General features: G+C 46.4%; 58 protein-coding genes (1 of these 58 running past the window's edge). 29 read left to right on the forward strand and 29 right to left on the reverse strand.

The window, feature by feature from the left end:
* Window positions 1-442 precede the first annotated feature (442 nt).
* The 7 genes from IKW96_RS04140 to IKW96_RS04170 all read right to left on the reverse strand — a co-directional run bounded on the left by IKW96_RS04140 (window position 443) and on the right by IKW96_RS04170 (window position 7,244).
* Window positions 443-1,015, reverse strand: a complete 573-nt coding sequence (locus tag IKW96_RS04140; protein ID WP_296570680.1) for a type II secretion system protein — start codon at window positions 1,013-1,015, stop codon at window positions 443-445.
* 173 nt (window positions 1,016-1,188) lie between these two features.
* Window positions 1,189-1,701 (reverse strand): type II secretion system protein, encoded by a 513-nt coding sequence (locus IKW96_RS04145; protein ID WP_296570683.1) that lies wholly within the window; start codon window positions 1,699-1,701, stop codon window positions 1,189-1,191.
* Between the two features lie 240 nt (window positions 1,702-1,941).
* On the reverse strand, window positions 1,942-2,457 hold the full coding sequence (locus IKW96_RS04150) for a type II secretion system protein (protein ID WP_296570686.1): 516 nt from the start codon (window positions 2,455-2,457) through the stop codon (window positions 1,942-1,944).
* 244 nt (window positions 2,458-2,701) lie between these two features.
* Window positions 2,702-3,226, reverse strand: coding sequence for a type II secretion system protein (locus IKW96_RS04155; RefSeq protein ID WP_296570691.1), 525 nt, complete (start codon window positions 3,224-3,226; stop codon window positions 2,702-2,704).
* Between the two features lie 242 nt (window positions 3,227-3,468).
* On the reverse strand, window positions 3,469-3,981 hold the full coding sequence (locus IKW96_RS04160; RefSeq protein WP_296570694.1) for a type II secretion system protein: 513 nt from the start codon (window positions 3,979-3,981) through the stop codon (window positions 3,469-3,471).
* A gap of 440 nt (window positions 3,982-4,421) precedes the next feature.
* The gene (locus IKW96_RS04165) at window positions 4,422-5,537 is read right to left on the reverse strand and encodes a type IV pilus twitching motility protein PilT (protein WP_296570697.1); all 1,116 of its coding nucleotides are present in this window, start codon (window positions 5,535-5,537) and stop codon (window positions 4,422-4,424) included.
* A gap of 24 nt (window positions 5,538-5,561) precedes the next feature.
* A complete protein-coding gene (locus IKW96_RS04170; RefSeq protein ID WP_296570700.1) occupies window positions 5,562-7,244 on the reverse strand; it encodes a GspE/PulE family protein in 1,683 nt (560 codons plus the stop codon).
* 136 nt (window positions 7,245-7,380) lie between these two features.
* Between IKW96_RS04170 and IKW96_RS04175 the strand changes: the two genes are divergently transcribed.
* Window positions 7,381-8,262, forward strand: coding sequence for an A24 family peptidase (locus tag IKW96_RS04175; protein ID WP_296570702.1), 882 nt, complete (start codon window positions 7,381-7,383; stop codon window positions 8,260-8,262).
* Window positions 8,263-8,320: 58 nt separating this feature from the next.
* Here the strand turns inward: IKW96_RS04175 and IKW96_RS04180 are convergent, their stop codons facing one another.
* From IKW96_RS04180 to IKW96_RS04220, 9 genes are all read right to left on the reverse strand, one after another.
* Entirely contained in the window at window positions 8,321-9,400 is a 1,080-nt protein-coding gene (locus IKW96_RS04180; protein ID WP_296570703.1) for a type II secretion system protein, read from the reverse strand.
* A 14-nt stretch (window positions 9,401-9,414) separates the two neighbouring features.
* Window positions 9,415-9,903, reverse strand: a complete 489-nt coding sequence (locus IKW96_RS04185; protein ID WP_296570706.1) for a prepilin-type N-terminal cleavage/methylation domain-containing protein — start codon at window positions 9,901-9,903, stop codon at window positions 9,415-9,417.
* Window positions 9,904-9,921: 18 nt separating this feature from the next.
* Window positions 9,922-12,819, reverse strand: a complete 2,898-nt coding sequence (locus tag IKW96_RS04190; protein WP_296570709.1) for a hypothetical protein — start codon at window positions 12,817-12,819, stop codon at window positions 9,922-9,924.
* Window positions 12,820-12,903: 84 nt separating this feature from the next.
* Window positions 12,904-13,695, reverse strand: a complete 792-nt coding sequence (locus tag IKW96_RS04195) for a hypothetical protein (RefSeq protein WP_296570712.1) — start codon at window positions 13,693-13,695, stop codon at window positions 12,904-12,906.
* Window positions 13,692-15,284 carry a pilus assembly protein PilM gene (gene pilM, locus IKW96_RS04200; RefSeq protein WP_296570713.1) on the reverse strand — a complete coding sequence of 531 codons (1,593 nt, stop codon included), beginning with the start codon at window positions 15,282-15,284 and terminating at the stop codon, window positions 13,692-13,694. The genes IKW96_RS04195 and pilM overlap by 4 nt, the downstream gene beginning before the upstream one ends.
* Before the next feature lie 20 nt (window positions 15,285-15,304).
* The gene (locus IKW96_RS04205; protein WP_296570716.1) at window positions 15,305-16,504 is read right to left on the reverse strand and encodes a type II secretion system F family protein; all 1,200 of its coding nucleotides are present in this window, start codon (window positions 16,502-16,504) and stop codon (window positions 15,305-15,307) included.
* 531 nt (window positions 16,505-17,035) lie between these two features.
* Window positions 17,036-18,859, reverse strand: coding sequence for an excinuclease ABC subunit UvrC (gene uvrC / locus IKW96_RS04210; protein ID WP_296570719.1), 1,824 nt, complete (start codon window positions 18,857-18,859; stop codon window positions 17,036-17,038).
* Between the two features lie 132 nt (window positions 18,860-18,991).
* Window positions 18,992-19,546: a DUF5662 family protein gene (locus IKW96_RS04215; RefSeq protein WP_296570723.1), complete on the reverse strand. Its 555-nt coding sequence runs from the start codon at window positions 19,544-19,546 to the stop codon at window positions 18,992-18,994.
* Entirely contained in the window at window positions 19,536-20,591 is a 1,056-nt protein-coding gene (locus IKW96_RS04220; protein ID WP_296570725.1) for a LacI family DNA-binding transcriptional regulator, read from the reverse strand. Before IKW96_RS04220 ends, IKW96_RS04215 begins: the two co-directional genes overlap by 11 nt.
* A 406-nt stretch (window positions 20,592-20,997) precedes the next feature.
* Here IKW96_RS04220 and IKW96_RS04225 point away from each other — a divergent pair, with 406 nt between their 5' ends.
* On the forward strand, window positions 20,998-21,408 hold the full coding sequence (locus IKW96_RS04225; RefSeq protein WP_296570728.1) for a hypothetical protein: 411 nt from the start codon (window positions 20,998-21,000) through the stop codon (window positions 21,406-21,408).
* A gap of 165 nt (window positions 21,409-21,573) precedes the next feature.
* Here the strand turns inward: IKW96_RS04225 and IKW96_RS04230 are convergent, their stop codons facing one another.
* From IKW96_RS04230 to IKW96_RS04240, 3 genes are all read right to left on the reverse strand, one after another.
* Window positions 21,574-21,735, reverse strand: coding sequence for a hypothetical protein (locus tag IKW96_RS04230; protein ID WP_296570731.1), 162 nt, complete (start codon window positions 21,733-21,735; stop codon window positions 21,574-21,576).
* An 86-nt stretch (window positions 21,736-21,821) separates the two neighbouring features.
* Window positions 21,822-22,910 carry a tetratricopeptide repeat protein gene (locus IKW96_RS04235; protein ID WP_296570733.1) on the reverse strand — a complete coding sequence of 363 codons (1,089 nt, stop codon included), beginning with the start codon at window positions 22,908-22,910 and terminating at the stop codon, window positions 21,822-21,824.
* Window positions 22,911-22,949: 39 nt separating this feature from the next.
* On the reverse strand, window positions 22,950-25,424 hold the full coding sequence (locus tag IKW96_RS04240; protein ID WP_296570737.1) for a hypothetical protein: 2,475 nt from the start codon (window positions 25,422-25,424) through the stop codon (window positions 22,950-22,952).
* A gap of 560 nt (window positions 25,425-25,984) precedes the next feature.
* On the opposite strand from IKW96_RS04240, the gene IKW96_RS04245 reads away from it, so the two are divergent.
* The 20 genes from IKW96_RS04245 to IKW96_RS04340 all read left to right on the forward strand — a co-directional run bounded on the left by IKW96_RS04245 (window position 25,985) and on the right by IKW96_RS04340 (window position 43,367).
* Window positions 25,985-26,998: a glycosyltransferase family 2 protein gene (locus tag IKW96_RS04245; protein WP_296570739.1), complete on the forward strand. Its 1,014-nt coding sequence runs from the start codon at window positions 25,985-25,987 to the stop codon at window positions 26,996-26,998.
* Window positions 26,999-27,022: 24 nt separating this feature from the next.
* A complete protein-coding gene (locus tag IKW96_RS04250; protein ID WP_296570741.1) occupies window positions 27,023-28,087 on the forward strand; it encodes a WG repeat-containing protein in 1,065 nt (354 codons plus the stop codon).
* A gap of 30 nt (window positions 28,088-28,117) precedes the next feature.
* Window positions 28,118-28,618 carry a 5-(carboxyamino)imidazole ribonucleotide mutase gene (purE, locus tag IKW96_RS04255; protein WP_296570743.1) on the forward strand — a complete coding sequence of 167 codons (501 nt, stop codon included), beginning with the start codon at window positions 28,118-28,120 and terminating at the stop codon, window positions 28,616-28,618.
* A 38-nt stretch (window positions 28,619-28,656) separates the two neighbouring features.
* The gene (locus IKW96_RS04260) at window positions 28,657-29,313 is read left to right on the forward strand and encodes a DUF4272 domain-containing protein (protein WP_296570744.1); all 657 of its coding nucleotides are present in this window, start codon (window positions 28,657-28,659) and stop codon (window positions 29,311-29,313) included.
* Window positions 29,310-29,957: an HAD hydrolase-like protein gene (locus tag IKW96_RS04265; protein WP_296570748.1), complete on the forward strand. Its 648-nt coding sequence runs from the start codon at window positions 29,310-29,312 to the stop codon at window positions 29,955-29,957. The genes IKW96_RS04260 and IKW96_RS04265 overlap by 4 nt, the downstream gene beginning before the upstream one ends.
* A gap of 99 nt (window positions 29,958-30,056) precedes the next feature.
* On the forward strand, window positions 30,057-30,776 hold the full coding sequence (gene purC / locus IKW96_RS04270) for a phosphoribosylaminoimidazolesuccinocarboxamide synthase (protein WP_296570751.1): 720 nt from the start codon (window positions 30,057-30,059) through the stop codon (window positions 30,774-30,776).
* A gap of 3 nt (window positions 30,777-30,779) precedes the next feature.
* A complete protein-coding gene (locus IKW96_RS04275) occupies window positions 30,780-32,204 on the forward strand; it encodes an amidophosphoribosyltransferase (protein WP_296570755.1) in 1,425 nt (474 codons plus the stop codon).
* Window positions 32,205-32,262: 58 nt separating this feature from the next.
* Window positions 32,263-33,300, forward strand: a complete 1,038-nt coding sequence (gene purM / locus IKW96_RS04280) for a phosphoribosylformylglycinamidine cyclo-ligase (RefSeq protein WP_296570758.1) — start codon at window positions 32,263-32,265, stop codon at window positions 33,298-33,300.
* 121 nt (window positions 33,301-33,421) lie between these two features.
* Entirely contained in the window at window positions 33,422-34,303 is an 882-nt protein-coding gene (locus IKW96_RS04285; RefSeq protein WP_296570762.1) for an expansin EXLX1 family cellulose-binding protein, read from the forward strand.
* 38 nt (window positions 34,304-34,341) lie between these two features.
* Entirely contained in the window at window positions 34,342-34,965 is a 624-nt protein-coding gene (purN, locus tag IKW96_RS04290; protein WP_296570766.1) for a phosphoribosylglycinamide formyltransferase, read from the forward strand.
* Between the two features lie 4 nt (window positions 34,966-34,969).
* Window positions 34,970-35,593 carry a putative ABC transporter permease gene (locus tag IKW96_RS04295; RefSeq protein WP_296570768.1) on the forward strand — a complete coding sequence of 208 codons (624 nt, stop codon included), beginning with the start codon at window positions 34,970-34,972 and terminating at the stop codon, window positions 35,591-35,593.
* Between the two features lie 13 nt (window positions 35,594-35,606).
* Window positions 35,607-36,173, forward strand: a complete 567-nt coding sequence (locus IKW96_RS04300) for a putative ABC transporter permease (protein WP_296570771.1) — start codon at window positions 35,607-35,609, stop codon at window positions 36,171-36,173.
* Window positions 36,174-36,205: 32 nt separating this feature from the next.
* A complete protein-coding gene (locus tag IKW96_RS04305) occupies window positions 36,206-36,919 on the forward strand; it encodes an IMP cyclohydrolase (RefSeq protein WP_296570774.1) in 714 nt (237 codons plus the stop codon).
* Window positions 36,920-36,996: 77 nt separating this feature from the next.
* Window positions 36,997-38,178, forward strand: a complete 1,182-nt coding sequence (locus IKW96_RS04310; protein WP_296570777.1) for a phosphoribosylaminoimidazolecarboxamide formyltransferase — start codon at window positions 36,997-36,999, stop codon at window positions 38,176-38,178.
* 57 nt (window positions 38,179-38,235) lie between these two features.
* Window positions 38,236-38,817, forward strand: a complete 582-nt coding sequence (locus IKW96_RS04315; protein WP_296570780.1) for a hypothetical protein — start codon at window positions 38,236-38,238, stop codon at window positions 38,815-38,817.
* A 129-nt stretch (window positions 38,818-38,946) separates the two neighbouring features.
* Entirely contained in the window at window positions 38,947-39,468 is a 522-nt protein-coding gene (locus tag IKW96_RS04320) for a hypothetical protein (protein WP_296570783.1), read from the forward strand.
* A gap of 44 nt (window positions 39,469-39,512) precedes the next feature.
* On the forward strand, window positions 39,513-40,496 hold the full coding sequence (locus tag IKW96_RS04325; protein WP_296570785.1) for a hypothetical protein: 984 nt from the start codon (window positions 39,513-39,515) through the stop codon (window positions 40,494-40,496).
* A gap of 27 nt (window positions 40,497-40,523) precedes the next feature.
* Complete coding sequence (gene purD, locus IKW96_RS04330; protein ID WP_296570787.1) at window positions 40,524-41,810, forward strand: phosphoribosylamine--glycine ligase; 1,287 nt, start codon at window positions 40,524-40,526, stop codon at window positions 41,808-41,810.
* A gap of 9 nt (window positions 41,811-41,819) precedes the next feature.
* Window positions 41,820-42,440: a hypothetical protein gene (locus IKW96_RS04335; RefSeq protein WP_296570789.1), complete on the forward strand. Its 621-nt coding sequence runs from the start codon at window positions 41,820-41,822 to the stop codon at window positions 42,438-42,440.
* 255 nt (window positions 42,441-42,695) lie between these two features.
* Window positions 42,696-43,367, forward strand: a complete 672-nt coding sequence (locus tag IKW96_RS04340) for a hypothetical protein (RefSeq protein ID WP_296570791.1) — start codon at window positions 42,696-42,698, stop codon at window positions 43,365-43,367.
* Window positions 43,368-43,403: 36 nt separating this feature from the next.
* Here the strand turns inward: IKW96_RS04340 and groL are convergent, their stop codons facing one another.
* The 3 genes from groL to IKW96_RS04355 form a co-directional block, all read right to left on the reverse strand.
* A complete protein-coding gene (gene groL / locus IKW96_RS04345; RefSeq protein ID WP_296570794.1) occupies window positions 43,404-45,026 on the reverse strand; it encodes a chaperonin GroEL in 1,623 nt (540 codons plus the stop codon).
* 70 nt (window positions 45,027-45,096) lie between these two features.
* Window positions 45,097-45,369: a co-chaperone GroES gene (gene groES, locus IKW96_RS04350; protein ID WP_028517955.1), complete on the reverse strand. Its 273-nt coding sequence runs from the start codon at window positions 45,367-45,369 to the stop codon at window positions 45,097-45,099.
* A gap of 161 nt (window positions 45,370-45,530) precedes the next feature.
* Window positions 45,531-46,646 carry a hypothetical protein gene (locus tag IKW96_RS04355; protein WP_296570795.1) on the reverse strand — a complete coding sequence of 372 codons (1,116 nt, stop codon included), beginning with the start codon at window positions 46,644-46,646 and terminating at the stop codon, window positions 45,531-45,533.
* 58 nt (window positions 46,647-46,704) lie between these two features.
* On the opposite strand from IKW96_RS04355, the gene IKW96_RS04360 reads away from it, so the two are divergent.
* From IKW96_RS04360 to IKW96_RS04390, 7 genes are all read left to right on the forward strand, one after another.
* Window positions 46,705-47,016 carry a YabP/YqfC family sporulation protein gene (locus IKW96_RS04360; RefSeq protein ID WP_296570797.1) on the forward strand — a complete coding sequence of 104 codons (312 nt, stop codon included), beginning with the start codon at window positions 46,705-46,707 and terminating at the stop codon, window positions 47,014-47,016.
* Window positions 46,964-48,121: a sporulation protein YqfD gene (locus IKW96_RS04365; protein WP_296570799.1), complete on the forward strand. Its 1,158-nt coding sequence runs from the start codon at window positions 46,964-46,966 to the stop codon at window positions 48,119-48,121. The genes IKW96_RS04360 and IKW96_RS04365 overlap by 53 nt, the downstream gene beginning before the upstream one ends.
* A gap of 113 nt (window positions 48,122-48,234) precedes the next feature.
* Window positions 48,235-49,164, forward strand: a complete 930-nt coding sequence (locus tag IKW96_RS04370; RefSeq protein ID WP_296570800.1) for a Tim44-like domain-containing protein — start codon at window positions 48,235-48,237, stop codon at window positions 49,162-49,164.
* A 72-nt stretch (window positions 49,165-49,236) separates the two neighbouring features.
* Window positions 49,237-49,920 carry a sporulation initiation factor Spo0A C-terminal domain-containing protein gene (locus IKW96_RS04375; protein WP_296570802.1) on the forward strand — a complete coding sequence of 228 codons (684 nt, stop codon included), beginning with the start codon at window positions 49,237-49,239 and terminating at the stop codon, window positions 49,918-49,920.
* Between the two features lie 218 nt (window positions 49,921-50,138).
* Entirely contained in the window at window positions 50,139-50,846 is a 708-nt protein-coding gene (locus tag IKW96_RS04380; RefSeq protein WP_296570805.1) for a response regulator transcription factor, read from the forward strand.
* Between the two features lie 56 nt (window positions 50,847-50,902).
* On the forward strand, window positions 50,903-52,378 hold the full coding sequence (locus tag IKW96_RS04385; protein ID WP_296570806.1) for a HAMP domain-containing sensor histidine kinase: 1,476 nt from the start codon (window positions 50,903-50,905) through the stop codon (window positions 52,376-52,378).
* A 3-nt stretch (window positions 52,379-52,381) separates the two neighbouring features.
* Window positions 52,382-53,974, forward strand: a complete 1,593-nt coding sequence (locus IKW96_RS04390) for a trypsin-like peptidase domain-containing protein (RefSeq protein WP_296570808.1) — start codon at window positions 52,382-52,384, stop codon at window positions 53,972-53,974.
* Here IKW96_RS04390 and IKW96_RS04395 read toward each other — a convergent pair.
* The 7 genes from IKW96_RS04395 to rpsM all read right to left on the reverse strand — a co-directional run.
* Window positions 53,971-54,369, reverse strand: a complete 399-nt coding sequence (locus IKW96_RS04395; RefSeq protein WP_296570810.1) for a TIGR04086 family membrane protein — start codon at window positions 54,367-54,369, stop codon at window positions 53,971-53,973. The genes IKW96_RS04390 and IKW96_RS04395 overlap by 4 nt on opposite strands.
* Window positions 54,370-54,419: 50 nt before the next feature.
* Window positions 54,420-54,950 (reverse strand): preprotein translocase subunit YajC, encoded by a 531-nt coding sequence (gene yajC, locus IKW96_RS04400; RefSeq protein WP_296570812.1) that lies wholly within the window; start codon window positions 54,948-54,950, stop codon window positions 54,420-54,422.
* Window positions 54,951-55,145: 195 nt separating this feature from the next.
* Entirely contained in the window at window positions 55,146-55,487 is a 342-nt protein-coding gene (gene rplQ / locus IKW96_RS04405) for a 50S ribosomal protein L17 (protein ID WP_173449417.1), read from the reverse strand.
* A 47-nt stretch (window positions 55,488-55,534) separates the two neighbouring features.
* Window positions 55,535-56,500, reverse strand: a complete 966-nt coding sequence (locus IKW96_RS04410) for a DNA-directed RNA polymerase subunit alpha (RefSeq protein WP_019680123.1) — start codon at window positions 56,498-56,500, stop codon at window positions 55,535-55,537.
* 66 nt (window positions 56,501-56,566) lie between these two features.
* Window positions 56,567-57,166 carry a 30S ribosomal protein S4 gene (rpsD, locus tag IKW96_RS04415; RefSeq protein WP_296570816.1) on the reverse strand — a complete coding sequence of 200 codons (600 nt, stop codon included), beginning with the start codon at window positions 57,164-57,166 and terminating at the stop codon, window positions 56,567-56,569.
* Between the two features lie 21 nt (window positions 57,167-57,187).
* Window positions 57,188-57,592 (reverse strand): 30S ribosomal protein S11, encoded by a 405-nt coding sequence (gene rpsK / locus IKW96_RS04420; RefSeq protein ID WP_024860931.1) that lies wholly within the window; start codon window positions 57,590-57,592, stop codon window positions 57,188-57,190.
* 14 nt (window positions 57,593-57,606) lie between these two features.
* Window positions 57,607-57,671 carry the final stretch of a 30S ribosomal protein S13 gene (gene rpsM, locus IKW96_RS04425; RefSeq protein ID WP_024860932.1) on the reverse strand. It continues 304 nt past the right edge of the window, so 65 of the gene's 369 nt are visible here — the last part of the coding sequence; its start codon lies off the right edge, out of view; its stop codon occupies window positions 57,607-57,609.

The raw sequence follows: 57,671 nt of genomic DNA on the forward strand, positions 1-57,671 counted from the left end.
AGCTTTTCAGCTTACATATCTTTTAATCCTGTTCATAACGCTTGCGTTATTACTTTCGTGTTATTTTTCAGTCTTTTCTTGACCTTCTCTTCTCTCCACTGTTTCCAGCTTCAAAAAGGAATCTCAAGGGTCGTTACTTTTTCTTCGCATTGTTCAATTTTCAAGATGCTGTTGTGTCTGTCCCTTTCGGGACAGCTTTAATATTATATCACTGTCTTTCGGATTTGTCAAGTACTTTTTCCAAATTTCTTTGAATTTTTTCGTTCTCGGCTCGTCCTTATCTGTCGGACAGTAATTAAATTATACACTTTTTCTTGAATATTGTCAAGCATAAACTTTTCAACTTTTCCTGTATATTACTGTTGAAAACTTCTTATCAGCAGCCACCTTAAAACAAAAAAATTGCAGCCGCAACTGCGACTGCAATCAATAATCATATTTCTTATTCTTCCTCTGCTGGTTTTGCTGCCATGAGAGACATATTAATAGTGTTAATACTACCACTTCTTATAGTAGCTAAATCAGCATCCGTCAGCTCATCGGTTGTCAGCGGATATGTACCCTTGTAACGTCCCGACTCGAGGTTGCAATAAACAACCGACTGAACAATATAGTTATCAACAAGAACCTTATAAAAGCCCTCTTCGCCGGCAATACGGTTTATCGCTCTGCTGAAGCTCGCGTTATTAGCAGCGAACTTATCAGGAGTGATCGCTGCACCGCTGTCCTTTGCACACTTCTGTCCAACACCGTTATGAGAGTAAAAACAAAACTCACCATTTGATATGAATGCTTCGTCAGACTTCATTGTGCGCTCTTTAGCCGCTATTCGTGTGACCTCCGTCTGTGCTGCTGTGAAAATGATCTTTGCCTTTGAGTTTGCGTTCCTTTCACGAGATTTTGTTATAAAATATCCCCATGTCGGGATCATGACGGAGAGTAAAATGCCAATTATTGCAATAACGATAACAAGCTCCATGAGAGTGAAGCCCTTTTTCGACCTATTTGTCTTCATCGTCATGCACCTCCCAATACAAATTTCCATTTATATTATATCAAAAAGTTCACAGTTTGTCAATAATAAAATGAGTTATCGGTAACAATTTTTTTGTCTTCTTATTGTGCATTCAGTCTATTACGTACAAAAATTGGAAGTCCGGCTGTTGAATACTCAGCACTTTTGACCATTTAATCAGGAACCTTTGCCAGCGCGTCAGTCAGAGCTTTTTCGTAATCGCCCTTATATTCTTTGTAGTTGTCAACTGTAACAACTCCCGAAGGATATGTGCCTGTATACGTGCTGTTGGCGCATACTGCTACAGCTTTAACAGCTCCGCCATCGCATTGAGCCTTAAAGGTAGCTTTTCTGGATTTGTCAAGAAAATGCGTTATTTTATTCCATACAACATCCTTCCCTATCTCTGTCTCAACAGATGATGGAGTTATCGTTACCTCGGTATCATCGACGTCTACGCGCTCGATGGTCATGATTTCCGATCCTGAATCATACTCTTCATCAAGCTCGATAAGTGCTGAATTTATCGCTTTTTGGTACGTATTTGCCTCCGAATTTGCCGACGAGACCTTCGACTTCTTTACATAACCAAGCATAGACGGAACAAGTATAGCCGCCAGAACGCCAATAATAGCAATAACTACTATCAGCTCGATCAATGTGAATCCGCTTCTCCTTTTTTTCATTTTAATTCCCCCTTGAAATTACCTCAATCCTTTTTTTCTCAATCCTTTAAATTGCTCATTACCGTGCGTTATGAACAAAATATAAATAAACCTTACCCACTTATATAATACTACATAATTAACATTTTGTCAATATTAATGTTGATATTCGTACTACAAATCTGCTGATTAATAATTGTTGAAATTCACCATTAAAACAAAAGAGACTCCTTAAAGGAGTCCCTTTATGTCGTTCTTAAATCAAGTCGAATACTTAGTCATTGCGTCCTCGCAAGCCGCTTCGTAATCGCCTGCATATTCCTTGTAGTTCTCAACCGTAACTACACCTGTTGGACAAGTTCCTGTGTAAACAGTGCTGATACTTACTCCAACGTAATTGCATGAACCGCCTTCGCATATGGCTTTGAAACGAAGCTTTCCTGACTTGCCTTTGTCAAGAAAATTCACAATCTTTCCCCAAAGATCTTCGTTGCTGACGATGCTTTCGATAGATGGTTCGGTTGTTACATAATCAGCACTTGAGGTTCCCGTCCTCTCAATATACTCGATTTCCGAACCTACCTCATACTGATCGTCGATTTCCTGCAGTACGGTATTTATTGCTTTTTGTAATGAGGTTGCTGTTGAATTTGCTGATGATATCTTTGATTTTCTGACGTATCCAAGCATTGACGGAACAAGAATTGCAGCGAGTACTCCGATAATTGCAATGACAACGATGAGTTCGATAAGAGTAAAGCCTTTTTTGTTTTTCATAAGATCCTCCTTTACCATTGTTTTCGCGGGTCAGACCCACAAATTCTTTCCCATTCAATCCAGAACAGCAGCTTATTTCTAAGCTTGACATTTATTATAGCAAATAAATATTGACGTGTCAATAACAATATTGCGATAAAATATGAATTTTTTATACCTTTATTGCTATTTTTAATATTGTATAAAAAAGCTTCTTCCAAACAGAAGAAGCTTTTTAACTCAAGTTGTACTAAAAATCGACAAATTACCCTTCATCAGTTGCAGGAACCTTTGTCTTCGCTTCTGCTAAAGCATCATCAAGATCAGCTACGCCAGCAGGTGCACAATAATCCTTATAATTATCAACTGTTACAACGCCCGAAGGATAAGTTCCTGTATACTTTGAGTCAAGAGCAACTGCAACAGCTACAGCAGCACCTCCATCACATTCAGCAAGGAATGCACAGCCCTTAGCCTTATCCATATAGTGCTGTATCTTCTTCCAGCAAGTACCATCATCTGTAAAACCATCTCCTGAAGCGACAGCAGGATCGCCCTTTTCACGAGCAATTTGTGTTATATCTGCGCCGTTTTCCGTCTCCTCATCCATTTCGGTAAGTGCGGTATTGATAGCCTTCTGAATTGAGCTTGCAGCTGAATTTGCAGAAGATATCTTGGACTTTCTTACGTAGCCGAGCATTGAAGGAACGAGAATTGCTGCGAGAACACCGATGATAGCGATAACAACGATGAGTTCAATAAGCGTAAAACCTTTTTTTGCATTTTTCATTTTTCATTCTCCTTTTAACTTCACTTTAGGTTATTATCTTTTCATTCACAAATACTCCATATTAATAACCTGTATATTGATTATATCATGTAATTATTACATTGTCAAGACATATTTGGTAATTTTATATATATTTTTTTTATAGTCCTTCACGTTTTATTTATAACTCCTGCATGCATAAAAAAGCTCCTCCCTATTGGGAGGAGCTTTGAATTGATTTAATTAAGCTATATAACTCTTAATTAGTCTTCATCCTGAGGAACCTTAGCCTCTGCAGCTGTAAGAGCATCAGGAAGCTTCGCTTCGCCGCTGTAATCCTTGTAGTTGTCAACTGTAACAACACCAGCAGGATATGTACCTGTGTACTTAGCGTCGAGAGCTACAGCAACTGCTACAACAGCACCGCCGTCGCAAGATGCCTGGAATGCAGCATTCTTAGCCTTATCCATGTAGTGCTGAATCTTCTTCCAGCAAGTACCATCATCTGTGAAACCGTCGCCAGCAGCTACAGCAGCTTCACCCTTTGCACGAGTGATAGTTTCGATATCTGCACCGTTCTCTGTCTCTTCATCCATTTCGATAAGAGCTGTATTGATAGCCTTCTGGATTGAGCTTGCAGCTGAGTTAGCTGAAGAAACCTTAGACTTCTTTACATAGCCGAGCATTGAAGGAACGAGGATTGCTGCGAGAACACCGATGATAGCGATAACAACGATGAGCTCAATAAGTGTAAAACCTTTCTTTGTAGTTTTCATAAGAAAACCCTCCTTTAAAAATATAGATTTGTGAAAGTCTTTGCTTTCACTCGATTTTTAGGTCCGGGGATTTTTTCTCCCTTTCCCTTCCCTGTGATTATAGTATATCACCTTATTCATAATATGTCAACAGATTCCAAGAAAAAAATCCATATTTGGAGGCACTTTTTACATCAGAACGGTAAATCGGCATATTTTTTTTGGCGTTTTCGTCGAGTTGCACAAGTTTTTGTGAATAAATTAAATCTTTAATTTAGTATTTGTTATATTCACAACTTTTTATACAAAATGTAATTCATATTTTCAAGTAAAATTCAAGGTTTAAGACTTCATTTCGCCGAGAATTTTTTCATTGAAAAATTTACAGTTCTGTATTATTCCCTAAAAATAATACCGTCGGTGTAATTCCGACGGTATTGATATATACATTGATTTTACAATTAACCCTGAGTTGGCATAGGAGAAACCATTGGTCTTCCGCCGCCGCCGAACTGAGCAAGGAAACGATAGAACTCTGTCTTGTCGAGACACTTCTCGAGAGCGTCTACTTCGCTGATAACGTTTCTGGATACAAGTCTTGCAAGCTCCATATCCAGAGACATCATACCCTGCTGCTTACCTGTCTGGATAGCAGACTGTACGAGGTGGATCTTATTATCACGGATCATTGCGGAAATAGCGTCTGTAACGTTAAGGATCTCCATACAAGCGATACGTCCGGAACCGTCCTTCTTAGGAATAAGTGTCTGAGAAATAACAGCTACGAGGTTGTTAGCGAGCTGTGTTCTGATCTGCTGCTGCTGATGCTCAGGATAAACGTCGATGATACGGTTGATAGTATCAGCTGCTGATGTGGTATGAAGTGTTGACATAACGAGATGTCCTGTTTCGGCAGCGGTTACGGCAGCCTGGATAGTCTCGAAGTCACGCATTTCTCCTACGAGGATAACATCGGGGTCCTCACGGAGAGCAGCTCTCAGTGAAAGGGCGAATGACGGTACGTCGTCGCCGATCTCTCTCTGGTTTACCATACATCTCTTATGGTCGTGAACGTACTCGATAGGATCCTCTACAGTGATTACGTGAGCGCTTCTGTTAAGGTTAACGAAGTCGATCATAGCTGCGAGGGTAGTTGATTTACCCGAACCGGTAGGACCTGTTACGAGAACGAGTCCACGGGGACGCATTGCGAAATCAGCGAGTATCGGAGGAAGTCCGAGATCCTCGAGAGTAGGGATATCGTTTCTCAGAAGACGGATAGCGATAGCAGGCTTACCCTTCTGGAAATATACGTTTACACGGTGACGGTAGCCGCTTCTTGTTGTGAACGAGAAGTCGGTATCGTGATGATTGTTTATGCTTGTCTGCTGAGCATCATTCGTCATCTGATGAATGATATTGAGTATCTCCTCTTCGTCCATTTCCGGGTACTGTGAACGCATAGTTCTGAGTGTACCGTTAAGACGTACAACAGGAGCTATTCTGTCTGTAAAATGAAGGTCAGAGCAGCCGAGGAGTCTAACCTCGTCCAGTATTCTATGAATTTCGATTGCCATATTAATTATCCTCCCTGCAAGCCATTAAACTGTAAATGTAGTTCTTACGAGCTCGTCGATTGATGTTTCGCCTGCCTGTACAAGCTCGGAAGCGTTGTCACGGAGAAGCTTGGTTCCCTGTTCCTTAGCTGCCTTTTCGATCTCTTCCTTGCTGCCGTTAGCTGCAATGATAGAAGAAACCTTTGCGGTACAGTGAATGATCTCGTGGATAGCAGTTCTTCCTCTGTATCCTGTATTATTGCAGACCGGGCATCCGCCTGGCTCAAATATCTGAATAGAATGGTCGATACCCATAAGGTCGTTCTCTTCGGGAGTTGACATTCTCGGCTTCTTGCACTCAGGGCAAAGAACCTTGAGGAGTCGCTGAGCGATAACGCCGATGATAGATGTAGCAACCATGTAAGGAGCTACGCCCATATCAACAAGACGTACAACTGTTGAAGCAGCGTCGTTGGTATGGAGGGTCGACAGAACAAGGTGTCCTGTGATAGCGGCACGGATACCGATATCGGCTGTTTCGGTATCACGCATCTCACCGATCATTACTACGTCAGGGTCCTGACGGAGGATAGAACGAAGGGCAGCGGCGAATGTCATGCCGGCCTTTACGTTTACCTGACACTGGTTGATACCGTCGATAGCCTTTTCGACAGGGTCCTCAACGGTAACGACGTTTACGTTCGGCTTAGCGATCTCACCGAGAGCCGCATAAAGGGTTGTTGTTTTACCGGAACCGGTAGGTCCTGTAACGAGGATAACGCCGTGAGGAACTCTCAGCATTGACTCGAACAGTGTATAGTTATAATCCGACATACCGAGGTCGGTGATCTTACGGAGTGCTATCTGTCCTGTTGAAAGGATACGGATAACGATCTTTTCACCGTGTACCATAGGAAGTGAGGATACACGGACGTCAAGAGTTGTTCCGTCAACGACCTGTGTGAAACGGCCGTCCTGCGGGATTCTCTTTTCAGCGATGTTCATACCGCTTATGAGCTTGAAACGTGTTGTGAGGGCGCTGTGAACTGCACTGGAAATATTCATGAGCTCTACGAGGTCGCCGTTTACACGGATACGGATTCTTGTGTACTTATCGAAAGGCTCGATATGTATATCGGTAGCGTCTGCTCTGTAGGAGTTCTCAACGATAGTAGTTGCGAGCTTAACGATAGGAGCGCTTTCAACTCTGTCCTTGGACTCAAGGTCAGCCTCGCTCATTTCACCGAGATCGCCGCCCATAGCGTTAACATTCTCAAGAACGCTGTCAACGTTCTGCATTGAGTAGCACTTACCGATAGCCTTGTTGATAGCAGATGTTGTTGCAAGAACAGGAACGGTGTCCATACCTGTGGAAACCTTGATGTCCTCAAGGACAATAAAGTTTACAGGATCGTTCGTTGCAACCGTGAGACGTTTACCCTGTACATTGATAGCAATTACAGTGTGCTTTCTTGCAAGCGCCTCCGGAACCATCTGTACAGCGTCGGAATTGATCTCAATGTTGTCAAGGTCAACGTACTGTACTCTCAGATTTCCTGCAAGAGCCTTTGCGAAATTAACTTCGGACATGAAGCCCAGCTCAACTACAACGTCACCGAATTTCTTGGAACCGTTGGAATTTCTCTGTGCGTCAAGAACCTGCTGAAGCTGCTCGCTTGTGATAAGCCCTTGATTGACTAAGTAGTCACCAATTCTCTCGTTTCTCATAAAAAACCTCCGCTTATTTTCTGAATACCCGGATGTACCGTCATACATCGCGGTATTCTAAAATTGTACTTGAATTTTCCATAATTTATGTTATAATAATATTATGTACATTTTAATATGAAGGAGGGGTAAACTCATGCTCTTTGGATTTGAGGATATGCTCCACAGTGAATTTACCGAGCTGCCATTCAAGATCATGTTTTACGTCATAGTTTTTCTGTTCGGGATCTGTATCGGAAGCTTTCTTAACGTTGTCATTTACAGGCTTCCGGATCCTGACAGTCCATCCATTCTCGGAATCGGACAAACAAAAGAAGATAAGGAAAAGGCTTCTCACTGCATGACCTGCGGTGCAAAGATCAGACCTATCGATCTGATACCCGTTTTCAGCTGGATAATGCTGAGAGGAAAATGTCACAGCTGCGGTTCAAAGATATCACCGCGGTATCCTATAGTTGAAAGCCTTAACGGTCTTCTTTATGTTCTGACGTTTTATGCACTGGATATCAATGTTAAATCCATAATAACCTGCGTTGTTATGTCCCTGCTTATATGCATCGCCTTTATCGACTGGGACACAAAGGAGATATTCATCAGCATGATCGCTGTGATATTCGTCCTCACGATTCCGCTTCACCTTCTGCACTCACGCGAGTATGAAGATGTTACGCTTAAAAGCCGTATCATCGGTGCGTTCATCATCAGCGTCCCCTTCTTTATAATAGGAGAAGTCAGCAGACCGATCATCAAAAAGAAGTTCGGTGAAGACTTCCGTGCTATTGAACTGGGTGATACATATCTGATGTTCGCTGCCGGAGCATTTCTCGGAACACAAGCTGTTATCGTTTCAACATTCATCGGTATCATGGTCGCTGCACTCGGCGGAATAATCGTCAAGCGTGTGACCAAGGATTCAAAGTTCGCTTTCGGACCGTTCCTTGCGATCGGAATCGCCGTCGGCTCCCTTTGGGGCAATCAGATAGCTCAGTGGTATCTGAATATGTTATCTGCCAAATAAAAAGTGAAAAATAAGTACAGGCAGCAGCATTTGACTGCTGCCTGTTCTTTAATTATTATTATTCTACTGTGTCTCCCGGGACTAATTCGTCACGATAAGTATAAATGAAGTAGATGTCTTCGTCGCAGTTGATAGTACTTGATATATAACTTGTATTTGAATCATCTGCCTTCTGCGTCATGAAAGAAAAACCTTCAAATGTTCCAAATGTCTGAAGAGCTACATCTTCGGTACCATCGGCTTTAAATGGTCTTCTCTCACACTTGTCTGCATCAGGATGCCTTTCCGATGCTGGATTTACAGTATTTATGGAAGTAAATGAAATAGGAGCAACCTGTACTGTTGCGGGACATCTGAATGCTCTATATGTATTACCGTCAACTTCTACATCAATTGATCCCTGATTTTTTTTACCGGCCTTATCTATAACGATAGATAAGCAGCAATCAATTCTTGATATACCATGATACAGTGTTGCGTCGAAGTCCTGATCCAAAGCCTTATATGCCGAATCAGGGTCGCCGCCTTCAGGAACAGGGACATTAACAAACTTGTTCGAACCAAGAGCATAGGAATAATTATACTTTGCATCCCTCGCATTAAAAAATGCAGGATTCAAAGCAGGTTCTTCGTCAACACTTGACGGATTGATAAGTGTAAAACCGTTATTTGATGAATCATTTGACTCGAACGGATAAACACTGTGCATTATCTGTCCTCTGTCATCACCGCTGTTGACAAGTCTGAGAACATGTATATTTCCATCTACCCAGCATACATCTCCGAGCTTATCAAGCTCTGAAGATGACTTGCTTCTGGCAGTAACAATGTAATTGTAATGTGTTCTTCCAAACTCTTCAACAAGAGCCTGCAACTCACTGGAATCAACGTCACCAGTACCGTCGCCAATATTATCAGATGTCGCAACTACAACCGCCTCTGCATACTCAAGATTTGTTTGCAGATAAGTCTGTATACTGTTGGCATTTGCATAAGTTCTTTCAGCTACTGCTGTATTCTTGTAAATACGTGACACAGGATCAATCAGTGACATTACTGCAACCATGATTATCGAAAAAATAGCCATTACCACTATCAATTCTGTTAGGGTAAAACCCTTTTTAATAATTCTTTTCATGCTGCTACCTCCGATCATTCAACCGGTGCTGCAACGGTCGTTGTTGTTGTCACCGGAGCTGCAGGTGCAGATGTCGTAAAACGTATAAACTTGAAATTTATTCCGCTATTAGGACCTTCCTGAATAACTTTTCTTTCCTGAACTGAACGTCCGTCAAGAACGATTTCCTCGGTATTATATCTTTCAACACCAATATTTACACTTGGATCTGGATAAGAAATACCGTCGAACTCGAATGAACCATTTATACGAACAACTACAGTACCTGCCTCTGAAGCCAGCTCAACATTATTGCCCGCGTGATCATTGTAGTGATTAACCGCATTTGCAGCATAAGGCGATTCCTTTACAACCTTATCTTTAAGATTATTTGTCGCTCTTGTAGTAGCATCGATATTCTGACCGACCATAGCAAGTATTACACATAACATAGCCAATACTGCAATAGTGATTATCATTTCGATAAGAGTCATGCCCTTTAAAACTTTTTTACCTTTTTTCATAAGAACATTCCTCCTTTATCAACCTACTACGTATGTGAAGTCCCAATCACCATCAACAGTATGTGCTGTGCCTTCACCGCCGCTTGTCGAACCGCCGCCGCCTGTACCTGATTTGGTATATGCCAGGTTAAATCCGTTCATATTGCCCCACGGATCCTCATTAGTTCCTGTCCAGTCATAATGCTTTATCTTGCTGATAAGAGCGTTTCCAATAATAATCGGCGTATAACCTGGTACAGAATCTCCTGATTCAGGCACATATGTAAAGCTGTCAGGTCCTTCGCCCTTCTTTGAGTCAAGTTCCATGTAAGGTGCCTTTATAGAACCTACGATAAGATTTCCATTATTATTGGTTATTCTTGACTTACTTATAAGTGAGCCGCTCTCATCTTCTTCTGCATAGCCATAATACTCAATACCGTAATCATCAAGATAGTTTATTATTGGCGGCATATTCTTAAGCGCAATTCTGCTGTTACCGTTCATCGTAAGGTTACCCTTTATGAAGAAACGTATAATGCCTCCGCCATACTGCTTAGAGCCTGTATGCAATGAATCAGGCGCATCCTGAATATAGATATTGCTACCGCCGTTCATATTTAAGTTATCAAGAACATACCACTCAAATCCTTCAGAAGGACGTGTTATAATCAAATCATTTCCTTCATGCTCAATTGATGAACTTGAAATGCTTGAGAAATTACTTGATGTTATAACATGAGTAGCGGTCTCAACTGAAGGCTCTTCATACGGATATACCGTTTTATCGAATGCACCGTCAGTCTTATTCCAGCTAAGAGCTCTACGAGCATCATCAAGTGTGGTTACAAGTTTTGTATCGGAATGTGTTACAAACTTTCCATCCTGATATTCGCCGTATATTTTTTCACGGGTCATATTATCGGGATATGCATTTCCAAAAATAGCTACATACTGCTCATACGGAACTGCTCTGCTTGAACCTGTTGATATTTCATTCGCCTCTAAGAATCCTACAATTACATCAGGAATTCCGCTCTTTATAAAGTAATCACCCTTGGCATCAGCCTTTGAACAACGATTATCTTCATCGTCGTAATACAGATACTGCTCGTTTGTTTTTTCAGGCTTTCCATCAGCGTCAAATACAAATTTTCCTTCTTTATCAACTACAAATCTTCCCTTAGGCTCTGTAGTGATAACAACAGGATCTGAAGTATCGCCATATGTAGAATCTGAGATTGGTATTCTCTCTATATAAGGTATCGTGTCAAATCTCTGATCTCCAAGATCAGCGATCGTAACCAAATATTTACCGTCTGACTGAAGTAATACTTCAACTTCATCTATAAGTTGACGGTTTTCAATCTCATAGGATTCGACCTCGGTATATCCAGGGTAAAGCGAATCTTCGACCTTTTCATATCCGGGTTTCAGTGTAACTGTAACAGTATCACCGGCTGATGCATAACCTGTATTGTAAATCAGTCCCGACACTACTTCATCCACACTATAATGTGAATTATTGTGGATCGTACCAGCTACAACAAGATTGCCTTCAATAATTGGTCTGTCGCCGTCTGATGCAACATCCTCAAGGTAAAAATCTCCGTTGACTCTTACATCACCATGTATGATACCTGAGCCATAGTGGAAATTACCGTTGCAGAAAATGTTTCCGCCGTACGCATCATAGGTATCTTTCCTTGTAAATGTACTTGAAGCCCATTTATAAAGCTGTTTAGACTGCCTTCCCGTTGTAGAAGTGTTACCGTTAACATCACAACCGTAATAGCTTTCGCCCTTTTTCAATTTTGTGTTTTCATTTGAAGCTCCACCGCTAAGCATAGTTGCATAAGGTGCTTCATACATTTCAAAACCGCCTGCTCCATCTGATACAGGTTCGTCCATAAGGTAAAGATCAGCCTTTGCCTGGAACTGCTCAGGATAATACATTGTACCTGCATAGATATTGAATGGCTGGAATTTTGTTGACTCCATACCGTCTTCAGGCTCTACATATGGAGCACTTGTTCCCTGTCTTTCATAGATAAGTCTATCAATGTAAAGATATGGGATATCCTTCTGCTTAAAGTTCTTATTCATTGTATAAGAATTCTTCAGCGTTATAAATGCATTGTTCTTTATGGATAAATTACCCATGATAACAGTACCATTCACTGGCACTGCCGTGCTCTTTTCAACATTGACCTTGAAAGAACTTGTTAACATATAAACATTTGCATTAATAAAATTCAGTGTAGTATGAGTCTGGAATTTGTTGTTGAGTTCATATTCTCCAAGACCGTCCGCAGGATCATCCGCAAGTGAGATACCAAGACCACCGTAGATATCGCCGCCGTTCATAAATGTATTACCGCCGGCCTCCTGAAGTCCTTTAACCTCAGAATCGGATACAGGTGTATCTTCCGACCCAGGTTCAGTGTGCTTGCTTATGTAAGCCTGAACTGTTTCTTCCTCACGTCCAAGACGACAAGTAGCTGTAATACGAACTACATTGTACGGAACCCACTTATCTCCTTTGTAAACCCATTCAATCCTGTCTGGAACAGATTCAAGCAAAATCTCATCATTTACCCAGTTGCCTGAACTGTCCCATCGACCTATCCGACCCATAGTATTATCTCCGAGTCTGATAATAGGGTGCAGTTCATCTACTGACGATGTTGCAAGCGCATATACCGCTGCCACACAGCCTGCACCGTCGGTTGGATCTTCCATTGCAGCTTTGAACGACTTTATTGCCGTTCTTGCAGTATAACTTGCCTGAGATACGGAATACGACTTATGCGCTCTGCTGTTTGAAGCTGAAGCAAGTGCAAGTGTACCCGTCAGGAAAAGTATAAGAATCGCCATAACAGCAACTACTGTAAACAGCGCTGAACCGCGTAATGTTTTCCTCTTCTCTGTTTTCATTTTCCTAACCGCCTTTCAAGTTATATTTTTAATAACTCAGCGTTTGAAATTAGGTGTTTTTGCCATTTTGGACAGCCCTCGTTATCAGTCAACATTAGGCGTATCCATTTCATATACTGAATAAAGTGTAATAATGATCTGAGCTGGTGTCGCATTTGATATCGTCTTATCACCGCCGATATCAATCTTTCTTTCCTCCTCATCCATAGGATCTGGAGCCTCTACATTTGCTTTCTTTGCGTCATTCTTACCAAAAGAATAATCTCCAAGCTTTACACTCTTAACTGTGATAGACTTGTCGAACTGCTTTATAGCCTCAAGATAATCCCAGATGTTTTTCTTTGTACCGTATGCTGTTACAGCATAATCTGTCTGAAGGATCTTTGTAACAGGTCTGTCCTTGAGTGCTACTCTGTCAGCATGGATCGTATCTTCAATTGCCTGAAGATTGCCGTTTACATCTGCACCTTTTCTTGCATCCTTGTACTTGTCGTCCTGATCAAAGTAATAATACTTGATCTCCTTGACAGATGCCGAATCAACTTTCACGGACTGAAGCTTTACTTTACTCTTTACTGCGAGATCCTGCATATACTTGTCAACAACTACAGGATTTTCAACGTTCTCTACAGGTACGAAAATCTTTGTGAGTTCGTTTGTAGACTCATGAGTGCTGAGGATATCCTTCTTTAAACCAGGAATCTCAGCTATTTCAGCTTCTATCTTTGCTTTTTCTTTTTCAAGCACTACGAGTTTATCTTCGTTTTCCTTCTTATTATTTATAACTGGTCTTATAAGTGCAAAGAAGCCCAATGCCAGTATTGCTATTGCAAGTATGATAGCAGCAATTATCTTATCTCTGTATGTGAGTTTCATTTTTTCTTCTCCTCCTTTGAAGTTGAATCAGGATGATATGCGCTTTCATCAGGTACAAGATTTACACTTGCCTGGAAATTGATTATTTCCTTATCCTCTTGACCTTCCTGCTTTACAGTTGCTAAATTGAAGCCAGAGTATGAAGCTGCCATAAACATATCATTTTCCACAAGATTCTTTACAAAGTCAGAAGGCATTGTCTGAACTTTAGTATCCTTATTAGCATCACAGGTAACAGAGAACTTGAGCAGACCGTCCTGATACTGAGGATTGATTATAGTTTTTTCCTCTATATGTTCCTTGTCGCAAGTCTCTGCAAGGATCTTTTCAATCTCATCATATGCAGCACCTGTGAGTACAGGCTGTGAACGATAAGCATCATATGCATTATTCATCTGGTTGTAATATTCATTTACAGTATCCTTAAGAGATAAGAGTCTCTTACGGTGTTCACGCTGTGCATTTGTCTGAGGGCTGTCAATATAGTCCTGACACTCCTGAATATCATTCTTAACACTATTATTAAGAAGAGTCATAATACCCCAGCCTGCGCCGACGATCACAAGAGAACCAAGAAGAGCAGCAAGCATTGCAATATTGCCTGCATTATCATTTTTCATCTTGTTCTTTACGGCTGTGCTGAAGTCTGTTTCAAGAAGATTGATCTTTTCAATCTCTCTGTTTCTCTTGAACATAGCGCCGATAGCGTTAGCATAAAGTGAGAACTCAAGATTTTCATGACCGTGTATCTGCGGAGGAACATTGATAAGACTTGTCTTGAGGTCAAGCTTTTCGAGTTCGTCTGTAAGTCTTACATACTCGTGAGTATCTCCGTAGAAAATAACGTTCTCTATAGCCTCGCCTGTGTTACGGCTTCTGTGGAACTGAAGCATACGGAAGATGTTCTCATTAACAGCTTCGAATACGTAGTCATCAGAATAACCGTAGTCAGCAGCATCGATAGAAGCAAAACGTGAGAATGAAAGCTGTCCCTGCTCATAAAGGTTGAGAGATATAAAGTTGTTGTCGATCTGAACAGCAAGGAGAGGCATCTTCGATCTGATCTTTGTGTCAGCGAGAAGAACCTTTGTTATACAGTTGCATCCAATCATTACTGATCTGAGAGCAATTGTAAGAAGCTTGAACATCTCTCTGTAGCTGTTTACGATCTCATAAGGACAAGCTGTAGCAAGAATCCTGTATGAAGGCTCGCTTACCTCGCTGCTGTCAGCGTCGCCAACGATGATGTAGGATACGCTGTATGAATCATCAAGATTGAGCTCAGCCTGCATCTGGAGCTTAACAACCTTCTGAAGATCCTGCCCCCTGTTGCTCTTTGCAACTGTCATTTCCTTGAATATCGTAAGGTTGGACGAGATCGATACGATAGCGTCCTTATCAGGCATTCTGTGCATCTTGAGCACGTTATTGATGAGAGTTGCAACTGCGGGAACATCTCTTACGTGTCCGTTAACGATGAGTCCCTCTTCAACATTTACAGTAGCAGCGGAGCTGATCTTGATTTTTCCGTTGCTCTCAACGCCTTTAACAACTCGTATATTTCTATCGGTAATATCAAATGAAAGCATTTTTTACTTTTCCACCTTTCTTATTCGTTTTCGATAGTTCCGATTGAACCGTAAAGTGCAGGGTAGATACCCATAACTACCAGTCCAATGATAACGCCCATAAAAATAATGAGTACAGGCTGTATCAAGTCAACAAGACGCTGAACTGCTGCGTCCGATTCTTCTTCATAGTAATCAGAAGATTTTTCCAGAATGGAGTCCAAAGCACCGGCTTCCTCACCAACGTAGATTACCGAGCAGAACATAGGCTCGAATATTTCCGTTCGCGTGATGGCGGCCGAAAGCGGTTCACCTTGTTTTACTTCGTCTATTACTTCTTCAAACTTTTTGTCAACGTAGCTGTTGCCAAGGATGGCGGACGCTCTCTCAAGGCACTCTACCATCGGAAGACCACTGGAGTAGAGTGAAGAAAGTGTACGTGAGAACCGACCTGTATAAATCTTTGTAATAAGAGGGCCAAAGCCCGGACCCTTGACAAGCATCCGGTCAAATTTCAACCGGAAGCTTGGAACCTTCATTGCATAAATGAAACCTGCAACCAGTGCCGCTATTATACCAACAAGTATGTACCATCTCTTCCTGAGAAAGTCGCTGATAGCCGAAAGAACTCTTGTAAGGAACGGCATATCTTCCTTGCTCTCGAACATATCAATGAATGTCGGCATGATGAATGTGAAGAGAAGAATAGTTACCGCCACACAGAGTACAAGAAGTATGATAGGATATATCATTGCGCTCTTGATGGTGTTCTTGAGTTTGTTTTCCTTCGCATAGTGGTCTGACATTCGCTGCATAACGATATCCAGCGAACCGCTGCTCTCGCCCGCGCCTACCATTGAGATGAGGAACGGCGGGAACGAACCGGCGTGCATTTCCAGTGTGGACGAGAAGGATTCACCCTTCTGTACGTTCTCGTACACGTCCTGCCATATAGCTCTTGCCTTTTCACCTTCCTGCTCTTTTGTCAGAATATCGATGGCTTTTACAAGTGTAAGACCAGAGGTCAGCATCGCCGCAAGCTGTCTGCAGTCGAATGCCAGCTCCTTGGTTTTGAACTTGTAGATCGATTTTGCTTCACTTGAATCGCTTTCCCTATAATCCTTGACATAAAGGCCCTTTTCCTTGGCTTTCTGTAAGAATTCCTGCTCATTCTCCGCAGTTATGATACCTTTCTTCTGCGCGCCTCTTGCATCCTGAGCAACGTAAGAAAAACTCCTCATGAAACCACCTCCATAAAATTATTACTTGTGATGAACGTTTCTCACTGCCTTAATAATAACAATTATAACATTTTAAGTGTTACTTTTCAATCGCTTTTTTGACATAAATAATCTACCGTTTTTTATCAATATTAACTAAGTTATATACTCTCAGTAATACCACATAAAACAAACGGCTGATATTGTACAAAACAAAAAGCACGAAGACAGCACAATATCAGGTACTGACGCACCCGTACCAAACATTGTTAAACTTCCACAATAATTATATCACACTCACTTTCAAAATGCAACATAAAATACCCTTTTTTTATCTTATTTTTACAGAATTGTGAACTGCGGCAATTTGCCTTATTCATATTTAGGCATTTTGCACGTTGTTGCACTAAAAACTTAAAACAAAAAGGTAAAAAACGAGGAGAAATCTGTGGACAGGTTCATTTTTTTAACAATACTGTATGCACCGCTTTACGTTATTTGCCTGCGTATACTATTATAATATAGACTTATTCTCCGGGGTATTCCGGAGACTCACATTTCGCGTATTACTTTCCATAGTTCTTCGGCTGTTTCAAGGCTCACTCCGGCTGCTGCTGCGAGCTCCCCGGGAGAGGCTTTTTTCAGATTTGCTATGGTCTTGTACTTCATGAACAGCTTCGCAGCTTTCTTTTCGCCTATTCCGCGTACTGTAAGCAGCTCCGAGCTGTACGTTTTCTTCTTGTGGCGCGAATGCATGAAGCTCACCGAAAACCTGTGCACCTCGTCCTGTATCCTCGTCACCAGGTCAAATACCGCTTTCAGGCTGTTTATCTGTATTTCCCTGCCACCCGTTGCGATAGCACGGGTGCGGTGCTTGTCATCCTTGACCATTCCGAACAGCGGTATATCCAGCCCGAGCTCCCAAAGCAGCGGTGCTACGGCGTTTACGTGTCCTTTTCCGCCGTCGAGAAGTATAAGGTCGGGAGTCCTCGTAAAGTACTCGTCGCCCTCCCCGGTAACTATGTGCATGAGTCTGCGCTTCAGTACCTCTCGCATACTTCCATAGTCGTTCTGGAGCTCCTGCTCTTTCACGGTAAAGCGCTTGTACGCCTTTTTCAGCGGTCTGCCGTCCTCAAAGACCACCATACCTGCGACCATTGACTCCGACGAAAGGTTGGAAATATCATATGCTTCTATATACCGCGGCGGCTTCGCAAGACCGAGACTCTGTCCCAGCTGTTCGAGGGCTATGACCTCTTTTCCCGTCCGCGAGTTCTTTATCGCCGCATATTCCGCACTGTTATTCTTTGCGAGCCTGAGCAGTTCCAGCTGGCGGCCTTTCTGCGGCACATGGAGCTTCACCTTCCGCTGCGCCTGTTCCTCAAGCATCTCAACCAGCAGTTCGCTGTCCGCAGGTATATGGTCAACTATGATATTTCTCGGTATATCGGGCTTTTTGTAGTAAAACTGAAGCATGAACTGCCCCAGTATATCCTCGTCCTTATCAGGTATGGGCAGCTCAAAAACTGCCTTGTCAAAGAGCCTGTCCTCACGATACATGAGCACGGAAATATACAGTCCGTCATAAAATTCGGCAATTCCAACAACATCGGCAGACTCGACTCCGCTGTTGATTATCTTCTGCTTCTCTGAAGCCTTTTTTACCGCTGTGATACGGTCTCTAAGCATAGCCGCCTTTTCAAAATCGAGCTCCTCTGCCGCCCGTTCCATTTCCGTCTGCATACGCTCCACAGACTCGGCGCTTCCGCTCTTTATAAACTCCACAGCCTGATCGACTGCGTTCCTGTAGTCAGCGGCACTTATCCTGCCGCGGCAGACGCCCATGCACTGCTTGATATGGTAGTTGAGGCAAGGTCTCCCTTTCCCGAATTCCTGGGGAAATTTCCGCTTGCAGGTAGGCAGCATGAACACGCGGTTCGCCTCATTTACGGCTTCTTTCGTGATAAAGCCGCTGGTATAAGGCCCGAGGTACGTACCGCTCTGCTTCGTGTTTTTTTCGTTGGTGATACGCGGGAACTCCTCATCGGAAATGCGGATATAGTGATACCCCTTATCGTCTTTCAGGAGGATATTATACTTCGGCTTGTGCTGTTTGATAAGGCTGCATTCAAGCAGCAGAGCCTCGAACTCACTGTCGGTGACGATAAAATCGTAGTCGTATACATTTGAGACCATTGCCGCCACTTTCGGCGTATGGTCGGGATTTTCGCGGAAATAGCTGCTCACGCGGTTGTGGAGGTTTTTCGCCTTGCCGATATATATTATGGAACTGTCCTTTTTCCGCATGATATAAACTCCCGGCGAAGCTGTCAGTTTTGCAGTCTTTTCGCGCAGATACGGCAGTCTCGGATTCATGTTCTTACTCCTTTCCGCATTGTATGAATCAAATAACAAGGCGCACAAAGTGCGCCCGAAATGTTTTTCTGTTTTCGGACGGATAATATCCGCCCCTGCTGACGGAACGCCGTGGCCGGCATTCCCTGCAATTCACTCAGCTGATCGCTGCTTGTTTTTTCTGACCTGTTTCCGTATGTAACGGAAGGTATAGTCCTCCCCCTTATCGCGAAGCATGGTCAGCAGGAATTCCAGCTTCCACGCCGTTTTTTTCTCGATGATACGGCGGTGCTTGACGCGGAGGTAGTACTCCAGCGGCATGGAATCGTTATACTTTTCCTTGTTGTATATTTTTGAAGCCGCAACCCGGTCGCAGAACATCTCGAAAACGAACACATCGGGCATTTCCACGGGCTCGAGCTGTTTGGTCTTCATGTTGTAGTCCGTCCAGTACTCGAAGTGGTGACGATTTCTGCCCTTATGGTGCATCCACGCCTTAGAATAGCCGTCTACCTCGCGTTCACGCTCGTTCGGACTGCGGTTCCCCTGGAAGTAGAGCACCCCCGGTATGAACTCCGTGGGCGAGAATTTCGACAGATCGTGAAGCATTCCCCTCAGCGGTATCCCTGCCTTAACGCAGTGTATAAAGACCTGATGTCTGTGCTGTAAAACTGTTTTTAAGTGTCCGATGAAATTCTTACAAAGCATTTGAACGCTCCTCAGTGTAGCTACCGCTGATATCGAGGACGCTTTCCTTTTCGATAAGCTTTCCGCTGATTATGCGTCTGCCCTCTGAATATGACGGATCAGCAAGCTTTTTCGCCATTATTCCCACTGATACCTCCGCCATTTTGGTGAGGTCCACCTCAACGGTAGTTATCGTCGGAATGCATATACTTGACACTGTATAATTGTCATATCCTACAACGCTGATATCCTCGGGAACTCTCACGCCCTTCGTCTTGAGAGCGGAAATAACACGGAAAGCCGTTTCATCGCAGTTGCACACAAAAGCTGTGGGCATTTCTGCAGGGAACTGCAGATCGTCGATGAGTATGCCCTGTTTTGTTCTGTCGCCGATTATCCACTCTATGCGGTACTCCAGATCGTTCTCCATAATGCACTTGAGATAGCCGAGATAGCGGTCGTTTATACTGCTTGTAGCATTGAGCGTGCCGAAGAATCCGATCTGCCTGTGACCCTTTTCCACAAGGTAATCCGTCAGCATATAGCCGCCGTTGAAGTTGTCCGAAAGGACAGCGTCCACCTTGTATCTGTTATCGTAGAAATCCACGAAAATAAGCGGAATAGTCAGCTTGCTGAGACACTCTATGTACTTCCTGTGCACCTGACCGATGACGATAACTCCGTCGACTTTGCCCTCGGTGACCATGTTCGGAAGTATGCCGCTCTTTTCGTTTTCGGCGTTAACGCACTCGTATACCGTGCACACGTTTATCTGCGAGAGCTGGTTTGAGATACTGGCAGTAAGCTCCCAGTAGAAAGTTCCTCTTGCGCCCACGAAGCGCTCAGAAGTAAGAATGCCGACATTTTTCCCTGTTTTCGGCAAAGCTATCCTTTTCTTATCGCTCTTTGTGTTTGAGGGCTTGTAGCCCATTTTTTCTGCGGTCTCGCAGATCTTTTTCCTCATCTGTTCGCTTACGCCGTCGCGACCAGCAAGAGCGTTTGATACCGTAACAACGCTTACTCCGAGCTTGTTGGCGATATCAAGCATTTTTACACCGTTTTTCATATGCTTCAACCTCTTTATACCGGCTTTCGGACGCCTATTCCGAAGCCGTTCTCCTCTTTTATCGTCTGAAACGAATTAAATTAACACAGACTATTATATCATGCTTTAAGTAGTAAATAAAGCATTTTCTATGATTTTTCTTTGAATTTCAGCACTTTCGTCAATTTCTTCGTATCTTGCTTGTGCATAATGATAAATCGGCAGCGGTAAAGCATAGATAGGAGCTTCTTAAACAGCTGTTTTTGAATATCATTTAATAATTCCCGACTTCAAATCAGCTTTTGAGTACCCATATCACAGTTTGATTTCAGCACATTTTCTGTTGACATTTTGGGGTATATATGTATAATATAGTACATAAGGTTATAATATATGCCTTAAATATTATGTAAAGGACTTGATAAGAATGAAAAAAACGCTCAGGAAGCTCGCCGCAGTAACTATGGTTTTTGCTCTCCTCGGTACAGGAGCAGTTATTACAAAACCAAGCTTCACAGCTACAGCTCAGGCGCTTTGCCAGTATCACCGCACAGATAACGTAACATGGCGAGACGGAACTCCCTACTGCAACTGCTGCGGTCAGATCAACTATGACGCTTGCTGCAAGCATCAAGGACAAAGATACGCAGGCTATGATAACGACTGGAAATATGACCATTGCTACACAGTTTCGACGAGCAATTTGCCCGTATACTATTATGTTTATAGACGCGATGAATACATTAAATGCTCCAAATGCGGCAAAAATGTCGGTAAAACAGGTCACTATCAGTATAAGGTTGTATGTTTAGGCTATGAAGAAATATTTACACATTGATAAAAGCTCTCCTATCGGAACGCTTTAAGCCTGTCAAAAAACGAATCATGCTCAATAATTAATGGGCGCTCGGAAATTGCCCCTACATGATATAAAAGCATATAATCAAATTGCAGGGGCGCTTTCCAAGCGCCCCTGTTGCTCAAAAATTAAAGCTTCCCTTTTTCATATTTCATCTTTGGTCTTTTCACCGCAGGAGCTCCTGTCGATTTTATCCCCGGCGGCAAAATTGATAAGTCCCGTCATATCGCCCCATGAAGCAGAGGGGCACTCGTACTCCTCCTTTTCGGGGTCAGGAACGGGTATCTTTTTCTTATTTTTGCTCATAAATATCATCTCCCGAGGGTATTATCCGCAGAAAAAGCGTTTTTATGCACAAAAAGTGCGCTTTCTGAGCGAAAGCGCACTTGCGTTCAATTTTCGGGAGACTCGTTCACCGTCTGAGTTATCTTAGGACCTTCGCCTCTGCTCTCATGTTCTTCAGCCATGGTCTTTGCATCGGGCTCGTACTGAAGGATTATCTTCTTGACCTTCTCGTCGCGCGTGAGGTTATAGGTCATTTTAAGCGCTTTGAGCGCATTTGGGATATCCTCGTCCATAAGGTATGATGCGGAAAGGCGGGCGGCTACGGAAACGACGTCCTCATTGGGACCGAACTCGAAGTCATACTTCTTCATAGCCTCAACCATTTCTTCGCGTGTAGGCTGCTTTATAGGCGAGCCCTTGCGGTTCACAACATCTCTCATTTCATATGGAATGGCAGGGTGCGGAGCAAACAGAACGCTTGCCGTAAGGAAAGCAAAGGCGTCGTCGTACTCGCCCATATCCGTAAGCGCATAGCCTGCATTTGCGTAGCATCTTGCGATAGCCACCGGCGATGAAGCCACTTTAAGAGTTTCTCTTGTGGTCTGAAGCGTCATTCTCTTGTTTTTCAGGAGCTTATACACTTCCGCAAGCTCAAATCTCGGACCGCAGTCCAGAGGATTGTACTCCATAGCCTTTTCAAGGACAGGTATAGCGTCAAGGGGCGAACCTGTCTCGACCAGCAGATAGCCGTATGTAGTGATGAACGTACCGAAATCAAAGGGAGTTCTGTTCAGCACCTTATCAGTCTTGTATTTGAGCTGATAAAGGTTATCCTCAAATGGATTCCTGAGAGAAACGAACTTTGCTTTCTCAGTGTCCTTGTAATCGACGATTATCTTCTTGTAAAGACGCTCGGCGAGGGACTTTGCCTCGTTCATATTCTTTTCCTTGATGAGCTGCATGATCTTCTCGTGCATTTCGTCAAGGCGCATTCCGTCAAGGTGAGTAAGTCTGTCTATCTCTGCTTTCTGTTCCTGGGGCATTATTTCGATAAGAAGCTGTGTTGCAGCGTCCACGCCCTCAAGATTTTTCTCCTGTGCAAAGCGTTCAGCCTCAGCACGAAGGAATTTATTGTCGTCCTCGGCGGAGCCTGTGAGCTTTGCTCTCAGCTCCGCAAGGATCTTGTTTTCTGCCATTATGATTTTTCCTCATTTCATCGGAAGTACTTTTTATGCTCAGAAGCCTCTCTTGGACATTTCCTTTCTGAACTTAGCGTCGATCTTGTCCTGCTTCTTCTTGTTCTTGAGCTCTGCCTTAGTCATGTAGCGTGCGTCCATTGGCTGCGGCTGCATGGGTCTGGGCGCTGAATTGCTTCTGAAGCCCTGCTTTGCAGGTGTCTTGTACTCGTCGAATACGGGAACGTTCTGCTGTGCCTGCTGAACCTGTCTTCTCTTGGCTGAATCGTCGCCCATTGTTGAGAGAACGTCCTCAACAGAAGTAAGTACGGGGCTGTTAGCCTTGAGTCCCTGTGTCTCGATGAGGTTCTTGTCAGCGTACTCTCTCGAGCTTGCGATAGCGTTGATGAAAGCCTGTGATGTAGACTTGCTGTGCGGATTTACTGCGATCTTGGAAATATTTGCAGTAGGTGTGCCGCTTGTCTGAACGGGCTTTCTCGGAACAGGAGACTTTACGGGAGCCTGCTGAACGGGAGCTGCTGCCGCTCTCTGAGCCTGTGCAGCTGTCTGCTGTGCGGGAGCTGCGGGTCTCTGCTGTGCATTGAGCGGAACGAAAACGGGCTTGCCGTTCTGGTCATATCCTGCAAGTCTCATCTGTACGTACTTGTATACAGGCTGGTTGTTTGCGTCATATCCTGCAAACTGCGGAACCTTTACGATCTGAGGCTGCTGTGCCTGCTTCTGGTCTGCACCGTTTGGTGCTCCGTTATTATTAAAATCACTCATATAGTAATCATACTCCTCTTCTGCCTTAACAGGCTGATTTAATGTTGCTTCATAAATATCATCAAGCACTGCTGCTTCATCATCTCTCGCCTTAGAGTAACTCTCGAACGCAGGTGCTGACAAGTCGGGAACTACGGGGATATCGTCAAGCTCGGGAACCGAATTGCCCTCAACAGGGGGCAGGGTATCAAATTCGGGAGCTGTAATGTCCTCAACTGTGGGAACTCCTTCGAGGGCTGCTGCCGCAAGGCTTTCAGCCGACGGGAGGGAAACAGTTTCGGGCGCTACGATATCGTCGACCTTCGGTGCTCCGTCAAGGGCTGCTGCCGCAAGGCTCTCAGCCGACGGGAGATCATCGACCTCGGGGGCGGCTATAGGCTCGGCGTGAGGAACGTTTGCCGCAGGCTGTTCCATTCCGTATGTAGCGGAAAGAACGCCGTTTCCGAGGTAAAGATTATTGTTTATGGGGTCAACATAGTTGTCTGACTCTTCCGTGAAATCAGCCATTTCATCGCTGTACGCCTGATAAGCTTCGGGAGCTGCTCCATTGGCGCCGGCATCTTCGTTTATGCCGAAAAGCTGATCTGCGAGGTAATCCCAGTTATTCTCCTGAGGAACAGCCTGTTCGGGAACGGGCTGATAACCGTCGGCAGGAGTAACTATCGGACCCTCGATAAGGTTTCCGTTTGCGTCATACAGCGGCTGTGAGCCGTCGTAGATATTGATGTCACCGTACATGGACTCGTCGTAAACGACCTCGCCGTATTCGGGCTCGCCGTAAACGGGCTGTTCATAGACAGGCTGCTCGTACACAGGCTGGCCGTACTGAGGCTGCTCATATACAGGCTGCTGTACGGGATCGGTATTTATTGAGAACAGATTCATTATATCCTCGTCGGAATGGGACATATCAGGAGCCGCAGGCTGCTGGTATGCGTCGTCATATCCGCCCATATCAACGTATCCGCCCTCATTCTGAGGCTGATTGTAGTTCTGAGGCTGATTATAATTCTGAGCCTGATTGTAATAAGGCGTTGACTGCTCGGGAGCGCCCTGAGGATTCGGTATAGCAAACTGTGCGAGGAAGTCGTCCTGCGGAACAGCAGCCTTGGGCGCAGCGGCAGGAGCAGCATAGGGATTAACAGCCGCATCGGGCTTGTTAACAGCGAACTGTGCGAGGAAGTCGTCCTCGGCAGGCGCCGGCTGCTGGTTTTCGTGAGGATCTATCGCAAACTGAGCGAGGCTGTCGTCCATAGGTACGCCCGTACCCGGGATAGTACCCTGATAGCCCTGTGCCTCGGGAGCCTGACCGTACTGGTTAGCCTCCGCAGCTCTCTGTGCTTCTTCCTCAGCAGCTCTTCTTGCTTCTTCAGCTGCCTGTTTTGCTTCTTCGACAGCCTTTCTTCTTGCTGCTTCTTCTTTGGCTTTTGCATTAGGGTCTCTTGTGATCCTTGCAGTAGTATTTCCGAGCGGAACTATACCCGCGTCGTTCATACCCATTTTTTCGCGCTTTTTCTCTTCCTTGAGAAGGAGCGCCATTTCCTTCTTGTCAGCTTTTATAAGCTTTTTCGCGAGACTCGCCTTACATTTTTCGCAGGTGATCTCTTTCAGGTCCGTCATTAGAGATGTTCTGTGGAAACGAGTTACGTTTTCAGGCTTCATGAGGTTGATACCGCAGCCTGTTTTCTTCTCGTTCTCGGTTCCGTGAACGATCTTATCGAACGAGGACGTTACCAGTGTGATGTCCATATAATTCTCTCCCCACCACTGCTAAACTGCAGTTCCCGCTTTACGGCAGCGGCAGCCGATTTCCCAGCTCGCAATCGCACTCCGCCAAAAGTCAGCGCAATTTAAAGGGAAATTACGCCGCAGAGCTTCTAATGCGATATCTATACAAGTATATTATACATGACATTTCAGAAAAAATCAATAGTTTCTTCTCAAATGGACCGAAAAAATATACGTATTTTAAAATTTTCAGTGAAAATAACAAATCGTTATTGATTTTTTTGTCAATTTTCCCTGTCATTGTTCACGTTTAATTAGGTAAAAAATAATACGGTTTATTGAGCGGTAAACGGCTTTTTGCCCACCCGGCCGTCACCGCTGTTCCACATTATTCTATCAGATGTATCAAAATCACAGCATTGAACAGTCATTATTTTACATAGGTGTAAAAAATTATAAAAACAGTGATTTTGCTATTGCATTATCCCCGATTTTGTTGTATTATTAATAGTGTATTGGTAGGCTCGGGAAACTGTCTTCCGCGGTCTGCCGCAAGCTTCTTTTGAAGGAGAGGATTATTCGTGAAACTCGTTTCAGTAGTGGTTCCGTGTTACAATGAGCAGGAAGTGCTCCCCATGTTCTATGAGGAGATCACAAAGATATCGGCGCAGATGTCAAAAGACTTCCCCGAGCTCGAATTCGAGTACCTGTTCATAAATGACGGCTCAAAGGACACAACTCTCGATCTGCTCCGTTCTCTCGCGGAAAAGGACAAGAGAGTAAGATATATTTCATTTTCGAGAAATTTCGGCAAGGAATCGGGTATGTATGCAGGCCTCAAGAACTCCAGGGGCGATTATATCGTCGTTATGGACGCAGACCTCCAGCACCCCCCTGCTTTTCTGCCCAAAATGTACAGCTACGTCAGGAACGGCGAGTATGACTGCGCTACTACGCGCCGCGTGAGCCGTAAGGGCGAATCAAAGGTGCGCTCATGGTTCGCAAGGCTGTTCTACAGGATAATGAACAGGATATCCCAGACCGAGATAGTGGACGGCGCACAGGATTTCCGCTTCATGACAAGACAGATGGTGGACGCTATCCTCGATATGTCCGAGTACAACAGGTTCTCCAAGGGCATATTCAGCTGGGTGGGCTTCAACACCAAGTATATTGAGTACGAGAACGTGGAGCGCCCTGCAGGCACATCTTCCTGGTCCTTCTGGGGACTTTTCAAGTATTCCCTCGAGGGTATCATGGCATTCTCGACAGCTCCTCTGGCAATAGCCTCCCTGCTGGGAATACTCACCTGCGCTATCGCCTTTGTGCTCATAGTCGTGACCATAATCAGGTCCATATTCGGCTGGCTCGACGCCCCCGACGGATATCCGACGCTCCTCTGCCTCATATTCCTTTTCAGCGGCTTGCAGCTGTTCTGCGTGGGAATACTGGGACAGTACCTTTCCAAGACATACCTTGAGACGAAAAATCGTCCGATATATATAACCAAAGAGACTGAGGACACCTACCGCCAGCGCAAGGCTGCGGCTCAGAACGATCAGTCTCAGCAGTCCGCAGGAACTGAAAACAAATAACGGCATTCGGGAGGTGCGGAGACAATGAATAGGAATATGAGACTTATTGTCTCCGTATTGTTCATAGTCATCATCGTCCTTGCAGTTGCAATAACGCGATTCTACTCGCGTTCCGAAAAAAGCGCCTACAGCGAGGATACGCAGCCCGTCATCGCGGACATCATCGACACCCGCGACGGCAACCACATTTTCAAGGACAACAAGGCACTCTTCGGTATCATTGACAGCAGCGGCAGAGTCATCGTTTATCCCGAATGGCAGGAGCTCACCTTTACCGGGGACAGCGGCTGCATAGCTTCAAAACGCCTGAGGAGCAGAAGGCTGTTCGGCTGCATAGACTATGAGGGCAATATCACCGTTCCCTTCGTTTATTCGGAGATAGTGCCCGCGGAAGTGAAAGGCGCCCGGCTGCTTATTGCAAAATCCGCCGATAACGGCTCATATACCATTTACTACAGCGATTTCCGCCCATGCTTTGCGGAAACATGGACGTCCTGCTCGGCAGACGGCAGCGAGCTCACTCTACGCACGAAGAACGGCGAATATACCTACTCTGCCGACAATTCGGAGCTCGTGTTCGCAAAAGCATCGGTAAACGGCAATGTGGGAGACCATATCCCCTACAGCTTCGAGATATCCAACAGTCATCTTCTCGGAAATCTCACACCGAAGCTCATAGAGATAATGTCCGCGGATCTCGGCGGCTACCTTGATTACGCCTACTCAAAGGGCAGAACGGTCCCCGACGAAAAGCTTGATCCGCGTTACAGGAAGTTCAGCGCGGTTTTCCCCGACGAAAAGGATATAGAGGTCAGGATCACAGACCTCTCCGACTTCCAGATATACGGCATAAGCTCAAAGGAAGCAGCTATTACGGTCGGCGTTTCCCTGAAAGTCGGAACGGACGTGAAATACATAGTAAACGGCATTCCGCGGCTCATACACAACAAGTACAAAGCAGACCTCAGATTTTCGGGCAGCTTTGAGACCGATTTCGGCATCAGCTATGCAAAATTCCAGAGATCAAAGCCGAAATATCCGGCTGCTGCCGCCGAAGAGCCGCAGGAAAACAGCGAACAGGCAGAGTGATCTGCACATAATCATAAAGGAGAAAACATCATGTCAAAAAAGGTTGCAGTTATCATGGGAAGCGACAGCGACTTCCCTGTTGTAAAATCAGCTCTCACAGAGCTCAAAAAATACGGCGTGGAGTTTGAGTGCCGCGTGATGAGCGCACACAGAACTCCTGCGGAAGCCTGCGAATTTGCTTCAAACGCAAGAGCAAACGGCTTCGGCGCTATCATATGCGCCGCAGGCATGGCTGCTCATCTTGCGGGAGTCGTTGCTGGGCACACCACTCTCCCCGTTATCGGTATCCCCATGAAGTCAAAGGCTCTCGAGGGAGTTGACGCTCTCCTCGCTACAGTTATGATGCCTCCGGGAGTACCGGTTGCTACAGTAGGCATTGACGGAGCAAAGAACGCAGCCGTTCTTGCTGTACAGATGCTGGCTATAGCTGATGAGGAGCTCGCTGCAAAGCTCGCTGCCGAGAAAAAGGCAATGGCTGAGGGCGTTATCGCCAAGGACAAGGCTCTCCAGGAGCAGATAGCAGCTCTCTGATAAGAACACACCGCATTTCCCCATAAGGAGGTAATATCATGACGCCCGCCGAAAGAAAAGAACGCTCTGAAAAGATCATCTCAGCGAAGGGTATCGGTATAAACCCGAAACTTCCCCTTACAGAGCCTGCTTCACAGGTAAAGCTCAGGAGTCCCGACGACATATGCAGACGCGCTGTTGCAGCTCTGCTCTCAACACAGGTCGGCTTCGGAAGGAGCGAGCAGAACGATGAAGACGTCAACTATTTCGTCGGTCTCATGGACTTCTTCGGCGTCAGGGATTGCCTCAACGCAAAGGAAAGACGCCTTGTTGACGGCTCATATGTCCAGCAGGACATCATTGATGTCGTATGGGAATATGAATCCTACTGGGCTCTGGTATGGGCTCTGGGACTTGTTGAAGATATAACCGACGCAGAGAATATCTGCGACTGTCCTCAGGCTGTACGCTTCGTTTCACAGTGCGGCAGCTTTGAGGAATTCAAAAGCAAATGCACTCTCAGGAGCGCTGACGAGATAATGGATATGCTGGATCTCTACTACCGCTATCACTGGGCAGCAGTCCAGCATGAGAAGATAGACAGGAAATGCCCCATAGGCGGTCTAAACGCAGACGCAGTAGTCGAGCGCAGGCGCGGTCTTGAATGGCTCGTATGCGACACCGATGACTGGAACAGGATATCGCTCGATACATGATGAGAAACTACAGCACCCTGCTTTTTGACCTTGACGGCACACTTACGGACTCCACCGAAGGCATACTGAAATGCCTTGAAAACGCAATAACTCAGATGGAATTTGAAGTCCCGGAGGATACCAACATCTTCCTCGGTCCGCCCATACGCCAGTCCTTTGCAGAGTTCCTCGGCATGAACGCCGGACAGGTCGATGAAGCGGTAAGGATATTCCGTGAAAGATACTCAACAGTCGGACTTTTCGAGAACCGCGTATACGACGGTATCCCAGAAATGCTCGAACGCCTGAAAAGCGGCGGCAAACGTCTCATGGTCGCCACAAGCAAGCCTCTGGTATACGCAGTCCGCATATTTGACAGGTTCGGACTTTCAAAGTACTTTGAATTTGTCGGCGGCGCGGAGCTTGACGGCACAAGAGACTACAAGGACGAAGTAATAGAATACGTTCTCGCACAGACGGGCATCGCTGACAGGAGCACTGTGCTCATGATAGGCGACCGCAGACAGGACGTCCTCGGCGCCCATAAAACAGGTATCAAATGCATGGGCATACTCTGGGGCTACGGCTCGATCGAGGAGCTCAGGGAAGCCGGTGCGGACTATTTCGCAGAAACTCCCGGAAAAGCAGCGGATATGCTGCTCTGACATCAATTCATAATGCATTTATTTAATGCCTACAATATCCGCGATGATGCGGAATTGCATATACAATCATTTATATAATTCTCAAGGAGGAATTTTAAAATGTCAAACATCGAAAAGAAGGAACAGCTCTATGAGGGCAAGGCCAAGAAGGTCTTCGCTACAAATGATCCTAACCTCGTTATCGTTGATTACAAGGACGACGCAACAGCGTTCAACGGCGAGAAGAAGGGCACTATCACAGGTAAGGGCGTCATCAACAACAAGATGACCAATTATATGTTCAAAATGCTCGAAAAGGAAGGCGTTCCAACACATCTTGTCGAGGAGATCAGCGACCGCGAAACTATCGTTAAAAAGGTCTCTATCGTTCCCCTTGAGGTCATCATCAGAAACGTTGCCGCAGGCAGCTTCTCAAAGAGAATGGGCGTTGAAGAGGGAAAGAAGCTCCTCTGTCCTATCCTTGAATTCAGCTACAAGAACGACGATCTCGGCGATCCGTTCATCAACGACTACTACGCACTCGCTCTCGGTATCGCTACAAAGGAGGATATCGACACTATCTCAAAGTACGCCTTCAAGGTGAATGAGTTCATGGTAAAGTTCTTCAAGGGCCTCAACATCGACCTCATCGACTTCAAGATCGAGTTCGGCAAGACTGCTGACGGAACAATAATCCTCGCTGACGAGATCTCTCCCGATACCTGCCGCTTCTGGGATTCAACGACCCACGAGAAGCTGGACAAGGACCGCTTCCGCAGAGATATGGGCGGCGTAGAAGAAGCATATCAGGAAATCATGAAGAGACTTATGGGAGAATAAGCTATGGGCGGTTTTTTCGGTGCAGCTTCCAAAAATGACTGCGTTACCGACGTATTTTTCGGAACAGACTATCATTCTCACCTCGGCACAAGACGAGGCGGCATGACCTCATGGTCGGAGGAGCACGGCTTTCAGAGAAATATCCACAGTATCGAAAATTCTCCCTTCCGTACCAAGTTTGAAGACGATGTTGTGACAATGCGCGGAAAGATCTGTATCGGCTGTATCAGCGATACAGACCCCCAGCCTATACTCGTCCGCTCAAAGTTGGGCGTTTACGCTATCTGCTCAGTAGGTATAATCCGCAATGCCGACCAGCTCGTTGACGAGCTCCTTGAAAAGGGCTGTGCCAACTTTGAGTCCATGAGCAGCGGAAATATCAACTCGGGCGACCTTATAGGCGCTCTTATAGCACAGAAGAACTCATTTGTCGACGGTATACGCTACGCTCAGGAAAAGATAGAGGGAACAATGTCCCTTATCATACTTACGGACAAGAGCATTATCGCCGCAAGAGACAAATTCGGCAGACTTCCCATTATAATCGGTAAGAGAAGCGACGGCTTCTGCCTTTCCACAGAGTCATTTGCTTTCCAGAAGCTGGGCTATGCCACACACAAGGAGCTCCTCCCCGGCGAGATAGTCGAGCTCACTTCCGACGAATGTAAGACCATTGCAGAGGGCGACCCTTCAAAGATGAAGATATGCACCTTCCTGTGGACATATTACGGCTACCCCAACGCTGTATACGAGGGCGTGAACGTTGAAGTCATGCGTACCCGCAACGGCGAGATAATGGCTGAAAACGATATCAAGAACGGCAGACTGCCCGACGTTGACTATATCTGCGGTGTGCCTGATTCGGGAACTCCCCACGCTATCGGCTACGCAAACAAGAGCGGCATCCCCTTTGCAAGACCGTTCATCAAGTATACCCCCACATGGCCGAGAAGCTTCATGCCCACAAATCAGAGCATGAGGAATCAGGTGGCAAAAATGAAGCTCATACCCGTACATGAGCTCATAAACGGCAAAAAGCTCCTCTTCGTTGACGACAGTATCGTAAGAGGCACTCAGATGAGGGAAACAGTAGAGTTCCTCTACGAGCACGGCGCTAAGGAAGTACATATGCGCTCTGCCTGTCCTCCTATCATGTACGGCTGCAAATACCTCAACTTCTCACGCAGCACATCTGAAATGGAGCTCATCGCCCGTCAGATAATCGACGAGTTTGAAGGCCCTGTCGGCGTAAGACATATCGAGGAGTACAGCAACTCCGCAACAGAGAGAGGACGCAGGCTCAGAGATGAGATATGCAAGAGGCTCCGCCTCACCTCGCTCGAATTCCAGACCCTCGAGGGTACTGAAAAGGCAGTAGGACTCAATTCCTGCGGTCTCTGCACATATTGCTGGAACGGCAAAGAATAAACTTATATTCTGTCTCCCTGCCTGCGGCAGGGAGACAGGCAACTATGGAGGTAGATCAATGAATAACAGTTTTTCCGAAAGCTACAAAAAGGCAGGCGTTGACGTTACCGCAGGCTACAAGTCAGTTGAACTGATGAAGGAGCACATCGCACGTACCATGATAAAGGGCACCCTTTCGGGTATCGGCGGTTTCGGCGGACTTTTTGAGCTCGATATGACCGGTATCAGCAAGCCTGTACTCGTTTCGGGCACAGACGGCGTCGGCACAAAGATAAAGCTCGCATTCATCATGGACAAGCACGACACAGTAGGTATCGACTGCGTTGCTATGTGCGTAAACGATATCATCTGCTGCGGTGCAAAGCCTCAGTTCTTCCTTGATTATATCGCCTGCGGCAAGAACTTCCCCGAGAAGATCGCCACTATCGTTTCAGGCGTTGCAGAGGGCTGCGTTCAGGCAGAATGCGCTCTCATCGGCGGCGAAACTGCCGAGCACCCCGGTCTTATGCCCGAGGACGAGTACGACCTTGCAGGCTTCTCTGTAGGCGTTGTTGACAAGGACAAGATACTCCAGCCCGATACTCAGAAAGCAGGCGACGTCCTCATCGCCATCAAGTCAAGCGGTGTCCACTCAAACGGATTCTCACTGGTAAGAAGAGTATTCGACGTTAACGAGCAGAACCTCAATATGCACTTCAACGACCTGGGTACTACTCTCGGCGAGTGTCTGCTCACTCCTACACGTATCTACGTAAAGGCTGTAAAAAGCCTCCTCGAGAGCGTTAACGTAAAGTCTATCTCTCACATCACAGGCGGCGGATTCTATGAGAACATACCGCGTTCTCTCCCCAAGAACCTTGCTGCAAAGATCGAGAGGAACGCAGTACAAGTACTTCCGATATTCGACCTCATCCAGAGATCCGGCGACATTCCCGAGCGCGATATGTTCAATACATTCAACATGGGCGTCGGAATGGTCGTTTCAGTCGATAAGAACGACGCTGACAAGGCTATCGCTGCTATCAAAGCAGCCGGCGAGGACGCTTATGTTCTCGGCGAACTCGTTGAGTCAGAGGAAGGCGTTATCATCTGCTGATACAGCACAAAACTCATTAAACATCATAGCAGAAGCCGCATAAATTATCCGAATTAAAGCCTTATGCTATACTTTCAAGGGATATGTGATTTGGACAGATTTTAAAAAGACGGTGATGTTTATGAAAAAACTGAAATTTATCGCCTCAGGACTTGCGATCGCAGTCCTGACGGCTACACCTTTATACAGCGGCGCGGCTGACAGGATAGATATGGACTATAACTCCGACGGAGCTGTGGACTGCTTCGACCTTATAGCCGCACGAAAGAACGAAGAGATCTCACGGGCTGAGCTCAACGCTCTGCAGAAGTTCCTGCTGGGCGTTAACGGCAAGGCTCCCACAGAGTTCGAGATACCCGACCTGCCCATTGACGAGGACGCCATCCTCGAGCCGAAAGGCACTGTACATACGGGCGAGGGCACCTTCTACGGCGGCGGATACACGGGCGGTCACGCTATGCTCGACCCCGTTTCCCATGATTACTGGATAGTCGCCATGAACCACTCCGACTACAACGAGGCTCAGCTGGCAGGAGCATACCTCGAAGTAACAGGAGAGCTGGGAACTATAAAAATGCTTGTTACGGACGAGCTCCCCGAGGGCAAAAAGGGCGACCTCGACCTGTATACGGACGCATTTCCGCTTATCGCTCCCGTGGAAAAGGGACGAGTTCCCGTCAGCTGGAAGATAATCCCGCTGGATACTGCCGAGAATGCTCCCATATGCTTCAAGTACAAGGAGGGCAGCACCGAGTTCTGGTGCGGAGTACAGGTGCGGAACCACCGCTACCCCATAACAAAGCTTGAATATCTTAACGCCGACGGCGAATTCGTGGAGATACCCCGCCGTCCCTACAACTACTTCGAGTCAAGGGAAATGGGCGCAGGCCCCTTCACGTTCCGCATAACCGATATCTACGGACAAGTGGTCATAGACAAGGATATCCCCCTTTCCTACGACGATACGGAGATAATACAGGGACACGTTCAGTTCCCCGAATAATATTCGCTCTTGCGATAAACCAACAGGAGGAAACACTCATGAAGAATATAGTCGTGCTCGTTTCGGGCGGCGGCACTAATCTGCAGGCTCTTATAGACGCCGAAAAGTCAGGCATCATCAAGGGCGGAAGGATAACCTGCGTAATATCCTCAAAGGAGGGCGTTTACGCTCTTGAACGTGCTTCTCAGAACGGCATAAAGAGCATCGTTATACCGAGAAAGGACTACACTGCCATTGCCGACTACACACGGGCGGTGACGGACGCTCTCATCGCAGAGAAGGCTGACCTCGTGGTATATGCGGGCTTCATGACAATACTCGACGAGCAGGTGGTAAAGGCGTTTCCCTACAAGATGATGAACGTTCACCCTGCGCTGATACCAAGCTTCTGCGGCAAGGGCTTCTACGGACTGCACGTCCATGAGGCTGCTCTCGAGGCGGGAGTAAAGCTCTCGGGCGCAACGGTACACTTCGTCACCGAGGAGTGCGACGGCGGTCCGATAATCCTGCAGAAGGCTGTCCCCGTAGAGAACAGCGACACCCCCGAGACCCTGCAGAAGCGTATAATGGAGCAGGCTGAGTGGAAGATACTCCCCGAAGCCGTTTCGCTGTTCTGTCAGGACAGGATAGAGATAATCGACGGAAAGGCATACGTAAAGTAACATCATGGAAAAATTAAAGGGATTATTTGAAAAACAAGTTATTCAGAAGCTCTTCCTCTGCTTCTGGATGTATGCGGTACTTGGCTGGTGCTATGAGGTCTTCCTTGAAACAGTGGTCTACCGCTGGGGATTTCACAACAGAGGAAATATGTTCGGTCCCTACTGCCCGATATACGGCGTGGGAGCTCTCCTGTTCCTGCTGTGCTTCGGCTGGCTGATGAAGAAAAAGGACGTAAAATGGCTGAATATAGTCAAACCGCTCCTCATCTTCCTCGGGTGCATGACTATCGCCACCCTTGTTGAGCTTGCCGCCACGTATATACTTGAAGCAACAACAGGCTCATGGCCGTGGCAGACCTATGCGCGGTACAAGTACAATTATCAGGCGCGTATCGCCCTCAGCACCTCTGTCCGCTTCGGACTTGGCGGCCTGCTGTTCATGTATATTGTGCAGCCGTTCTTCGATTGGCTCCTTGCAAAGCCGAAACGCAGAACTCTCAATATCATCGCACTTGCCGTGCTGGTAATAGTTCTCACGGACTTTATATTCACAAAGGCTACAGGCTACACACCGAAATTGGCAGAAGCCGCTGTGTTCATTCATCACATCACAGCTATAACATACTAAGAGACATACTATCATGAAAAAGATGAAGGAATTATTGGAAAAACAAGCTGTTCAGAAGCTCTTTCTCTGCTTCTGGATGTACGCGGTACTGGGCTGGTGCTACGAGGTATTCCTCGAAGTAGTGGTCTATAAATGGGGCTTTACAAATCTCGGAATAATGTTCGGACCCTATTGTCCGATATACGCAGTGGGAGCGCTTCTGTTCCTGCTGTTCTTCGGGAAATTCATGAAAAAAGAGGGTGGACTTCTTTTACAGATAACACGTCCCTTCATAATATTCTTCGGAAGCATGGCAGTTGCAACTGCCGTAGAGCTTGCCGGCACGTATATCCTCGAGTTTTTCACAGGCTCATGGCCGTGGAACACCTATGCGGATTACGACATCAACTTCCAGGCAAGGATAGCTCTCTCCCCATCCATGAGATTCGGCATGGGAGGACTGCTGTTCCTGTATTTTGTACAGCCCTTCTACAACTGGCTCCTTGCAAAGCCGAAGAAAAAGACTCTCAACATCATCACACTTGCGGTGCTGGTGATAGTTGTAACAGATTTCACGCTCACACTTATTTTAAGATATTAATATGAAACCATTACCCGAAAGGAGTTATTATCATGAAAAAGCTTGACTTGGCAAAGGAACTCAGCACAAACGCATACCCCGGAAGAGGTATCGTCATCGGTAAATCAGACTGCGGAAAGTACGCAGTTACCGCATACTTCATCATGGGCAGAAGCGAGAACAGCCGCAACCGCGTATTTATCGAGGACGGCAGAGGTATCCGCACAGAGGCTTTCGATCCTTCAAAGCTTACCGATCCGCACCTTATAATCTACGCTCCTGTAAGAGTTCTCGGCAACAAGCTCATCGTTACAAACGGCGACCAGACCGATACTATCTATGAGCTCATGGACAAGCAGTACACCTTCGAGCAGGCTCTCCGCACAAGAGAGTTCGAGGACGACGCTCCAAACTATACTCCCCGTATCTCGGGTATACTCCGCTTCGGCGAGGAGGGCTTCAACTACGCAATGTCCATACTCAAGAGCGCTAACGGAAATCCCGATTCATGTCAGAGATACACATTCAGCTACACAAATCCTCTCGCAGGCGAGGGACACTTTATCCATACATATATGGGCGACGGTTCTCCCCTCCCCAGCTTTGAGGGTGAGCCCAAGCTCGTGGGCATAAGCGGCAATATCGACCAGTTCACGGATATGCTCTGGAACAACCTCAATGCCGACAACAAGGTATCTCTCTTTGTCCGCTATGTGAACCTCGAAAACAACACTGAGGAGACTCGTATCGTAAACAAGAATAAGTGATCCTCACCTTTGTTCAGGAATGAATAATTATGCATTATGCATTACGAATTATGAATTATTATAAGGAGGACATGAAAATGTCAAATGAAATGCAGTTAAAATACGGCTGTAACCCAAATCAGAAGCCTTCAAGAGTTTATATGGCTGACGGCAGCGAGCTCCCTATCGAGGTGCTCTGCGGAAAGCCCGGTTATATCAACCTGCTTGACGCCTTCAACGGCTGGCAGCTTGTAAAGGAGCTCAAGGCTGCAACAGGTATGTGTGCAGCTACCTCGTTCAAGCACGTTTCACCTGCGGGAGCCGCTATCGGCAGACCTCTCTCCGACGATCTCAAGAAGATCTACTGGGTCGACGATCTCGGCGAGCTCACTCCCCTTGCAAGCGCTTACGCAAGAGCAAGAGGAGCTGACAGAATGTCCTCCTACGGCGACTTCATTGCCCTTTCGGACAAGGTTGACGTATGCACTGCTAAAATGATACAGCGCGAGGTATCCGACGGAGTCATCGCTCCCGACTATGAGCCCGAAGCCCTTGAGATCCTCAAGTCCAAGAGAAAGGGCACTTACTGCATACTCAAAATGGACGAGAACTACAAACCCGCTCCTATCGAGACAAAACAGGTTTACGGAGTTTCCTTCGAGCAGGGACGCAACGAGCTTGACATCAACCGCGAGCTTCTTGCAAACGTAGTCACAGAGAATAAGGATATCCCTGACGACAAGAAGGACGATCTCCTTATCTCCCTCATAACTCTCAAGTATACACAGTCCAATTCAGTCTGCTACGTAAAGGACGGACAGGCTATCGGAATCGGCGCAGGACAGCAGTCCCGTATCCACTGCACACGTCTTGCAGGTCAGAAGGCTGACAACTGGTGGCTGAGACAGTCACCGCAGGTAATGGGACTTCAGTTCGTTGACGATATCCGCCGCGCAGACCGCGATAACGCTATCGACGTTTATATTGGCGACGAGTACGAGGACGTTCTCCGCGAGGGCGAATGGCAGCGTATCTTCAAGGTAAAGCCTGCTGTATTCACACGCGAGGAAAAGAAGGCATGGCTCGCAAAGAACACTGGCGTATGCCTTGGTTCCGACGCTTTCTTCCCGTTCGGAGACAACATCGAGCGCGCTAAGAAATCAGGCGTTGAATATATTGCAGAACCGGGTGGTTCTATCCGCGACGACAACGTTATCGAGACCTGCAATACGTACAATATTGCAATGGCATTCACAGGCATCCGTCTGTTCCATCACTGATAACGATATCTTTCAGCTGCGGTCGGGAATGACCGCAGCTTTATTAAGGAGAAAAACATGAAAAAATATACCTTCACAGCTGTTCTTTCATCAGCTGTACTTTTAGCGGCAATGTGCGGCTGCACAGCTCAGAATGCAGACAACACTGCTCATACCGAGCCTATACAGACAGCAACCATTTCGCTGAACAAGGAAAAGACAGATTATTTCAACGGCCATGTAAAATCCAACGACTTTTCATACTATGCAGACCCTAACCTCTGGGCATATGTCAATTCGCCCGAAGATACCTGCGAGCTCCGCATGATAACAGGCAAGGATATCAATAACTGCGGACTCAGTCTCTTCATGTCCAATGAAAAGTCTCAGGGCGAAACTGCCGAATTAAAGGTATTATCCGTAGTAAACAAAGAAGAGATACTCTCTACGGGTACACTTGTTACTGCCGACAGGACGTTCTATTACTATGAATGGACGGTCGACGACGACCTCAACGCAAGAATGTATATTGCCGACTGCGGAGACAAATACATCTGCGCTTACGCAGAAAGCAACAGCTTCGGCTATGTTGAGAACAAGATAGCAGATGTCCTCAGCATGATAAAGCTTCCCGAAGAGGAAGACAAAGCAGCTTTCTGAGACACCGCATATCTGTCTTGAAATACTTCAGGCATTATGATATACTATAATTAATGTGTACTCAATAACTTAATTGGATCACACACGCTTTTTGACCTGACTTTGTTGTTATTCTGGGGGGATCACAATATGGGCAGCTATAATTCAATCAAACTCGAAAAGCTTTACAAGACCGCCGCTGTTTTCTGCGGATTATACATTATCGGAGCTATACTTGCATATCTGCTGTCAGGCGCCGTATTCGGAGCTTTCACAGGCTCGGGCGACGACTACATACCCGCTCATCCCGAAATGATGATCTCGGGGAAATGCAAGCTCCTGCTGTGCCTTACAGAACTGGCATGGGTGCCGTTTATCTCCTATATCATAAGCTGTACGGGCTGGGCTTTTTCCGCAAAAAGATGCAGGCGCACTCTCAAGGCAGCTCCGCTGCTGTGGATATTCGGATTCGTTGCCGAGCATTTACTGGCTGCGCTTATCTCGCATTCATCATTGCCGGTATACGCTTCTGAAAGCTGGCTGATACAGCACACGGAGTATATCACATTCTTTTTCAGCATAATCCTGACAGGTGCGCTGGTACTGGTGTGTACTGCCGCAGCTCTCGGTATAGATGAGGACAGACACGTTAAGCATCTCAAGTACAAATGATCATTCAAAAATGATATAAGGGAAATTCAAGGGTGAAACTAAAAATGAAAAAAGGGATCATTATCACAGGGGCAGTTATCGCACTGGCAGGAGCCGCTTTTTTAGGCTATGGCTGGTATCTGTCAGAACCGTCGGTAACTATCAGCACAGACAACTACAGCATCAAAGTTCCTAAGAGCTTCAAGCTGGAAGAGCAGGAAGGCGAGTCTAAGTTCACTTTCAAATGCCTCGGCGAGGATATCATTATCAGTGATGAGCATATGAACTGCAAGCCCGAACTGATAAGCGAATTCTTCCCTTATTACGCCGATGAAAAAAACAGGCAGCTTGAAAAGCTTGAGGGTTATCCTTACACAGGTTATTTCAGTTCATCGGAAGTAAATTCATTAGGAAAAACGAAAAACAATCTGTATTATATACTCGGAACAGATACGCATTTTTTGTCAGTTGACTGTTACTATTGCAATTCTTTGAAGTCAAAGCTCATAAAAAAAGCAATGTCAAAAATTGCAAAATCGGCAGAATATACCTCGGATTTCCGCATCGCCACAAAGCCTGATGTATACGACTACGAATGGTTCAGCGTTGATACGGGATCAAAATATTATCTTATCGACCAGACGGAAGAATTGAAACCATTCAATGAAAACGGTCTGATCTGGGTCAAGGAATTTTATACAGAGGCTGACAGTGTTGACAAAGCGGCTTTCCCACGGGTCTCAATACATGTTGAGAAAAGTAATGATTCTCCTGCCGGCTGTGCAGATGAAATCTATAACAAGAAACTGGAAAAGAAAGAGAAATATCCTGTACTGACAAGGGATAAAAAGAACAGGTTCGGTTTTGAATGTGAGCGCTTTTATTTTGAATATGCTTCCGAATCAAGTGACTTTAAGACATTCAGCGATACATACTTTTTCAGAAACGGCGATCTTCTCTACACGATCAACGCATTATATGACACAGCCGAGAAAAAAGCCGATGCCGAAGAAATGCTTGACGGCATAACCATAAAGGATATCAAATAACTATTTACATACAGGAGGAATACCCCAATGAAAAACGTATTAGTAGTAGGCGGCGGCGGACGCGAACACGCTATCATAATGAAGCTGGCTGAAAGCCCGAAGGTCGGCAAGCTCTATTGTACTCCCGGAAACGGCGGTATATCAAAGTATGCCGAGTGCTTCAATGTTGCGGCGACCGATGTTGACGGCGTAGTCGCTCTCGCAAAGGAGCTCAGACCCGATATGGTAGTCGTAGCTCCCGACGATCCGCTGGTACTCGGTATGGTGGACGCCCTGCAGGCAGAGGGCTTCATGACCTTCGGTCCTAAGGCAAATGCAGCTATAATCGAAGGCTCAAAGGTTTTCTCCAAGGAGCTCATGAAGAAGTATGATATCCCTACAGCCTTTTACGAGGTATTTACCGAGTCCGACAAGGCTGTTGCCTATCTTAAAGAGCAGAACAGCTACCCTGCCGTTATAAAGGCGGACGGTCTCGCTCTCGGAAAGGGCGTTATCATCGCTCAGAACGAGGAGGAAGCTGTAAAGGCTGTCCACGAGATGATAGACGAGCTCAAATTCGGCAAGAGCTCTGCACGTATAGTTATCGAGGAGTTCCTTACAGGTCCCGAGGTATCTGTTCTCAGCTTCACAGACGGAAAGACCATAGTTCCCATGATATCTTCCATGGATCACAAGCGCGCTCTCGACGGCGACAAGGGCCTCAATACAGGCGGTATGGGTACGGTCTCTCCCAATCCCTGCTATACCGACGATATCGCAAAGGAATGCATGGAAAAGATATTCATTCCCACTATGAACGCTATGAACGCAGAGGGACGCACCTTTGAGGGCTGCCTCTACTTCGGTCTTATGATAACTCCAAAGGGTCCGAAGGTAATAGAGTACAACTGCCGCTTCGGCGACCCCGAAACTCAGGTGGTTCTGCCTATGCTGGACGCCGACCTCTATGAGATATTTGAAGCCATATACAACCATGAGCTTGACAAGGTGGATATCAAGTGGCATAAGGGCAGCTGTGCCTGCGTTGTCATGGCAAGCGGCGGCTATCCCGAAAGCTACCCGAAGGGCATCGAAATGAACGGCTTCGATGATAAGGGACAGGTCGAGGGCTGCTTCGTTTACCATGCTGGCACCAAGCTCTCAGAGGACGGAAAGTTCCTCACAAACGGCGGAAGAGTTATCGGTGTTACCGCAAAGGGCGATACATTGCAGGCTGCTCTCGATAAGGCTTATGAGGGAGTTTCAAAGATAAGCTTTGAGGGAGCTCATTTCAGAAAAGATATCGGTCAGAGAGCACTCAAGGCTCTCGGTTAAGGAGTTCTTATGCACGAAAGATTGAACTTCGGACTGAAACTGAGCTTTTTAGGCAATATACTGTTTATTGCTTTCGGCGTTATATGCTTCATATTCTATAAGACCTATGATCCCGGATCGTTCCTCACAAGTTTTCTGAGCTTTATCGCTTATGCTGTGGAGATCGCAGGCTTTGCGCTGCTCCTCATGGGCGACTGGCTCATGGTGTCCTCAATGAGATTCAGAACAACTCTGAAAGCCGCTTGGACGTTTTATATCTTCCTTGAGGCGATAATGATGGTGCTCGAACTCAATTCCTACAAGATAGAGGCTTATAAGCCATACTCCCTTGCAGTTGCTATTGCACATTCCGTTATTTCGGGCTTTGTATGCCTTACATTCCTGCAGTTTGAAAAGGACAACAAAAAGCTGGAGGTAAAAGTGATAATCTGCATATCAATGATGTTCGCAGGTATGCTCGGAAATATCCTCGGTATAAGAGTTTATTTCAGTATCATCGTAAACGCTCTTGCTTTCGTTAGCATGTTCCAGTCCATAAGGAGCCTCGTCAAACACGGCGATATTGAGATCGACTGCCACGGCGACAGGGCTCGCGTTGCAGAATATAAAAGTACATTCGTCGACGACTGATTACGTCCTTTCATAAGGGGGCTGAAATAAGCCTCTATTAAACGGAAAACCGTTTAATAAGAAAAAAATAATTTTTGGATTCTCTGTTTTGCACAAAAAATACTTGTCTGCATTGTGCAGAGCGAGTGGTTGGTAAATAGTAATCAGTTGCGGGCTGCCTTTGGCAGCCCGTTTGTCTTTTCATTGACTTTTTTCAGGTTTTGCTGTATACTGATTACTAATATATGTAATTATTTATGATCAGGAGGGCATAAAATGGACTCAGAAGCAATCATGATTATTCTGACGCTTCTTTTTGTAGGCACAGTCTGCGGACTTATATGGCTGATACTTCTGATAATCGGCTGCGTAAAAAAGAGCAAAAAGCGCATTATACTGTCGTTTATCCCCGTCGGAGTTTTTGCGGTCATAGCAGGCGGCATATTTGCCCATGACGCTGTAAAAAGGCATGGATTCGAGAAGATACCATGCCTTGAGGTAAAAAATGATTCGGTAACTATCCTCATGCGTATCCATAAAGGTTTGAATCCCAATTTTCACTATGTTCTTGCGGAGGAAGGCGAAAAAGGTAATATAGTCGTCAGGAACACAGAAAGGAATACGCAAAAATACATTGGCAATTTCTTTATGACTTCCGATGAAAGCATTCTGACGGAAACAGATCATCAATTTCACATGAATCACAGCATGACAAAATCAGGGTATACGTTTAAAGTCAATAAGCCCGGAACTGCTTATGTATGCATTTTTGTCCGGGAAAACGGACATTATGTATTTCTGGAAATCTATAAGGTCATTGCCGATGATAATAAATCAGTAACAGCTGAAAAAATCGAGCATATAGAGTGCAATGATAAGTTCAGTGAGGAATTGCCCGAGGAGTTTTCATTTCTTACGGAAGTATTTGATAAAATGAATAAAAGATAAAAAAGGCGAACCTTCCGGTTCGCCTTTAATTATGCATTAGTACATTCCGCCTGCTGGCATTGCAGGAGCTGCAGGTGTGTCTTCCTTGATGTCTGCTACAAGGCTCTCTGTTGTAAGAACCATTGAAGCTACAGAAGCTGCGTTCTGGAGTGCGCTTCTTGTTACCTTTGTAGGATCAACGATACCTGCAGGTATCATATCTGTGTATACCTCGTTGTATGCGTCGAAGCCGTAGCCTACCTTGCGTGAACGTACTATCTTGTCAACGATCACGCTGCCCTCGAGACCTGCGTTCTCTGCGATCTGACGTACAGGAGCTTCAAGAGCCTTGAGGATTATCTTAGCGCCTGTCTTTTCGTCGCCCTCAAGTGTGGGAACGAGCTTGTTGACAGCCGGCATTGCGTTTACGAATGCTGTACCGCCGCCTGCTACGATACCCTCTTCAACAGCTGCCTTTGTAGCTGCAAGAGCGTCCTCGATACGGAGCTTCTTCTCCTTCATCTCTATCTCTGTAGCTGCGCCGACCTTGATAACTGCTACGCCGCCTGCAAGCTTTGCAAGTCTTTCCTGGAGCTTCTCACGGTCGAAATCAGATGTTGTTGTCTCGATAGCTGCGCGGATCTGGTGAACTCTTGACTGGATAGCCTTCTTGTCGCCTGCACCGTCTACGATGATAGTGTTCTCCTTCTGGATAACTACCTGCTTAGCCTGACCGAGCTGCTGGATAGTAGTCTCGCTGAGTTCAAGACCGAGCTCGGAGGAAATTACCTCGCCGCCTGTGAGAACTGCGATATCCTTGAGCATTTCCTTACGTCTGTCGCCAAAGCCGGGAGCCTTAACAGCTGCAACCTTGAATGTGCCTCTGAGGTTGTTGAGGATAATTGTTGTAAGTGCTTCGCCCTCTACGTCCTCAGCAACGATAACGAGCTTCTTGCCCATCTTTACGATCTGCTCGAGAAGCGGAAGTATCTCCTGGATAGAAGATATCTTCTTGTCTGTAATGAGAATGAAAGCGTCGTCGTAAACAGCTTCCATCTTGTCTGTATCTGTTACCATGTAAGGTGAGATGTAGCCTCTGTCGAACTGCATACCCTCAACTACTTCACTGTAGGTCTCGGCAGTCTTGCCTTCCTCAATAGTGATAACGCCGTCAGCTGTTACCTTCTCCATAGCCTCAGCGATGAGCTTGCCGACATTTTCATCAGCAGAAGATACTGTACCTACCTTGGCGATATCCTCAGTACCCTGTACTGCCTTTGAGTTGTCAACGATAGCCTTTACTGCTGCATCAACTGCCTTTGCGATACCCTTCTTGAGTACCATCGGGTTAGCGCCTGCTGCGATGTTCTTCATACCCTCGCGAACGATAGTCTGAGCGAGAAGTGTAGCTGTTGTTGTACCGTCGCCTGCTGCGTCGTTGGTCTTTGTAGCAACTTCCTTAACGAGCTGTGCGCCCATGTTCTCGAAAGCGTCCTCAAGCTCGATATCCTTTGCGATAGTAACACCGTCGTTTGTGATGAGGGGAGCGCCGAACTTCTTATCGAGAACTACGTTTCTGCCCTTTGGTCCCATTGTTATCCTTACTGTATCGGCAAGCTTGTCAATACCTGCCTGAAGCGCCTTTCTTGCGTCTTCGCCGTACTTTATATCCTTAGCCATGATATTTTCTCCTTTAAATTATATTTAGATCTGTAGGGAACGGCGCCCTCGGCGTTCCCTATAATAATTTTTATTTTACTGTTGCGAGTATGTCTTCCATCTTGACGATGATGTACTCTTCTCCCTCGAGCTTTACATTAGTGCCGGAATACTTGGAAATGAGCACCTTGTCGCCCTTCTTTACTTCCATTTTAACATCAGAGGTTCCCGGGCCTACCTCAACGACCTCTGCAACCTCCGGCTTCTCCTTTGCAGAGCCTGAAAGGATGATACCGCTCTTGGTAGTTTCCTCTGCTTCTACCATTTTAACGACAACTCTGTCCTGTAAGGGTTTGATAGTCATAATATATACCTCCTGATAATTAATTACAAGTTCAAGTTTAGCACTCTTTCTCTCAGAGTGCTAATTATATTTTACCACCTTTTTACAATAAATCAAGCCTTTTCTGCAAGCTTTCACAATTTTTGGCGCTATGTACAAATATCTGCTTTTGAAGTGAATTTTTATGTGCTGTAAGCCGAGCTTTCCCCGTTGTTCTTTCCGTATTCCAGCATGAGCATTATCACCATTATTACAAGCATTACCGAGGGTATCGCCGAATCTGCGCCACGTTCGCTAACCCTTATGTCAGCCGCTTCCACCGCCTCGCCGAATATGAAATACGGCAGCAGAAAACGACATATCACAAAGCTCAGTACTGCCGCAGCCGCTCTCATTATTATAAAGGGCTTCAGTGAGAGCTTTCCTGCGGTCAGCGCCCTCAGCTGGAAAAATACGCACAGTCCGCCGAATGAAACAGCTCCGCTCACGCAGGGCAGCAGCTCACCGCCGCCTGCGATACTTCCTGCATTTGTTATGTCTATGAGCGAGGCGATAACAGTCTCACCGCTTTCACGGTCAAGACACAGGAGCTTCGCAATAAGCTCCCCTGCTGCTGACATAGCGCCTGTGCGGACAAGAAAGGCGGTGAACACTGCAAATCCCACTATCATTATGCATATGTCCGCCATAGCCCTGCCGCTGCGGAGAACGCAGTCCGTCAGCATTTCAGCGGAGATACTCACAGAACGGCGTGTGCGGGGCTGCTTTTCATAAGCTCTGCGGAGAAGAAATGATACTCCGAACGCCATAACGATATTTGCGGATACAGTCGAGGTGAGTATGAGCAGCCCCATGCGCTCAGAACTGAAAAACTGCGGCGCGATACAGCCGAATATAAAAGCAGGTCCTGCTCCGAAGCAAAGACCAGAGAGAAGCTCTGCACGGCGTTTGCCTATGCGCCCTGCGCTGTACAGCTCGCAGAGCATTTTCACTCCCACAGGATAGCCTGCAAGCATTCCGAAAGAGAATATGGGGAACTCCGCTTCGTCCATGCCGAATATGAAGCGGCTTATCCGCCCGGACTGCCCGGGCAGAAGCTCCGCGATACCGCTGCGGACTATTAATGACGATATGGTCATCATCGCAAAGAGCGACGGTATCACCACATTTATACAGCGTAATACGCTGCCGTATACTGCCTGCGAAACTGCCGCCGTATCTGTGGCGCAGAACAGAAAAAACAGTATCATCAGCGCCGTTTTTGCGGCTTTTACAGCTTTTTTCCCGAGTTTTCTCATAATCATCACCCCTTAAATCATATTATTGGAAGTGAAAAAATATACGGGAGTGGCTCTTATGTTTGAACGGTTTGCGGAACTTGCCCGCGAAAAGCTCTGTCTTGAAACCAATATACATATTTCGGGGCGAAACGAGCTGATAATCGACGGCTGCCGAAGGATAGAGGAATGCAACGAGGTCTATATGCGTCTGCTGTCGGGAGATATCTTCGTGAATATCCACGGCTGCGGTCTGAGGGCTTACGATTTCAGGACGGGCGGTCTTGTCGTCCGCGGCTGCATAGAAAAAATAGAATTCGAGGAGAGAAGCAAAAAACATGAAACTCAGACGGCTTGTAAGGATAAACGCTCGGGGGAAGAGACTCTCTGAGTTCATCAACCTCATTCATGAGCGCAGGATAGAATGCAGGGAGGAGTTCTGCCGTGGAGAGGTGTTCCACGGGGACGTTTTCCGCAGGGAGCTCCGCGAAATACAGGATATAGCAAGAGAATGCGGTGTCGAGCTAAAAACCGCGGACTATGATACTCTCGGGGAGCGGCTTTTCCGCTACAGAAGACGCATCGGTCTGCTCATCGGACTTATCCTTGCGGCTTTTACCGCAGTCTGCTTCTCGGACGTCATCGTTACCATCGAGATAAGCGGCAATACCTCCATAAGCGACGAGGTCATTCTCGCAGCCCTGGCTGAGCTCGATATAAAGCGCGGTACGCCCATTCACAGCGTCGACCTGGAAAAGTGCGGCAACAGGCTGCCCTTTCTCGTTGACGGCGTCGCATGGGTCGGTATGCACCGCACAGGGAACCGCATTGCCGTGCAGATAAGGGAAACTGCTCCCATACCACAAAAGGAAAAGGGACGGATACCATGCAATGTGGTCGCGGCTCACGACGCGGAGATAACCTATATCCTCGCGCGGAGCGGCTTTGCCATGTTCAGGGAGGGCGACTATGTCCCCAAAGGTGCTCTGCTCATCAGCGGCGTCGTTCAGTCGAAAACGGGGCGTACCTCCGTAAGCCATGCTATGGGCGAAGTACGCGGCATTTACAGCGAAACTGTCAGCTTCTCGGGAGCTTACCGAAGCACTGAGCAGTCTCTCACGGGCAGGAGCAGCACTCAGCGTACTCTGAGGCTTTTCAGTCTGGATATTCCCCTGTATTTCGGGGGAGATAAGTTCATGAGCAGCACATCGGAGTACTCGGAAAGTCCCCTTGTGCTCTTCGGGAAGGAGCTCCCCATAAGCATAAAGCGACGAAAACTCTCGGAAACTGTGTGCAGCGAAAGGCTTTTCACGCCCGACGAGCTGAAAGACAGACTCATGGATAAGGTCAGCCTGTACGAGAAGAACTTTCTCGGTGACACTAAGATAATAAGCAGGGATATAAAGACTTCAAGGAACGATGATACGCTGACTCTCAACGTCTTTTACAGACTGGAGGGAGATATCGGCAGACAGCAGGAGGTATTTGTCAAATAGCAGTAGCAACAAATCACGCTGCCGTTTTTTGTAAAAAGTCACGAAAGCCCTCTTAGTGACAAAAATATAAAACTATGATATAATATAGTTAATGTTTTTAAGGGGGGAATCCTATGAAAAAATATCTGAGGATCATATCACTTTTGGCTTTTATATCAGCATTCGTACTCTTTCCATTGAAGCCTCTGTACACCGAGGCTTCGCCGAGACGTGCCGATTTCGGCGACTTTTCAGGCGATTCGGACTTCGGCGACAGCGGCTGGGACAGCGGTGGCAGCGACTGGGACAGCGGCGGCAGCTGGGACAGTGACAGCGGCAGCTACAGCAGCAGCGGCAGTTCGGGAAGTGCGAGCTGGGGCGAAACGATCATTGTTTTAGCTGTTATCATCGTTATTATCATTGCTTCGGCTTCTTCAAACAAGAAAAAGAGCAGTTCTGCGCTCCCTCCGCCTGTGAATACTCCTGCTCTGCGCCGTGTGGAGGAATATACGCAGATAGACCCGAGCTTCAACGCGGAACAGTTCAGGGACAAGGTCTCAAATCTCTATGTACAGTTCCAGAACGCATGGCAGAAAAAGGACCTCTCCCCTCTCAGACCTTACCTCACAGATACATATTATTCGCAGATGGATAACCAGCTCAGCAGATACCGCAACAGCGGTCAGACCAACATTGTCGACAGGATAACCGTCCTGAAGACCGAACTCATGGGCTGGAAACAGGAAAGCGGCTTCGACGAGATGATAGTAAAGCTCGATACACGTATCGTTGACTACGTTGTTGACGACAATACGGGCAATATCGTCCGCGGCAGCAAGACCGCCGAGAAGTTCATGACCTACGAATGGACTCTCGTCCGCACTACAGGCGTGACTACCTCGCGCTCCACAGGCACGACGGGTCAGACCTGTCCGTACTGCGGCGCAAGCGTGAATATCAATCAGTCCGCTGTATGCGAGTACTGCGGCTCTGTCCTCACAACGGACAAGTTCGACTGGGCTGTAAGCAATATCAAGGCTCTTGCACAGCGTACACGCCAGTAAGCTTTCTGAACAGACCAATACGGGCTGCCCATCGGCAGCCCTTGCGATTATACTCCATACGAGGTGGGAAACATGAAGGAAAGGATACTTATCTGCGATATGTCGCCGAGTCTCGGCAGACTGTTAGTGCGTAGCTTCATAAATACAGGCATTCAGGCAGACTTCTGCCGCGGAAGCCTGTCCGCCATAAAAAACGCAATGTCAAAGAAAAAGTACAGCTCCCTGCTCTTTTTTGCTTTTTCTCCCGATGAACAGCTCCTTGACTTTGCCAAAGCCAGCGCTGAAAGCGGTATAAAGGTGTTTGTGGGACTGTATTCGGGCTCTGCCTCCGTACACAGGAGCTTCCGCAGCGCAGGCGTCTCAGCGTCATTTACCATGCCCTGCTCCGTCAGAGGAATGTGCGTAAGCGTTCTCATGCGTATCGGAAATACAAAGGATATCCTTTCACAGATAGAGATATTTCTCGAGGAAACAGGCTTTCCCAGGCGGCTGAAGGGCTTTGCCTACCTTGCAGGCATGAGTACGGCCTGCCTGACAGCTCCGGAAAGACTGTGGGGCGGTTTGTCGGAGCTGTACAGCGAAACTGCGGAAAAGCTCTTCACAGAACCCTCTCTTGTGGAAAGGGCTGTGAGAAATCTCAGCGCCCATGCCACCGAAAACGGCTCGGTATCACGCCTGACCGAGGGCAGGCTCACCGTAAAGCCAACAAATACGGAGCTCATTTGTGCAGTATGCGATAAGTTTACTCGCCGTTAGCACATTTTTAACACCTGTTTTTTGTAGAAAATAGCTTAAAATTATAACACTAATTCAAAAATTAGTGATTTTTGATTGACATTTTTGTAAAACTGAGTTATAATTATCTTAATATATCATAACCAGGCGTATTTGCCTGTATTGTGTCAAATGCTTTCTTTGCGAATTATGCAAATAAGGGGAAGTATATGTTGAATACGGAAGGAAGGTATTAAAAAATGGCTAACGAAAAAAATCCAAAGGTACTTATAGTTGACGACGATAAGAACATCTGCGACCTTCTCCGCCTCTATCTTGAAAAAGACGGATACAGTGTTCTTCTCTGTCACGACGGCGACGACGCTGTTGTTAAGTTCAAGGCTCTCAGCCCCGATATGGTGCTGCTCGATATAATGCTGCCCGGTAAGGACGGCTGGCAGGTATGTCGTGAGATCAGAAAAATCTCAAACGTTCCGATCATTATGATCACTGCCAAGGGGGAAACTATCGACAAGGTAATCGGACTTGAGCTGGGCGCTGACGACTATATTGTAAAGCCTTTCGACGCCAAGGAAGTAATAGCCCGTATCAACGCTGTTACACGCCGCGTTGGCACTGGTATGGCTGAGCCCGAGCAGAAGGAAGTACACTACGATAAGCTTACTGTCAATATGGACAGCTATGAGCTGAAGGTAAACGGAAAGAATATCGACACTCCGCCTAAGGAACTGGAGCTTCTCTATTACCTTGCTTCCAATCCGAACAGAGTTTATACCCGTGACCAGCTTCTTGATGAAGTATGGGGCTTTGAATACTACGGCGATTCACGTACCATTGACGTACATATCAAGCGTCTCCGTGAAAAGCTCGACGGTGTTTCCGACAAATGGACTCTCAAAACAGTCTGGGGCGTCGGATACAAGTTCGAGGCTGATGAAGAGGAATAAGCTTATAACAACTCCAGAAATTCAAGGGGACATCTGTCCCCTTATTTTGTATAGAGGTGATACCATTGAAAGGCAGAAAAAGCTCATATGACAAGCTTTTTATTTTTATAATCGTCATTATCCTTTCGATAAATATCATACTGGGTATAGTTGCTATAACTGTCAGCTCCACTATATTCAAATCCAATAAGCTTGACGAGCTTCATAAAATAGGGGATCTTTTTATACTCTGTATGAAGGACAGCTATTCGGAGAATACCAATACCCGTTCAACCGCCATAAAAAATCTGCATAAGAGATTTTCAAGCAAATACCACCTGATAATCTATATATATGACACTAACGGCAACTGTGTCCTCTCTGACGCGGACTATGAGGACCAGCCGCAGAAGATAGTAAAAAACAGCGAAAAGATCTCGGAAAAAGAGCGCGAACGCCTTGGCAAGGACGATTATCTCGCTCTCGAGACCAAAAGCATATCCGCAAACGAACCGTATATGCTGTACGCTTCATGCTTCTTCCTGCAGGGGAAGGACGATACGGTCCCTAACCGTATGTATGCCAAGATATATTCCAACTCAAGCTCCGTAAACTCATTCTCGGTGAAGCTGATCGTGTTCTATACCCTGTTCTGTCTGCTGAATGTGTTCATACAGGTGCTCATTCTCAGCCGCCGTTTCAAGGCGCTGTCAAATTACGAAACAACTTTCAGACGTATCAGCGAACAGTTCGCAAAGCGTGACTTCTCAGAGAATATACCTACTTCTGTGCCGTATACAACTCCCGAGATAGCGGAATATGTAAATAAAGTTGCCGCTGACGTTGCAAAGAGCGAAGAGACCAGTAAGACCTTTATCGCAAACGTTTCACATGAGCTGAGAACACCTATAACTACTATCGGCGGATTTGTTGACGGTATTCTTGACGGAACTATCCCGAAAGGCAGACAAAGAGAGTACCTCATACTCGTTTCCAAGGAAATAAAGCGACTGCGTATACTTATTTCTTCAATGCTGAATATGTCGCGCTTTGAAACCGGTACTCTCAGACCTAATTTCCGCGACGTTAACCTGACAGATATAGTCATACAGACAGTTCTCATGTTCGAGAAGAAAATAGAAGACAAACACCTGGAGGTCGAGGGACTCGGCAGCGACCGTATGTCCGCTGAGGTAGACCCCGACCTTATCCAGCAGGTAATATACAACCTCGTCGAGAACGCCGTAAAGTTCATCAACGACGGCGGTATACTCTCATTCCGCTTTGAGCGTTCAGTTAACGGCTCCTGCACAATAGGCATAAAGAATACGGGCGAGGGTCTGAAAAACGACGAGATACAGCAGGTATTCGACCGCTTCTACAAGACGGATTCCTCACGCGGTAAGGATACTACGGGACTTGGTCTCGGACTTGCTATTTCACGTAAAATAGTTCATCTCCACCACGGTCATATCGTTGTCAAGAGCGTGTACGGAGAATATACGGAGTTTCTCATTCAGCTTCCCGAGAAACAGCCGAAAAAGAAAGGATAACAGATGGACGAAAGAGAAGATCTATATCAGGGATCCCCTGATAACGGCTCAAATGAGCCGTACATCCCAAAGCATGAGAAGCCTGCCTCCGAAAACGGCATGAACGGCTTCTACGGACAGCAGCAGAATAACAGCTACAGTCAGCAGGGCTATGGTCAGCAGCAGAACAACGGCTACATTCAGCAGGGCTATGGTCAGCAACAGAATAACAGCTACAGTCAGCAGGGCTATGGTCAGCAGCAAAACAACGACTACAGTCAGCAGGGCTACGGCCAGCAGAACAACGGCTACAGTCAGCAAGGCTACGGTCAGCCCCGCAGACCTGTTTACGACCGCTTCATGTACGAGCCTATAGGATTCGAGGACACTGACAACAAGCAGCAGTCCGATACACTCGAGGCTGATCAGAAGCAGCGGTCTAAAAGCGAAAAGGGAATTGTCTTCCTATTTGCGATGATTGCCGGTATAGCCGCATTTTTGGCTGTTTTCGGTATCGTTTACGATGTTGTCAACAGCGACAAGATAATAAAGAAGATAGGCAGCCCGAATCAAATAGTCATATATCAGGAGTCAAAGCCGGAGGGCGCAAACGACCTGGAAAACTTCAAGGACGAGAACGGAAAGTATACTCCCGAGGGAGCTGCTGCTCTCGTAAAGCCCTCCATCGTCAAGATCTACACCTATGAGAACTACCAGACCTACGCTGCGAAGAGACCTTTGGGCACGGGCTCGGGAATAGTTCTCAACGAGGACGGATATATCGCCACGAATGCCCATGTTCTCGAGGCTGAGGGATATCACAAGATAGAGACCTCGGACGGCAAGTTCTATGACGCTAAGGTCGTCGGCAGAGACACCAAGACAGATATAGCCGTTATCAAGGTGGAGGGAGCAGACCTCACACCTGCCGTTCTCGGCAACTCCGATGAGGCTATCGTGGGCGAGACGGTTATCGCTATCGGTAATCCCGCAAACCTTGCAGGAACCGTCACGGACGGTATAATCTCCGCCGTTGACCGTAAGATAAGAAGCGATTCCTCGGGCTTTGAAATGAAATGCTTGCAGACAAACGCTGAGATAAGCCCAGGAAACTCGGGCGGCGCTCTTGTCAATATGTACGGTCAGGTCATCGGTATCACTTCATCAAAGTACGTCAGCAGCGACCTTGAGGGTCTCGGCTTTGCGATCACCATAAACGAAGCTACTCCCGTTATCGAGGAGCTTATCAGGAACGGCTTCATCGCAGGACGTTTCAGGATAGGCATACACCTGCTCGATATGAGCTCTGAGGAAAAGATAGGCGCTATCGAGGAGCGTATGGGTATCACTCTCCCCGACGACTTCAAGGGAATATATATCGACGAGATCGACAAGGACTGCGATATCGCCAATACCGAGCTGAAAAAGGGCGACTTCATCATTGCTATCAACGGCAAATCCGTCAGCACCTACGACGAGCTCTACGATACCATAAGCGGTCAGTACGAGGCAGGCGATACAGTTCCTGCTACCTGCGCGAGCATTGACAAAAATGGCAAGGTAAGCTACTATGAAATAGAATTCAGGCTCATGGAAGACAAGTCAGGAAATTACTAATCCATTAGCTTTTTCGGGCGTTTCGAGTTAACGCCTGCAACTCCTCCTGCTGCACCCGAAACGGTGAGCATGAGGAGTTTTTTTATGTCCGCAGGTGCTCCCAGTATAATAAGCCCTGCGATACTCACAGCTCCGTACATGAGAGCTCCGCACAGAGAGCCGCCGAAAAGCCCATTTCTGCGGCGGTACTTGCCATGCAGGAATGCTCCTGTATATGCCCCTGATACGAGGGCTGCCCCCGAAAAGGCTTTAATAAGCTTCATATCGCCCATAACAAAAAACAATATCCCACTGAGCAGCAGCCATGCCGCCCCTGTGGTCAAAAGTCCGCAGAATACAGCGGCAGCGGCACTCAGCGGAGCATTTGTCCATATACTACGTCTGTGTTTTCGCATGAAAAAACCTCCGCATAGATTTTTTCAATTCTATGCGGAGGTCATATTTTTTATTCTTCTTCGTCAGCTTTCTTTTTCTTAGCCTTCTTGTCCTCAGCGTCATCATCGACTACTGCTGCGGATTCAAGCTTTGCAGATGAAGCGCTCTTGCCCGAAGCCTTTGCGTCCTTGATACGCTCTGCTGCTGTTACATTCTCGGTGATAGCCCAGTTCTTTATTCTGAGCTTGTGCTTTGCGCCGCCGGTCTCTATAACAACTGTGTCCTCGCCGACGCTTACTACGATACCAACGATACCGCCGCCTGTAACGACTTCATCGCCTACCTGTAAGCTCTCCTGCATTTCCTTGAGCTCCTTGTCACGCTTTTTCTGCGGTCTGATAGCTACAAAGTAGAGAAGTGCGAACATGATAGCAAGGGGGATGAGCATTCCGCCGAGACCCATAGCAGGCGTCTGCTGTGTGCCGTCAGCTGCAGCCGCTGTAGCTGCCTGTGCGTCGTCAGCAAAAGCCGTCATAGCCGTATATCCTGCCATAGCAGCCGTTGAAGCAGCTGCTGAAATAACGCTTATCAACTTTTTCATATTCATAGTTTTTCTCCTGTTCTGATGGGATTTATTTCATACAATGGTTATTATAACATATATCCCGGGGTTTTGCAAGTACTTTTCTTCGATTTTCCGCAATTTTTATGGCATTTCTGCGATAATGCCGTTTTGCAGGGGATACGGAAAAGCCGCTCCCGTAAAGGGAACGGCTTTTATAATAATTATCTGCGATCAAACGAGCTTGATGATAGCCATTTCAGCAGCGTCTCCGCGGCGGGGTCCGATCTTTACGATCTGTGTATAACCACCGTTCTTCTCTGCATACTTGGGAGCGATCTCGTCGATAAGCTTCTTAGCAACGGACTCCTTTGTGATGTATGAGAATACCTGACGCTTGGAGTGCAGATCATCATTTTTACCGATAGTGATCATTTTTTCTGCAACTGCACGAACTTCCTTTGCTCTTGTTACGGTAGTTTCGATCTGACCGTTCTCAAGCAGGAAAGTTACCATGCCTCTGAGCATAGCCTTTCTATGATCAGATGTTCTGCCCAGTTTTCTTGTACCCGGCATTGTATTCACTCCTTTTTATAGTGGTGCGCTAACGCACGTTTTATGGTTTATTCCTCTTCTGAAGAAAGGTCGAAGCCCAGTGACTGGAGCTTTTCCTTTACCTCGTCGAAGGATTTCTTTCCAAGGTTTCTAACCTTCATCATTTCTTCCTCAGACTTATTGATCAAGTCATCTACGGTATTGATACCTGCACGCTTCAAGCAGTTGAAGGAACGTACAGATAAGTCAAGATCCTCAATGGTCATCTCAAGGATTTTTTCCTTACCCTTCTCATCCTTTTCAACAAGGACCTCAGCAAGTCCAGCCTCTTCCGAGAGGTCGATGAACAGCTTCAGATGCTCGTTGAGGAGATTGGCTGCCTGTGATAAAGCTTCCTTAGCGGAGATGGTACCGTCTGTCCATACCTCCATGGTAAGCTTATCATAGTCGGTGACCTGACCGAGTCGCGTATCCTCTACGGTGTAATTTACCTTCAGGACAGGAGTATAGATACTGTCTACGGCGATAACGTCAACGGGGAGGTTGATCTGCTTCTTGTTTCTTTCTGCTGAAACATAGCCTCTGCCTCTGTCTATTGTGATCTCCATGTAGAGCTTAGCGTCCTTGCCAAGTGTAGCGATATGCATACCGGGATCGAGGATATTTACCTCAGAATCGGTCTTTATATCGCCTGCGGTGATCTCGCATTCGCCCTCTGCCTCTATATATACTGTCTTCGGGCCTTCGCCGTAGAGCTTAGCCGTCAGTCCTTTGATACTGAGGATTATTTCCGTAACGTCTTCTTTAACGCCAGGAATGGTTGACAACTCATGGTGAACCGTACCATCCTTGCCCGAAAGCTTTACAGATGTTACAGCCACACCAGGAAGTGAGGAGAGCAGCACACGTCTGAGGCTGTTTCCAAGTGTAATACCATATCCACGCTCCAGCGGTGCTAAAACGAATTTGCCGTATTTGCCGTCACTTTTAAGCTCGACGATCTCAATATCAGGCTTATTAATTTTTTCCAGCATAAAAACCCTCCTATTTCGCAATTAATGTTGATTTCGAATACTGACGCTTCAAGTATATCAATTTGATTACTTGGAGTACAGCTCGACGATGAGGTGAGTAGCTACCTCGTAGTCAATATCCTCAGCCAGTGGAAGACGTGTTACTGTTGCGGAGAAGTCGTCCTTTTTAGCTGTGAGCCATACAGGAACGAGTCTGTCCTTAGTCTCTTCAACTGTAGCCTTGAACTTCTCGGAAGTTCTGTCCTTTTCTCTGAGGGCGATAACGTCGCCAACCTTAACTCTATAGGAAGGAATGTTTACCTTCTTGCCGTTTACTGTAAAGTGGCTGTGTACAACGAGCTGTCTTGCTTCTCTTCTTGTGAGAGCGAGGCCCATTCTGTAAACAACACTGTCGAGTCTGGATTCGAGGACTGTGATAAGGTTATCACCGGCCTTACCCTCCATTTTTTCAGCGATAGAGAAGTAATGTCTGAACTGCTTCTCGAGTACGCCGTAGATAAACTTCAGCTTCTGCTTTTCCTTGAGCTGGAGTCCGTATTCAGATATCTTCTTTCTGTTATTAGCGTTCTTGAAGCGGATAGACTCCTTCTTTGAAACGCCCATTACAGCGGGGCTGATGCCCAGATATCTGCACTTTTTAAGAATTGGTTCTTTCTGTACTGCCATATTAATACACCTCCAATTTGATCAGACACGACGTCTCTTAGGCGGACGGCAGCCATTGTGCGGGATAGGTGTAACGTCCTTGATCATTCTTACCTCAAGGCCTACGGTCTGAAGTGCTCTGATAGCTGCTTCACGGCCTGCACCAGGTCCCTTTACGTATACTTCAACATTCTTGAGGCCGTGCTCCATAGCTGCCTTTGCAGCTGTCTCGGCAGCTGTCTGAGCTGCGAAAGGAGTAGACTTCTTTGAGCCTCTGAAGCCGAGCTCGCCTGCGCTTGCCCAAGAAATAGCATTTCCAGCTGTATCTGTGATCGTAACGATCGTGTTATTGAAAGTGGACTGGATATGAACAGCGCCGCTTTCGATATTCTTACGTTCTCTACGTCTTCTGACAGTAGTAACTTTTTTACCCTTCTGCTGTGCCAAAGCTCATGACCTCCTTACTTCTTCTTGTTAGCGATAGTCTTTACAGGGCCCTTGCGGGTTCTTGCGTTTGTCTTGGTTC

The organism is Ruminococcus sp., from assembly GCF_017549005.1.
Classification (GTDB): domain Bacteria; phylum Bacillota; class Clostridia; order Oscillospirales; family Ruminococcaceae; genus Ruminococcus.

What these genes read in the sequence shown, in the direction of transcription:
- IKW96_RS04140 (WP_296570680.1), bottom strand. Translation starts at nt 1,015, where the DNA reads ATGAAGACAAATAGGTCGAAAAAGGGCTTCACTCTCATGGAGCTTGTT.
- IKW96_RS04145 (WP_296570683.1), bottom strand. Translation starts at nt 1,701, where the DNA reads ATGAAAAAAAGGAGAAGCGGATTCACATTGATCGAGCTGATAGTAGTT.
- IKW96_RS04150 (WP_296570686.1), bottom strand. Translation starts at nt 2,457, where the DNA reads ATGAAAAACAAAAAAGGCTTTACTCTTATCGAACTCATCGTTGTCATT.
- IKW96_RS04155 (WP_296570691.1), bottom strand. Translation starts at nt 3,226, where the DNA reads ATGAAAAATGCAAAAAAAGGTTTTACGCTTATTGAACTCATCGTTGTT.
- IKW96_RS04160 (WP_296570694.1), bottom strand. Translation starts at nt 3,981, where the DNA reads ATGAAAACTACAAAGAAAGGTTTTACACTTATTGAGCTCATCGTTGTT.
- IKW96_RS04165 (WP_296570697.1), bottom strand. Translation starts at nt 5,537, where the DNA reads ATGGCAATCGAAATTCATAGAATACTGGACGAGGTTAGACTCCTCGGC.
- IKW96_RS04170 (WP_296570700.1), bottom strand. Translation starts at nt 7,244, where the DNA reads ATGAGAAACGAGAGAATTGGTGACTACTTAGTCAATCAAGGGCTTATC.
- IKW96_RS04175 (WP_296570702.1), top strand. Translation starts at nt 7,381, where the DNA reads ATGCTCTTTGGATTTGAGGATATGCTCCACAGTGAATTTACCGAGCTG.
- IKW96_RS04180 (WP_296570703.1), bottom strand. Translation starts at nt 9,400, where the DNA reads ATGAAAAGAATTATTAAAAAGGGTTTTACCCTAACAGAATTGATAGTG.
- IKW96_RS04185 (WP_296570706.1), bottom strand. Translation starts at nt 9,903, where the DNA reads ATGAAAAAAGGTAAAAAAGTTTTAAAGGGCATGACTCTTATCGAAATG.
- IKW96_RS04190 (WP_296570709.1), bottom strand. Translation starts at nt 12,819, where the DNA reads ATGAAAACAGAGAAGAGGAAAACATTACGCGGTTCAGCGCTGTTTACA.
- IKW96_RS04195 (WP_296570712.1), bottom strand. Translation starts at nt 13,695, where the DNA reads ATGAAACTCACATACAGAGATAAGATAATTGCTGCTATCATACTTGCA.
- pilM (WP_296570713.1), bottom strand. Translation starts at nt 15,284, where the DNA reads ATGCTTTCATTTGATATTACCGATAGAAATATACGAGTTGTTAAAGGC.
- IKW96_RS04205 (WP_296570716.1), bottom strand. Translation starts at nt 16,504, where the DNA reads ATGAGGAGTTTTTCTTACGTTGCTCAGGATGCAAGAGGCGCGCAGAAG.
- uvrC (WP_296570719.1), bottom strand. Translation starts at nt 18,859, where the DNA reads ATGAATCCGAGACTGCCGTATCTGCGCGAAAAGACTGCAAAACTGACA.
- IKW96_RS04215 (WP_296570723.1), bottom strand. Translation starts at nt 19,546, where the DNA reads ATGCTTTGTAAGAATTTCATCGGACACTTAAAAACAGTTTTACAGCAC.
- IKW96_RS04220 (WP_296570725.1), bottom strand. Translation starts at nt 20,591, where the DNA reads ATGAAAAACGGTGTAAAAATGCTTGATATCGCCAACAAGCTCGGAGTA.
- IKW96_RS04225 (WP_296570728.1), top strand. Translation starts at nt 20,998, where the DNA reads ATGAAAAAAACGCTCAGGAAGCTCGCCGCAGTAACTATGGTTTTTGCT.
- IKW96_RS04230 (WP_296570731.1), bottom strand. Translation starts at nt 21,735, where the DNA reads ATGAGCAAAAATAAGAAAAAGATACCCGTTCCTGACCCCGAAAAGGAG.
- IKW96_RS04235 (WP_296570733.1), bottom strand. Translation starts at nt 22,910, where the DNA reads ATGGCAGAAAACAAGATCCTTGCGGAGCTGAGAGCAAAGCTCACAGGC.
- IKW96_RS04240 (WP_296570737.1), bottom strand. Translation starts at nt 25,424, where the DNA reads ATGGACATCACACTGGTAACGTCCTCGTTCGATAAGATCGTTCACGGA.
- IKW96_RS04250 (WP_296570741.1), top strand. Translation starts at nt 27,023, where the DNA reads ATGAATAGGAATATGAGACTTATTGTCTCCGTATTGTTCATAGTCATC.
- purE (WP_296570743.1), top strand. Translation starts at nt 28,118, where the DNA reads ATGTCAAAAAAGGTTGCAGTTATCATGGGAAGCGACAGCGACTTCCCT.
- IKW96_RS04260 (WP_296570744.1), top strand. Translation starts at nt 28,657, where the DNA reads ATGACGCCCGCCGAAAGAAAAGAACGCTCTGAAAAGATCATCTCAGCG.
- IKW96_RS04265 (WP_296570748.1), top strand. Translation starts at nt 29,310, where the DNA reads ATGATGAGAAACTACAGCACCCTGCTTTTTGACCTTGACGGCACACTT.
- purC (WP_296570751.1), top strand. Translation starts at nt 30,057, where the DNA reads ATGTCAAACATCGAAAAGAAGGAACAGCTCTATGAGGGCAAGGCCAAG.
- IKW96_RS04275 (WP_296570755.1), top strand. Translation starts at nt 30,780, where the DNA reads ATGGGCGGTTTTTTCGGTGCAGCTTCCAAAAATGACTGCGTTACCGAC.
- purM (WP_296570758.1), top strand. Translation starts at nt 32,263, where the DNA reads ATGAATAACAGTTTTTCCGAAAGCTACAAAAAGGCAGGCGTTGACGTT.
- IKW96_RS04285 (WP_296570762.1), top strand. Translation starts at nt 33,422, where the DNA reads ATGAAAAAACTGAAATTTATCGCCTCAGGACTTGCGATCGCAGTCCTG.
- purN (WP_296570766.1), top strand. Translation starts at nt 34,342, where the DNA reads ATGAAGAATATAGTCGTGCTCGTTTCGGGCGGCGGCACTAATCTGCAG.
- IKW96_RS04295 (WP_296570768.1), top strand. Translation starts at nt 34,970, where the DNA reads ATGGAAAAATTAAAGGGATTATTTGAAAAACAAGTTATTCAGAAGCTC.
- IKW96_RS04300 (WP_296570771.1), top strand. Translation starts at nt 35,607, where the DNA reads ATGAAAAAGATGAAGGAATTATTGGAAAAACAAGCTGTTCAGAAGCTC.
- IKW96_RS04305 (WP_296570774.1), top strand. Translation starts at nt 36,206, where the DNA reads ATGAAAAAGCTTGACTTGGCAAAGGAACTCAGCACAAACGCATACCCC.
- IKW96_RS04310 (WP_296570777.1), top strand. Translation starts at nt 36,997, where the DNA reads ATGTCAAATGAAATGCAGTTAAAATACGGCTGTAACCCAAATCAGAAG.
- IKW96_RS04315 (WP_296570780.1), top strand. Translation starts at nt 38,236, where the DNA reads ATGAAAAAATATACCTTCACAGCTGTTCTTTCATCAGCTGTACTTTTA.
- IKW96_RS04320 (WP_296570783.1), top strand. Translation starts at nt 38,947, where the DNA reads ATGGGCAGCTATAATTCAATCAAACTCGAAAAGCTTTACAAGACCGCC.
- IKW96_RS04325 (WP_296570785.1), top strand. Translation starts at nt 39,513, where the DNA reads ATGAAAAAAGGGATCATTATCACAGGGGCAGTTATCGCACTGGCAGGA.
- purD (WP_296570787.1), top strand. Translation starts at nt 40,524, where the DNA reads ATGAAAAACGTATTAGTAGTAGGCGGCGGCGGACGCGAACACGCTATC.
- IKW96_RS04335 (WP_296570789.1), top strand. Translation starts at nt 41,820, where the DNA reads ATGCACGAAAGATTGAACTTCGGACTGAAACTGAGCTTTTTAGGCAAT.
- IKW96_RS04340 (WP_296570791.1), top strand. Translation starts at nt 42,696, where the DNA reads ATGGACTCAGAAGCAATCATGATTATTCTGACGCTTCTTTTTGTAGGC.
- groL (WP_296570794.1), bottom strand. Translation starts at nt 45,026, where the DNA reads ATGGCTAAGGATATAAAGTACGGCGAAGACGCAAGAAAGGCGCTTCAG.
- groES (WP_028517955.1), bottom strand. Translation starts at nt 45,369, where the DNA reads ATGACTATCAAACCCTTACAGGACAGAGTTGTCGTTAAAATGGTAGAA.
- IKW96_RS04355 (WP_296570795.1), bottom strand. Translation starts at nt 46,646, where the DNA reads ATGAGAAAACTCGGGAAAAAAGCTGTAAAAGCCGCAAAAACGGCGCTG.
- IKW96_RS04360 (WP_296570797.1), top strand. Translation starts at nt 46,705, where the DNA reads ATGTTTGAACGGTTTGCGGAACTTGCCCGCGAAAAGCTCTGTCTTGAA.
- IKW96_RS04365 (WP_296570799.1), top strand. Translation starts at nt 46,964, where the DNA reads ATGAAACTCAGACGGCTTGTAAGGATAAACGCTCGGGGGAAGAGACTC.
- IKW96_RS04370 (WP_296570800.1), top strand. Translation starts at nt 48,235, where the DNA reads ATGAAAAAATATCTGAGGATCATATCACTTTTGGCTTTTATATCAGCA.
- IKW96_RS04375 (WP_296570802.1), top strand. Translation starts at nt 49,237, where the DNA reads ATGAAGGAAAGGATACTTATCTGCGATATGTCGCCGAGTCTCGGCAGA.
- IKW96_RS04380 (WP_296570805.1), top strand. Translation starts at nt 50,139, where the DNA reads ATGGCTAACGAAAAAAATCCAAAGGTACTTATAGTTGACGACGATAAG.
- IKW96_RS04390 (WP_296570808.1), top strand. Translation starts at nt 52,382, where the DNA reads ATGGACGAAAGAGAAGATCTATATCAGGGATCCCCTGATAACGGCTCA.
- IKW96_RS04395 (WP_296570810.1), bottom strand. Translation starts at nt 54,369, where the DNA reads ATGCGAAAACACAGACGTAGTATATGGACAAATGCTCCGCTGAGTGCC.
- yajC (WP_296570812.1), bottom strand. Translation starts at nt 54,950, where the DNA reads ATGAAAAAGTTGATAAGCGTTATTTCAGCAGCTGCTTCAACGGCTGCT.
- rplQ (WP_173449417.1), bottom strand. Translation starts at nt 55,487, where the DNA reads ATGCCGGGTACAAGAAAACTGGGCAGAACATCTGATCATAGAAAGGCT.
- IKW96_RS04410 (WP_019680123.1), bottom strand. Translation starts at nt 56,500, where the DNA reads ATGCTGGAAAAAATTAATAAGCCTGATATTGAGATCGTCGAGCTTAAA.
- rpsD (WP_296570816.1), bottom strand. Translation starts at nt 57,166, where the DNA reads ATGGCAGTACAGAAAGAACCAATTCTTAAAAAGTGCAGATATCTGGGC.